Here is a 54,849-nt window from a genome sequence, read left to right as displayed (position 1 = left end):
CCGGCTGCGAAAGTGGCAAGAACGCATCCGAACGAAAGACGCCGGCGAACGAAACCTTCAGTTTGCGCTCAGTGAAATCGATCGCATGGCCTCCGCACTCGGGGTGCCACGGTCAGTGCGCGAGGTCGCGTCGGTTATCTACCGGCGCGCGCTCAAAGAAGACCTCATCCGCGGTCGATCCATCGAGGGCGTCGCGACGTCGGCACTGTACGCCGCCTGTCGCAAAGAAGGAATTCCACGAAGTCTCGAAGAAATTTCGGAAGTCTCACGCGTCGAACGAAAAGAGATCGGTCGGACGTATCGGTACATCTCGCAGGAACTCGGCCTCGAGATGCGACCCGTCGATCCGAAGAAATACGTCCCGCGCTTCTGTTCTGAACTCGAACTGTCCGAAGAGGTCCAGACGAAAGCAAACGAAATCATCGAGAAGACGGCCGAGGAAGGGCTGCTCTCGGGCAAATCACCGACCGGATACGCCGCAGCTGCGATCTACGCTGCCTCGTTGCTCTGTAACGAGAAAAAGACCCAGCGCGAGGTCGCAGACGTCGCGCAGGTCACCGAAGTAACGATCCGGAATCGGTATCAAGAACAGATCGAAGCGATGGGCATTCACGGCTAGACGCGTCTCCGTACGCACCAGTCATTTTTTGACACCGAAGACGACGCCGGCAGACGCGAGTACTCAGAACCGCCGGATCGGTGCGACAGTCGAGTCGGCGACTGAATCGATACGCAACTCGGTAGATGACCGGATCAGTACGCAACTCGAGTCGACGGCTGGATCGATGTAGTGTTCGGGAGCTACAGATCGTCACCGTTTTCGTCGGCGGCTTCGTCACCGTTTTCCGGTTCGTCGTTTAGCTCCTCTTCGTCGTCCGGATCGGCCGGTTCGTCGTTCGCCGGCGTTTCCTCCTCTTCTTCGCCCGGACCTTCCTCGCCACAACCCGCGAGTGCGGTTACGCCAACTGCTGTGCCTATCGTGATCATTCGGCGACGTGTAATCGTACGCTTCATCGTCATCGGACCCGAATCCACGGGGAGCCAAGATACCGGGGCTCCGTTTCGGCGGTCAACGCGTGTTATATTCGCAGCGAGCGTCGAAGAGACGAACACGGCGAGGAGGACGAACGACGACTGTCAGACGGGTCACACTCTCCTGGAAATACGGCGGCGGTCACGGCTATCCGGTCTCTCACACAACGGTCGCTTACGGGTACGTAACAGCGACAGTTCCCGAAAAACCTGTCCCGACAGCGAGGTGCTCGAGCGTGAACGAGACTGGACGGGGTCAAACCACCGGTCCGACGGCGCTTGCGGTGACCGTCTTTCGGTCGCGACCGGCGATCACTCGTCCTTGCCGACGCTGATGACCTGCAAAAGCGAGTAAACGGGGACGTCGTCGACCGTTTCGATGCCTTGCTTGTCCGCCAGAACGACGCAGGCGAGGGGCTCTCCACCCTCGGCGCGAATCGCCTCGATCGTTTCGCGCATCGTCGTTCCGCTCGTGATGGTGTCGTCGACGACGTAACACTCCCGGTCCCGGATGGTCGCGAAATTCCGGGAGAACGTCCCGCCGAGGTCTTCGATGTCGCCTTCCTCCCACTGGTGTTTCGCCGGCGTGTACGTCCCCAGGTCGGTCTCGAGTTCCCGCGCGACGAGCGTCGCGATCGGCCCGCCGGCTTTCTCGATGCCGATCGTCAGGTCGACGTCTTCTCCGTGTTTGGCGAGGAGATCGGCCATCGCGGCGGCGATGTGACACATCCGTCCGCTGTCGCGGCCGATCGCGGACCAGTCGACGTGGATGTCCTGTGGTTCGCCGACGGACCGATCCTGCCCGCTCGGAGCCGGTTCGTCCACCGAGGCCGCGTCGCTTCGTTCGACGAGCCAGCTCGCGGTTTCCCTCGAGACGTTCAGTTCGTCCGCGATCTCCCCCTTCGACAGCCCTCGCGTTTCGAGCTCTGCGGCACTCTCGATCAGATCGTCGACGTTCTTCATACCGGCGAGTTCGCGCGCTGATTTTATAGACGTGTCGTCGTTCGACGAGTCGAGTGTACCGATTGGACGAATCGAGCGTAGCGATCGGTCCTACTGTCGACGGCCTGACAGACGAAACCCTTCTACGGTCGCCGTTCGAGGGTAGGGATAAGATGGAGCGATACGATCTCGTCTACCGCCTCTACGACGAGTACGATACGGAGACGTTGCGGGAGTACCAGGAGTTCGTCGACGTCTTTCCGGCCGTCGACTCCCGGGTGGCACTCGAGCACTGGCAGGGTGCGACCGAAGAACTCGAGCACCGCAAAGACGAGATCCGATCGAATTTCGCGACCGGAGAGACGTTCGCGGAGGTCGCCGCCCGGGCCAACCGCGATCAGGCGTTTACGGCGCTCGACCTCGAGGCGAAGTACGGACGGGCCGTGAACGTGCTCGTCCTCGACGTCGACGAAACGCTGCGATCGGCGGGAGGGACCGACAACGAGATTCCACGAGAAACGCTGTACATGCTGACGGAGTTTCACGACGCCGGCGTCCCGATCGTCATCTGTACGGGCCAGACCTTAGAGAACGTCAAGGGATTCGCGATTCAGGGACTGGGTAGCGAGATCGTCCACTCGGGCGATCTCTCGATCGTCTACGAGGCGGGGACGGGCGTGTTCACCCCGGGCCACGGCGCGCAGACGAAACAGTTGCTCTACGAGGATTTGGACGACGGGATAAGGAGCGTCTTCGACGAAGTGCGATCGCGCGTCCTGCCCGAAGCCCCCGAGACGCTCCGGCGGGGCTGTCACCTGCAGGGTAACGAGTTCAACGTCACGATGAAACCGAACTACGAGACGGGGTCCTCGAACGCCCGCGAGGTTATCGATGAGGCGCTGGTCTACCTGATCGACCTGCTGGCCGACGCGGTCGGGACGACCCTCGAGTTCGACGCTGGCGAAGACGCCACTATCGGTGGGAACGACGAGACGGTCCGGGACTGGACCCGAGCGTTCTACGCGGCACAGGACCCCGAAATCAGGGGCGTACTCGAGGGCGAGGGAGCCTACCCGGATCTCGATACCGACGCCGTTCCCGACGCTCTCGCCGACGTTTTAGAGCGCATCGACGTCGCCTACTACGAGGCCGACGCCGCGGAAATAGGCAGCCTCGAGTTGAACAAGGTCGCCGGCGTCGAACGCGCGCTCGACGTCCTCGGCGTCGACGATCCGTTCGCGCTCGTGATGGGCGATTCGAAAAGCGACCTCCGCGTGATGAAGTGGGTCGCAGAAAACGACGCCGGGATCGCAGCAGCGCCGGAACACGCCTCCCAGGACACCCTCCAGCACACCCTCGAGACTGACGAACTCGTCTTCGATCAGGGAAAGAGCGTGGACGTGTTGCGGACGGTGTACGCGCTCAACCGACTTGCGCGACTCGGTTGACAGCCTCCCGAAACCTGGCGAGTACGCTCGCCTCCGAGATCGCCTACGGCCCCGCCGATCCGAAGCCGACAGTATATTTTTCCCGACCGCGTACCGACGTCCGTGACCGACTACGACGCCATCGTGTACGACTTAGACGGAACGCTCGTCGACCTCGACGTCGACTGGGACGCGGTCGCCGCCGACGTCCTCGGGGTGTACGACGCCGCGGACGTCGATCCACAGAGCAGGGATCTGTGGGACATGCTCGAGGACGCGAGCGAGGTCGGCCTCGCCCGCGAGGTCGAGTCGACGATCGCCGCCCACGAACGCGAGGGTGCGCCGACGTCGCCACGGCTGGCTCACGCGGAGGAGTTACTCGAGCGGACGGTTCCAGTCGGGGTCTGTTCGCTCAACTGCGAAGCGGCCTGTCGGATCGCCCTCGAGGAACACGACCTGAGAACCGCAGTCGACGTCGTCGTCGGCCGCGATACGGTCGCGACCAGAAAACCGGATCCCGAACCGTTGCTCTGGGCCGTCGAGGAACTCGACGCGTCGCCCGGGGAGACGCTGTTCGTCGGCGATTCGCCTCGAGACGAACTGACGGCCGACCGGGCGGGAACGGCCTTCGAGTACGTCGGCGACTGAGACGGTTTACTAGAAGTCATTTCCGGAGACCGGGGCCATCTCGCGGTCACGGGTGAACCGGTACAGCAATTCGGCTCAGTCGCCGTGTGTTCGTTTCGCGTAGACGAAGACGAGTATCGACGTGACGAACCAGATCGGTGCGCCTACGCGGATCGCGAACTCCGCTCGAGCGCCCCACGTCGGGAGATCGGCAGACGTCGAGAGGACGGCGACGATCGGCGCGCCGACCAGAATCGTCGTGACGAAGGTGACCTGCATCACCCAGCCGAAATCGACGCCGTCCGGAGAGGTGGTTTCGACGGGTTCTGGCACAGGTGATACTCCCGACCCGCTCCTCTTAAGCCTCGCGGGACGAGTCGCGCTCGAAGATGGGTCTCACTCGAGCGACGTCAGAAACCCCTCGACGGCGTCGTTGAACGTCTCCGGCCGCTCGAGCATCGACAGATGGCCCACATCACTGATTTCGACGGCGTCACAGTCGGGAATCTCGTCGGCGAGGTACTCGTGGTACCACGGTGGCGTCAGCCTGTCGCGCGTCCCGTAAATGACGAGAGTCGGAACGTCTATCTCCTCGAGACGGTCGCGGACGTCGAACGTGTGACAGGTCAGAAAGTCGCGGCGCGTCACTGCCTGTCCGCACTCGTACATCGTCTCGACCGACCGGTCCCGAAGCTCCGGATCCGGATCGGCGAAGAAACAACCCGGTTCGTGGAGGAACTCGACCGCGCGGTCGAAGTCGGTCTGGAGCCACGTCAACAGGTCGTCGAGCACCCCGAGTCGCGCACCCGTTCCGGTCAGGATCACGCCGTCGAGGTCGACGTCACGCTCTAAGAGGACGTGCAGAGCCACGGCACCCCCGAGCGATCCACCGAGAAGGGTTCGTGACTCGGTCGCGTCGACGACGGCGAGCACGTCGTCCGCGTAGGCCGAAAGCGTCGAGTATCCCGGTGTCGCGTCGATATCGTCGGACTCACCGTGACCGCTGAGATCGAGCGAGACGACGGGTGCGTGGTCGGCCAATCGCCGCTGGAACCGCCACCGATCGCGTGATCCGCCACTGCCGTGGATACAGCAGAGTGGGGGTCCAGCCCCGCTGCGGGACGTAACGTCGTAGGCCGTCTGCCGGCCATGGTGTGTTACCGCATCCATACGTCCACGAACGGGAGGTACCCGCATAAAGACTGGTCGCCGATTTCGACAGGTCCGGGCTGACCCTCGGTGGCGGCCCGGGCGGTGGCTAACCCACACGATCGGATCCGGTCGATCCGTGAACTGCGAACAACGGTCTTTTCCGGATCGTACCGCCCTCGACGACTCGACCAGGGAAACAATTATATACTTTGGACGCTTACTTCTGGTTAGTTATACCATGAAACTCGATCGATTTACCACCGAAACGGACGGGCCGGTCCGCCGCTACGAGTACGACGATAGCTCGATGCTGGCGGTCGACTTCGGCCCGCGACACGACGCGTCCGTCGACCTCGTCGACGGCACCGTCATCGTCGTCGACGGCGACGACCAGTACGAACTCGAGCTCCCCCAGGGTGCAGGTGACGCGCACACGTTTATCAAAAACGGCGTGCTCACTGTCGAAGTGGAGGCCGACCAATGAAACTCACCGTCAAACCCCTCAAGCAAAAGGACGCGGGTCGTGGACTCGCGGCGATCGACCGCGTGTCGATGCGCGAACTCGACCTCGAGAACGGGGACTACATCGTCATCACTGGAAACGGGGACGAACAGGCCGTCGCGCGCGTCTGGCCGGGATACCCCGAGGACGAGGGGAACGGAATCGTCCGTATCGACGGCCGCCTGCGCCAGGAGGCCGACGTCGGGATCGACGACCGCGTGACGATCGAACGCGCGGACGTCAAGCCGGCCAAGTCGGTTTCGGTCGCGCTCCCGCAGAACCTCCGGATCCGGGGCGACATCGGTCCGCTCGTTCGTGACAAACTGAGCGGTCAGGCCGTCACCGAGGGCCAGACAGTGCCGTTTTCGCTCTCGTTCGGCCCGATGGCGAGTTCGGGACAGTCCGTTCCGCTGAAGATCGCGAGTACCTCGCCGAGCGGGACGGTCGTCATCACCGACTCGACGAGTATCGACATCTCCGAGACGCCCGCCGAGCAGGTCAGTACGGCCGGCGGCCCCTCCGCCGAGGGCGTGCCGAACGTCACCTACGAGGACATCGGCGGCCTGGACGACGAACTCGATCAGGTTCGCGAGATGATCGAACTGCCGATGCGCCACCCCGAGTTGTTCCAGCAACTCGGCATCGAGCCGCCTAAAGGCGTCCTGTTGCACGGTCCGCCCGGTACCGGGAAGACCCTGATGGCGAAAGCGGTCGCCAACGAGATCGACGCCCACTTCGAGACGATCTCCGGTCCGGAGATCATGTCGAAGTACTACGGCGAGTCCGAAGAGCAACTGCGTGAGGTGTTCGAGGAAGCCGAAGAGAACGCCCCGGCGATCATCTTCATCGACGAACTCGATTCGATCGCCGCAAAACGCGAGGAAGCCGGCGGTGACGTCGAACGACGCGTCGTCGCACAGCTCCTCTCGCTGATGGACGGCCTCGAGGAACGGGGTCGCGTCACCGTCATCGCCGCGACCAACCGCGTCGACGACATCGACCCCGCGCTTCGCCGTGGCGGCCGCTTCGACCGCGAGATCGAGATCGGCGTCCCGGACAAGGACGGCCGCAAGGAGATCCTGCAGGTCCACACCCGCGGCATGCCCCTGACGGAGTCGATCGATCTCGACCGCTACGCCGAGAACACTCACGGCTTCGTCGGTGCCGACCTCGAGTCGCTGGCCCGCGAGAGCGCGATGAACGCCCTGCGGCGCATCCGTCCCGAACTCGACCTCGAGTCCGAGGAGATCGACGCCGACGTCCTCGAGTCGCTGCAGGTCACCGAACGCGACTTCAAAGACGCCATCAAGGGGATCCAGCCGTCGGCCATGCGCGAGGTCTTCGTCGAGGTGCCCGACGTTACCTGGAACGACGTCGGCGGCCTCGAAGGAACGAAAGAGCGCCTTCGCGAGACGATCCAGTGGCCGCTCGACTACCCCGAGGTGTTCGAGGCGATGGACCTCGAAGCGGCCAAGGGCGTGATGATGTACGGCCCGCCGGGGACCGGCAAGACGCTGCTGGCGAAAGCCGTCGCCAACGAGGCCGAGTCGAACTTCATCTCGATCAAAGGCCCCGAACTGCTCAACAAGTACGTCGGCGAATCCGAGAAGGGCGTCCGCGAAATCTTCGAGAAGGCCCGGTCGAACGCACCGACCGTGATCTTCTTCGACGAGATCGACTCGATCGCCGGCAAGCGCGGTCAGCGCCAGGGTGACTCCGGCGTCGGCGAACGCGTCGTCTCCCAGCTCCTGACCGAACTCGATGGCCTCGAGGAACTCGAGGACGTCGTCGTCATCGCGACGACGAACCGGCCGGACCTGATCGACTCGGCGCTGCTCCGTCCGGGACGTCTGGACCGTCACGTCCACGTTCCGGTCCCCGACGAGGGCGCTCGGGAGAAGATCTTCGAGGTCCACACCCGGAACAAGCCCCTCGCCGAATCCGTCGACCTCGCGGAACTCGCGAGCGAGACCGAGGGGTACGTCGGTGCGGACATCGAGGCGGTCTGTCGCGAAGCGTCGATGGAAGCGAGCCGCGAGTTCATCAACTCGGTCGACCCCGAGGAGATGCCGGACACCATCGAAAACGTCCGGATCGGCAGGGAACACTTCGACCACGCACTCGAGGAGGTCAACCCGAGTGTCACTCCCGAAACGCGAGAGCGCTACGAGGAGATCGAAGAGGAGTTCGATACGGCCGAACCGGGTCAGGAAGAGGATCAACTCGGCCGAACGTTCCAGTAACCCGGCCGAACGCTCCGGTACCACCGCCACCGGACCTCGCTAAGAGCGCGGCGCGGACACCGATTTTCTCGCGGACCGTTTTCGCCGGGCTCGAGGATACGATCCGTCTCATACGGTTTGCTATGACTGATTGCCGGTCGATCGCCCACATTTCTGCGCTCGATCGGTGAGGACTTACAGCAATCCGCATCAGTCGTCGTCAGTAGCAGGCTCGTCGTCGCCGACTTTCCCGGTCGACGCTCGATCCGGCGACCGCCTGGAAAGAAGCACGACGGCGATACCCGTCCCGACCAGTGCGATCGCCGACAGCGACGCGAAGAAAGCGGTAAGCGAGGCGTAATCGAGGAGGAGGCCGCCGACGGCGATGTTCAACGCGCCGAGGCCGAACATTCCCAGGTAGGTGTAGCCGTAGGAGAGCCCGCGCGTCTCGGCGGGCGTGTAGACGGCGACGGCCTCCTGATAGAACGGCTCGATGGCGAACAGGAAAAACCCGAGCGCGCCACAGTAGGCCACGATTGCGACCACGCCCATCGACGAGACCGGGATGAACGCGACCGCCAGTCCCGCGAGAACGACGAAGACGACGGCCAATCCCCGCGCGACGGCGACCCGACTCGTCAGCTTCCCGGCGACGTACTGTCCGGCCATGCCGGCGACTAGCAGTCCGACGTAGACGTAATCGCCGAGGGAGAACTCCTCGAGTCCGGCCGGCGGCTCGATCCGCGCCATCGCCGGCAGTCCGTGGAGGATCTCCGGTAGATAGGTGAGAACGCCGCGGTAGTAGAGCCCGACGGCCGTTACGACCGCGAACACGAGGAAGAACGAACTCGCGAACAGCCCACGGGAGTTGGAGACGAACTCAGCGCCGGAAAGCGATCCGGCTGCGTCGGCCGCCGAGTCGTCCTCGGTCGCGGCGGTCGGGTCGAAGTTCACGCGCAGGCCGTAGATCGTCACGAGGACTCCCGGAACCGCGAGTGCGACCGCGACGAGTCGCCACTCGAGGACGAGCAGTAGGCTGGCAGTTACGAACGGGCCGAGCGCGATGCCGAGGTTGCCCGCGATACCGTGGCGGGCGAAGACCGTCCCCCGGTTTTCGACGCCGGTGCTGATGAGCGCGAGTCCGGCAGGGTGATAGACACTCGCAACGACGCCCCAGCACAGCAGGCTCGCCGCAACGGCGTGGATCGACGGCGCGAGCGCGAGCGAGGCGAACGAGACGCTCATCCCGGCGAGACACCACAGGATGAGTCGCTTCGGTCCGTACCGATCGGTGAGCAACCCCGCCGGGAGCGATCCGAGACCGAACGGGGCGTAGCCGAGCGCGACGACGATGCCGACGACGACGACCGACACGTCGAAGACGTCGAGCCAGACGACGAGGAAAATCGGAATCGCCAGTTCGAAGGCGTGGACGACGCCGTGTGCGAGCATCGTAAACGTCGCGATCGATCGGTCGTTCTTCGGGAGCGTCATCTGTCGGGATAGGTACCGGACCGTACAGCCGATCCCGTCCCGGCACGTCCCGTCACGAGTTCGAGAGCGATCGGACGGCGTTACGAGTACGGGGGCTGGGTGGAGTTACGGCGTAACCGTCGAGGATTCGTCTTCGACAGCCTCGAGGACCTCCGCGGCGTGACCGTCGGGTGAGACGCCCTCGTAGACGGCCTCGATCCGTCCGTCGGGACCGACGACGTAGGTGTTGCGGAAGACGCCGTCGAACGTGTTTCCGAACATCTGTTTTTCCCCGTAGGAGTCGTACAACGTCGCGACTTCGCCGTTTTCGTCCGAAAGCAAGTCGAACGAGAGATCGTACTCGTCGGCGAACGACTCGAGGTCAGAGACGGGGTCGTCGCTGATACCGACGATCGATGCGTTTTCGGCGTCGAACTGCGGCTTCGCGTCGTCGAACTCGCAGGCTTCCGTCGTACAGCCTTCGGTGTTCGCGCGCGGATAAAAGTACACGACGAGTCGTCCATCGAAATCGGATCGATGGACGATCTCGCCGTCCTGATTCGGAAGGGCAAACTCGGGTGCGTGGTCACCGACGTCGAGCATATCCCCGTGTTAGAGGGGAGGATGGTATATGTTGCGATAGCAGCCCTGTGGATGGGTCAACCGGCCGACTGATGCGATCGGCAGGCGTCACTCGAGCGGTTCGGCCGCCTCCTGTTCGACGAGCGGCGTCGCGTTCCGTTCCGGAAGCGTGACGACGTCGTCGCTGGAGAGTGTGTACTCGCGGTCGTCGACGCCGAGGATCGAACCGACGTCGCGCGTGATCTTGACGGTGACGCGATCGACGTCGTCGGCCGCGTTTGCCGACGAGTCGCCGGTCGTTCGATCGTCGGAATCCGGACCCCCGGCACGACCGCTCTCCGGTTTCGAATCTCGAGACGGCGTCCCCGCCGGTTCGGTGCCGGAACTGCCGTCCGTGCTGGGATCGTTTTCGGGACGTGGATCGGCCTCGAAATCCGATTTCACGCCCGAGGGCTGATCGTCGTCCGGGCTAGCGGGTTGGCTCCCGCCCATGACGTCAGCCGGGGTGATCGAACTCGACTCCTCGCTCCCGTCCGAACTCGTCGTCTGGGGTTCGGCCTCGGGGTCCGGCGGCTCCTGTGGCGGTGGCGTCGGCGTTTCATCTGCAGATGGACGCGGCGTCTCGGACGGTGGCTGGTGGCCGGACTCGGACTCGACGCCGGTGGCGGTTTCCGTTTCGACCGCACCGGAGTCCGCCTTTGCGGGATCCGCGCCCGTCTTCGCTTCGGGGTCGGTTTCCCCCTCGCGGTCGGCCGCCCCTGCCTCGGTCGCGTTCGGTTCTGCGTCGACGGCCGCTGGATCGGCCCCCTCGAGGACGTCGAGGACGCGGGTCTTGTTCGACTCGATGCGGTCGACGAGGTCGTCGAAGAGGTCGACCTCCTCGGCCGTCAACCCCTCGTCGTCGGCCGGCATCCCGGCAGCCGCGAGACTCGCCTGTTTGACGAGTTTCCCCATCCGTCGTTCGTAAACCGCCTCGACGACGTCCTTCGCGGTCTCGATCTCGTCGGTGAGTCGTCCGACTTCGGGCGACGAGAAGGGATCGTCCGCCTGCTCCGCGACGCGATCACGCTCGTCCTCGAGGTCGGCGATGTACTCGCCGACTTCCTGGTAAAACGAGGGGCGAAGGTTCTGGAGGCTGTCTTTCTGGCGCTCCTTGCTCTGGACCGAGCGTAGTTCGTCGAGATTCATTCTTTTTCCTTCTCAGCCCTGCCGCGTGCCATCAGGAACACGCCGACGTACTCCTGAACTGACTGGTCGCCCTCCGGGACCGTAAAGATATCGCCACCGAGTTCGATCTCGCCGCCGTCGGTTACGTCGACGGCGATCTCCTGGCCCCGGAACGTCTCCGGGACTGCGTCGACCAGCGGATCGAAGTCGTCGATCTCGTCGCGTTCGAGTCGGACCGTCTCGAGCCCGCTTCCGCCGTGGAGGCTCCCCGGAAGCCGGATGAGCCGGTTCGTATCTGTCGTCACCGGTTCGTCGATCGGTGCGCCGTCCCGCTCGACCGCCTTCGTCGCGAACCGTTCGGCGAGCTGTGCGACCGCCGTGTGTACCGTCACGTTGCCCGCCTCGAGCCCGTCGCGATTGTTTCTGGCGGCGTTCAACGTCGCCTGTGCCTTCCCCTCGCCGATGCCGTCGAACTCCTGGAGTCGCTCGAGTGCGGCCGCTTCCTCGAGTTCGAGTAACTCGTCGACGAACGACATGAAGTGAGTGTGCGTTCGAGCGCCCCACCCGCCGCCGGTTCGGAGCAGTCGCCGTTCGGTCGGCGTCTTTCGGCCGAGTCCGGCGACGGTTTCGGTATCGATCAGCTCCTCGAAGTCCAGTCCGATGCCGCGGACGTAGTCGACGATTTCGCGACGGTGTTCGCGCTCGAGGTGGCGGACGTCGTCGTCGCGAACGTGGACGTGATACCCTCGTCCGCCGGAGAAGACGACTTCCAGCTCCTCGAAGGCGAAGTCGTCCTCGAGAAACTCGAGCAGCCGCAAGAGCGCGTCTTTACACTTCGCGAGCATCTCGCCGTAGGAGTCCTCGCCGAGGGTCACGCTCGGGAGGTGGTCGGCGTCGAGGTCGAAAACGAGGTCCGCGGACTGCCAGTCTTTCGCGCTCATCGAACTCGCGCCGGGGTCCCGGAACCGGCCCGCAGAGAAGTAGACGTGTCGCGGTCGCTTCCGGACGAGAAACTCCGAGAGGTCGCCCAACTCGAGCAGCGAACGGTGTCGAACCATCGTCGTTCCGGGACCGTCGGTCCAGGGAATAAAGCCCCACTCGCGTTCGTTGGCCGCCGGCGGTGGGGTGATCTCTACGCGGCGGTAATGGTCGCGAAACCGCCCACGAAGATAGGCCCTCGTTCGCTCCTCCATACGACTCGAGTAGTCGTGAGTGGGGGCGTATAATCCTGCCGAATGTTCGAGGGCGGCGCTTATCTGCGCATCAGTTCCGAGATACGCCCGGTAATTCCGACGTCGGAACCGAGTTTGAGGTAGTAGGCGTCTCCGCCGTCTTCGTAATAGTCGTCGATCCGCCGTTTGATCTCGAACCCGAGGTGTTCGTAAAACTGGAGGGCGTTGTCGTTGCTCGTGCGGGCGTGACAGGTAATCGTCTCGTGATCTTCGGCGACGCGAGCGACCAGTCGCTTTCCGATCCCCTCCCCACGACACTCCTGGCTGACGGCGAGAAAGAGGATATACCCGTCGCGGCGGACGGCGGCGAACCCGATCAGTTCCCCCTCCTGGACGTAGCAGTGGACCGTCGAGCGACGATACGCGTCGGTGAAGAAGTCGTATCGCTGTTTGAGTACGCCTTCCTGGCGGTTGATCGTTTCCTTGAGCTGCCAGGCTTCGTCGACGAAGTCGTCACTCCCCGGGGTGACGACTCGACTGTCGATGTTGACGCTCACTACCACACCCTACCATCGTCGCCAATATAATTCCACCGGCGGTCGCCGCTCCGTAACGTCAGACGCAATCGACATGTCCGAGACAGGTGTTCGCAACCGTTCGTGGGGGTTGTGGTTTGTGAGGTTCGTCCTCGCCAACGGGAAGCGACGCACATACGGCACCATCGATCGTAGTCCCACCGGATGGAGTACGAACTGTGCGATCACACGGCCGATATCGCAGTCGCGGCCACCGGAGACTCCCTCGAGTCGACGTTCGCCGCGGTCGCCAACGGACTCGCAGCCGCGTCTTGCGACGAGGACGAAATCGGCCGGGCCGGCGAACGGTTCTCGGTCTCGGTCGTCGCCGAAAACCGCGAAGCGCTGTTGTTCGACTATCTCGACGAACTGATCTACCGACGTGACGTCCGTGGGGAACTCCCCGTCGATCATCGCGTCGACGCCATCGACGAACCGGACGAGACGTCTACAGGGCGAAACGACGACTCCGGGGCAGTCTGGCAACTCGAGGCCAGCGCCCGGGGCGTTCCACTCGCCGGGATCTCCGCCCGAGAGATCAAGGCGGTGACGTACTCGGAGATGCGACTCGAGCGAACTGACGACGACTGGGAGGCGTACGTCGTCTTCGACGTGTGAATCGTTGCAGTCGGTACTATATTTCGGCCGAGAGAAGCCGACGGATCGACCTCGGGCTGTTGGACGTTTGAAACAACTGGCGACCGGGGGAGAGTAAGGTTTATTGGTAATTGGGAAATGAAGTAGATAAACATCAGATCTGACATGAGTAATTACTCGCGGTATATACGAACGGTGACAGGACGGGACAACGGACGCTACGCTACGGGTCGTAAACGATGACTGACAGGTCAAATCCGTCACAATCGGCAGAGCAATCGAGTGAATCGGCGGGAAAACGGTCGATCGGTTCGTTCCTCGTGCCGGGTGTGATCAGACGGCGACTCATCGCGAAAACGCTCGTCGTGATCGTCGCGATTCTTCTGTTGACCGCCGGTATCAGCGCGTTTTTCTTCCTCGAAATTAGCGACGAACTCGAGGGCCAGGTGGACGACCAGGTCGAGCAGACGACACAACTGCACACGAGCGTTCTCGAGCAGTGGATCGACGAGCGCAAACAGGAGCTTCGGGACATCGAGCAGGCACCGGGGTTAGATACGACTGATCCAGACAGTGCGACGATATTCCTCCAACAGCAGGTGTACGGAAGCGGCTTTTCGCAGTTACACCTCGTCGATCGACAGACCGGCGAGGTGATCGGTAGTTCGAACCAGGACGCTGTCGGCGGGAACATGTTCGACCGGATCGACGAGGAGGCGGCCGACCAGCACTCGTTCGTCACGACGGAACGCCACACCAGCTTCGAGGGTGCGGACGTGACCGCCGGCGAGGAGGCGATCGCGATCGGACAGCGACTGTCGCTGTCGCCGGATCACGTCATCGTCGGCGAGATCAACGCCGAACGCGCCGGTCCGGATCTCCCACAGGCGATCGACGGTGCCGATACCGTCGTCGTCAACGAGAACGGAGATGCCGTGTTGGGATCCACCGGCGTCGATTCGTCGGTCGTCGATCCGACCGTCGAGGGCGTCGGACAACTCGAGAGCGGCGATCAGATCTACACGTACTCGTCGCTCGGAAACGACGACCTGTACGTCGTGACGACGACGCCACAGGAGTCGGCGTTCGCCGTCAGAGACGAAGTACAGACGAGTTTCATCGTCACGATCGCCCTGACCGGACTCGTCTTCGTCGGGGCGGCACTCGTCGGCGGGCGGAGCGTCTCGAGGGACCTGAACCGGCTCCGAAACCGGGCCCAGACGATGGAAGGAGGGGACCTCTCCGTCGACCTTCAGAGCGGGCGTGCGGACGAAATTGGGTCGCTGTACCGCAGTTTCGGTGCGATGCGCGATTCGCTGCGAGAACAGATCAACGAGGCCCAGTCGGCCCGCGAGGAAGCCGAGACGGAGCGCGAACGAGTCCAGCGGCTCAACGACCAACTCGAGGACGCCGCCGATGAGTATCGGTCGGTGATGGGTGCGGCCGCCGCCGGCGATCTCTCGGTTCGTGCGGACGTCGAAACCGACAACGAGGCGATGCGGACCGTCGGCGAGGACTTCAACGAAATGCTCGAGGACATCGAGGCCACCATCGCCGACCTGCAGGAGTTTGCAACGCAGGTCGCGATCGCGAGCGAGCAGGTCACCGCCTCGAGCGAGGAAGTCCGATCCGCGAGCGAACAGATCAGCGAGTCCGTCCAGGAGATATCCAGCGGCTCGGAACGACAGAACCAGTCGCTCCAGCAGGCGACCGGCGAGATGTCGGATCTCTCGACGACGACCGAAGAGATCGCGGCGTCGTCGAACGAAGTCGCGGACCTCGCCGCTCGAACGGCGAACACGGGCCAGGCGGGCCAGGAGGCCGCGACGGACGCGATCGAGAGCATGACGGAGACGGAAACCGAAGCCCAGCGGGCCGTCGAAGAGATTCGGGAGCTCGAGTCCGAGGTGAGTCAGATCGACGAACTGATCGAGCAGATCCAGCAGATCGCAGAACAGACCAACATGCTCGCGCTCAACGCCAACATCGAAGCGTCCCGGTCTGCGAGCGGGGACGACAGCGAAGGGTTCGGGGTCGTCGCACAGGAGATCAAAGAGCTGTCGGGCGATGCGAAGACGGCGGCGGTCGAGATCGAATCGCGACTCGAGAGCATCCGCGAGCAGACGGTCGCGTCCGCGGAGGAAGTCGAGGAGACGAGCATGCGACTCGAGTCGGCGAGCGATCAGGTCGAACAGGCCGTCGAGGCCCTCGAGGAGATCGCGGAGTACGCCGCAGAGACGAACACCGGCGTTCAGGAGATCTCCGCGGCGACCGAAGAACAGGCAGCGACCACCCAGGAAGCCGTCGCGATCGTCGACGAGGCGGCGACGATCACCGAGGAGACGACGGCCGAAGCCGAAAGCGTCGCCGCCGCAGCAGAAGAGCAGACGACGGCGCTGACGGAGGTTTCGGGATCGGCCTCACAGCTCTCCCAGCAGGCGACGCAGCTCTCGGAGGCACTCGATCACTTCGACACCGAGATCGACGAGACGGGCGCAGGTATCGCCACTCTCACGATCGACGAGGACGATTCTGACGGTGACGCCGGCGGTACCGGGGAAGGCGGGGCCGACGAACGCAGTGGAGACGCCGACCCGGATCCTCTTGCGGTCGAGGGACCTCGAGCGACACCGGTTGGTGAGGACGGCTCAGCCGACGGGAGCGAGAGCGATTCGGTCGGCGACGATTCCGTGTCCGGACCGGACGAACGCGATGACGGACCCACGACCGACGACGAGGCCGTGTTCCAGTTCGAGGACGAGAACTCCGACGACAGCTGAACCGGTCGGATTTCGGTTCGGAATCCCCTGGCAGACGTAGCGCTTCTTTTCAACTCACTCGAGTGGTCCCCGACTACACTCGAGTGGTCCCCGACTACTATAGTAGCCACTGAACGTCACTGCCGACCCGATCGCGGGACGGATCGGCGATCGGTGTGTAACTCGTTTCAGTTGTCACTATAATACCCTCCCAACGCCACTTAGGGTCACACGCACGCTGGCAGTAGACTTTCGACGCCGCCGACAGCCGCTGTCAGTCTACGAATCTGACTGGAGTCCATATTAATGGCATTATACCACATAGGGAGTATCCTAGATGTTTATCGAATAATCTTATATGGGATGGTGTGGCACTCGTTGGTATGACAGCAACGACGACGATGAACTGGTCCGACCCCGTAATCTGTCCCTTCTGTGGGGACGAACTCCAGTCGCCAGGTGCCGGGTTCATCGATCACATTCGAGAGAGCGACGATTGCGAACGCGGATTCGAACACTGGCGAGAGAACGTCGCCGGAGACCTCGCGGGCGAGTGGTCTGGGTAGCGATAGTAGCCACTATGGTAGCCACTGGAAGTCAATGCACACCTGATCGCTCGATAGCCGTTCGATCAGTGCGCAAATCGTTTCAGTTGTTACGATAACCGGTTGCGTTCGGACCGGTCGATTTCTCGCCGAGATGGAACCGCGACCGCGCCGTGTATCACTCGAAATCAGGGAGGTCCTCGGGCGGTTCGTACTCCGCTTCCCAGTCGATGTACTCCTCTTTGAGGACGACCGAGACGATCTGCCCGAACTCGGTCAGTTCGGCGTTGATCGACGAGACGGTCCCCCACGTGTCGAGTTCGGGGTGATACTCCCGTGTCTGCCAGTCTTCCGGAATGCCGGGGGCGTGATAGCCGACGCGGTCGGCGAAGTCGTCCCAAAAAAAGTCGAACTCCGCGAACAGGTCGAGATCGCGGGCGATCTCGTACTCGCGCTCGTCGAGATCCGTGTCTGCGAGCCACTCCTCGAGAGCGTCGTCCCAGGCACCGTCCTCGAGAAACGCCTGGAGTTCCTCGCGTCGGTAATCGATTTCTGCGGCCCCATCGGCGCTGATAGTGGCGTCCTCGTACTCGTTCGGATCGACGAACTCCAGTTCCGGCGGGTCGGGGAGATCGGCCTCGAGTCCCATACCGGCGCTACGTCCGGTTGGCGGATAAGAATTCCCACCTCGCCGGCCGGAGTCGTCGCCGACCGATTCGACGGAGACTGACCGCCCCGGTCCCTACAGTTATTCGTCACGAGGTCGTCGATCGAGGTATGGGTAGCGAGGACGACGACGGCGGCTACAGCCTCGTCGAGCTGTTCGTCCTCAAGTTCGTGCTGGCGGACGTGGTGATCATCTTCGTGTTGTTGCTGGCCGGCCCGCTGTACGCGATCGCGATCACCGCGCTGTTCGTGGCCAGTTTCTTCCTCGTCTGGTATCTCACCCAACGGACGACTACGACTCCGGACCCGCCACCCGATGCGGTCGATACGCGAGGTCCGGTGACGAAGCTGCAGGACCGATACGCCGCCGGCGAACTCTCGGAGGCGGAATTCGAGGCGAAACTCGAGCGGCTGATCGACGCCAACGAACGGGCCGAACGCGCGGGCCTGGAGACCGAGGAGCTCGAACTCGAGCGGTCGGATTGAGTTGGTACGGCCACGGATGCGACCGCGAACCGAACACTCAATCGGCCGCCGACCCTAGAGCGATCGATGACAGAGTACGAGGCGGCGATTCTCGACGTCGACGGGACGATCGTCCGGGGCGAGACGTTGATTCCCGGTGCGACGGACGGACTGGCGGCGCTCGACGACGCGGGCTGTGCCAGACTGCTGTTTTCGAACAACCCGACGCGCGGGGCCGACCACTACGGCCGAAAACTCGAGCCACACGGTATCGAGGTCGACGCCGAGCGAGTGCTTACCTCGGCGACGGTCTCCGCGGCGTATCTCGCCGACACCCACCCGGACGACCGGGTGTTCGTCGTCGGCGGCGACCGACTGGAGTCGATCCTCGAGACTGCGGGCGTCGAGCTGACGACCGATCCGGAGCGCGCAGACGTCGTCCTCGGATCGTTCGACGACGAGTTCAGTTACGATACGCTGTCGGCGTCGCTCGATGCGCTTTCGGACGGGGTGCCCTTCTACGGCACGGATCCCGACGTGACGATCCCCGTCGACGACGGAGCGATTCCGGGCACTGGATCGATCCTCGCGGCCATGACCGCCGCCGCCGGGCGCGACCCGGACGCAATCCTCGGCAAGCCGTCGTCGATCGCCGCGACCGCCGCGATGGACCGTCTCGAGGGGAGCCCGGAGAAGACGCTGGTCGTCGGTGACCGCCTCGGAACGGACGTCGCACTCGGGGCGAACGCGGGGATGGAGACGGCGGTCGTCCTGACGGGAATCACCGCCAGAGAAGACATCGAGTCGTCCGACGTCGAACCCGATCACGTCCTCGACTCCCTCGCCGAGGTCGAGACGCTGCTCGAGTGAGTTCGATTCGATCGATCGAAATCCTGGTGTGCGGGTCGATTTGACCCATCAGCCGACGGTCGAAGCGGTGCTCACCGGTCACCGTTTTCTCCCTCGAGGGCGATGCGTCGAAGCCGTTCTTCCTCGTCGGTGTCGACGGTCAGTTCCGGTACCTGAGTCGGAGTGTTGTCCTCGTCGATCGCGACGTAGACGAAGTAGGATTCGGTGGTCTTTTCGCGCTCTCGAGTCCGGAGGTCCTCTCGTTCGGCGACGAGACGGACCTTCACGCTCGAGGTCCCTGCCTCGTAGACGTAGGCCGTGATGTAGGCGGTGTCGCCGATCGGAATCGGCCGTTCGAAGTCCATCCGGTTGACGTGGGCGGTCACGCAGGTCTCGCCCGCAAACCGCATCGCCGACATCGCCCCCACCTCGTCCATCCACTTCATCACGTGTCCGCCGTGGGCGACCTCGAGTACGTTCGCGTGGTTCGGCTGGACCATCTCCCGGTTCTCGATGAGCGTCTCCATGAGGTCCGTCATGGTTTCCGTTTCGCCACGACGACGAAGAGTCTTGTCGTCAGATCGGACAGATGCGGGGTTCCTCCGGTGCCCATCGCTCGACCGGAGAGTTCGATACTGGTAAAAGTCGTGGCCGAGTGTGTCCCCCAATGAGCGATGCAGGCGACGCCGACGTGCCGTCCCCTCCCGAACCAGCCGCGAGCGGGGAGGGGGAAGGATCGGTCGAGGTCCTCGGGACGGCACACGTCTCGCAGGCGAGCGTCGACGAAGTACACGAGGTCGTCGACCGGGAGAAACCCGACGTGGTCGCCGTCGAACTCGACGAGGGTCGGTACCGCCAGATGCAAGGCGGTGCTCCGGACGACATCGAGGCGAAAGATATTCTCTCGGGAAACACCGTCTTTCAGTTTCTGGCCTACTGGATGCTGTCGTACGTACAGTCGCGTCTCGGCGAGAAGTTCGACATCGAACCCGGTGCCGACATGCGTGCGGCGATCGAGGCAGCCGAACGAAACGGAAGCGGCGTCGCACTCGTCGACAGGGACATCCAGGTAACGATCCAGCGGTTCTGGCGACGCCTTTCGGTCACCGAGAAGCTGAAGATGGTCGGCGGACTCGCCCTCGGTATCACCGCTCCGCGGACGGTCGGACTTGCCTTCGGGGCGGTCGCCGGGGCGCTGGTCGGTATCGCGTTCGCCGTCTTCTTGGCACCTCTCCTGGGCTACGGTGATCTTCTCTTGCTCGGTATCACCGAACAGGCGACGCTCCAGTACGTCGGTGCCGGTGGCCTCGGCATCCTGCTCGGTGGCTTTCTCGGATTGCTGTTTCTTCCCTCGCTCGAGTCGGCGGAGAACTACACCGGTGGCCTGTTGAATGGCTTCTCGATGCGGATTCTCGCCGGCGTGGCCGTCGGGATTGTTGGCTGTCTCGCTCTCGTCGCGACGGAGACGTTCGTCGGTCCGCTCTCGGCGGGTCGATTCGAGAACGCCGGCATCTACTCGATTCGCGGGACGACGGGCGTGGTCGCCGGTCTGGGCGTTGGCGTCGTCGTCGGCGCGGCGCTCGGCCTCGTTCTCGACGCGTTGAGCGGCGACGTCGAGGACGTCGAGGAAATCGACATCGAAGAGATGACCGACGGCGACGTCGTCGCCGCGATGATGGAGGAGTTCCGGCAGTTCAGCCCCCGCGGTGCGAACGCCCTGATCGACGAGCGCGACGCCTACATCGCGCACAACCTCCACCAGTTACGTGTGCAGGGATACGACGTACTGGCAGTCGTCGGGGCAGGACACAAGGCCGGCATCGAACGGTATCTCCGAAACCCCGATCAGCTTCCGCCGATGGAATCGCTGACCGGGACCGCCTCGAGTCGGCGATTCTCGCCCGTGAAGATCTTCGGATACCTCGTGATGCTCGGCTTCTTCGGCTTTTTCTTCCTGTTGATCATGGCGGGCGTCCAGAACGTCCTCCTGTTGCAACTTTTCGGAGCCTGGTTCCTGTTCAACGGCGTCTTCGCGTTCACGCTCGCCCGACTGGCAGGCGCACGCTGGACCAGCGCGGGCGTCGGCGGCTCGGTCGCCTGGTTGACCAGTATCAATCCCCTGCTTGCTCCCGGCTGGTTCGTCGGCTACGTCGAACTCAAATACCGACCGGTCAACGTTCGCGACATTCAGACGCTAAACGAGATCATCAACGATACCCAGCGCCCCGTCAGCGAAGCCGTCGAGGATATGTTTAACGTGCCGCTGTTCCGGCTCATCATGATCGTCGCGTTCACCAACATCGGCAGCATAATCGCGACGTTTCTGTTCTTCATCGTCGTCGTTCCCTGGCTCGGTCAGGAGGTCGGCGGCGTCGATGCCCTCATGGGCGAGCTGTTCAGCGGCGCCGAAAACAGCCTCGAGTTGATCCGTGAGGTGATCACGTGAGCGTTCAGGTCGGCCGCCAGCCCGATCCCGAACTCAGCTTCAGCGAGAAGGAACTGTTCGACCTCGCGGTCGCCTGGGTCGTGTTGAGCGTCGCGTTCGCCCTGTTGATGGCACCGATCCACCGGTTCGACATCGGGATCGGAGCCTTCCTCACGATGGTCGGGCTGAGCTTCGTGACGGTCGGCGTCGCGTTCCTGTTACACGAGTTAGCACACAAAGTGGTCGCGATCGAGTACGGCCAGATCGCCGAGTTCCGGGCGGACTACCAGATGCTGTTTCTCGCGGTTATGAGCGCTCTCGTCGGCTTCCTCTTTGCCGCGCCGGGAGCCGTCTACCACCGGGGCCGGATCACCAAGCGCGAAAACGCCATGATCGCGCTCGCGGGCCCGGTGACGAACCACCTGCTCGCGGTGTTGTTCTTTCCGATGATGCTTTTCGGCGGCTACCTCGGTCTCATCGGCCACATGGGCGTCCTGATAAACCTGTTTCTGGCAGCCTTCAACATGATTCCGTTCGGCCCGCTCGACGGAAAGACGGTTCTCGAGTGGAACAAGGGCATCTTCGGCGTCGTATTCGGTCTGAGTATCGTGTTACTCGCCGGCTTCTTCCTCGTCTTCGGGTTCTGGTGATCGAGCCGGCGCTCGGACGGTCGATTTCGGCGAATTCGAAAGCCCCAAGCCGTCCGCCACGTAGGGCCCACCAATGGAGTCGGGGACGATCCCTGTCGGTGATCTGTCGGGCGGGTTCGACCTGTATCTAACCCTCGAGAGCGGCCAGAGCTACCTCTGGCGGCGCGAGGACGGCGAGATGTACGGCGGCGACCGAGCGCCGGCTGCGTGGTACGTCACCGTCGTCGACGGCGAAGTGATCAGGGTCCGCTCTCGGGACGGGATTCTCGAGTGGGAGTCGAGCGTCGACGCGGAGGCGACGGTTCGGCGACTCCTTCGGCTCGAGGACGACCTCGAGGCGATCGTCGCGGCCGCACCGAACGATCCGCTGCTCGGTGAGGCGTACGAGACACACCGAGGCCTGCGGCTGGTCGACGACCCGCCGTTCGGAACGCTGATCGCCTTCATCTGTTCGGCCCAGATGCGCGTCGATCGGATTCACGGGATGGTCTCGACGCTCGCCCGCGAGTACGGCGACGAGATCGCGTTCGACGGTCGAACCTACCACGCGTTTCCGACGCCGGACCAGCTCGCGACGGCGACGGAAGCCGAGTTGCGAGAACTCGGCCTCGGCTATCGCGCTCCTTACGTCGTCCGGACGGCACGGATGGTCGCCGACGGCGAGGCACACCCCGAGGCGGCCCGGGACCTCGAGTACGAGGCGGCTCGAGAGCACTTGATGCAGTTCGTCGGCGTCGGCGAGAAAGTCGCCGACTGCGTGTTGTTGTTCTCGCTGGGATTCGACGAGGCGGTTCCCCTCGATACGTGGATCAAATCCGCGATCGAGGAGTACTACCCCGATTGCGACTGCGGATCGTACGCCGCCACCTCGCGGGCGATCAGGGAGCGGCTGGGCGAGGAGCACGCGGGCTACGCCCAAACGTACATCTTTCATTTCCTTCGGACGGGCGGAAAAGGCCGATAGCAACGGACAGCGACTACTATCAGAGGTCTCCCAAGTGCCGGTTCGGTTCTTCGTACGACATCTCCCCGATTTCGAACCCGATTACATCACTCCCGTTCCGGACGTCGACTGATACGGTTTACTGTAAGTCATTTCCGGCGCAACCGCGACCCGGGCGGCGGTTGCGCCGGAAAATCGTCACAGTAATCCGCATGATGGGGCAAACCGACCCGCACACGAGGATTTAGCCATCCGTTCAGGTTTGGATCGCCACTGCGGTAGACGAACTCGATTGGTGATCTACAAAAAACACCATATGTTTACTCCCTTCTGATTAGAAAAGTGTAAGAAATGCGGCCAAAAGTGTAGAATCTTCTGACATTTATGTGAAAACGATTTATACTCGGAAAATAATGTATGGGGAAGACGACGGTAATTGCTGGTGAACATGATGGGTGAACAAAACGACAGGGGCCAGACGCAACTCGATTTCGTCCTGGGATTTTCAATTCTCATCATGGCAGTGATGTTCGTTTTCGCGATGGCACCTGGATTGATTAGTCCGTTCAGTACAGGGCAAGCGGCCAACCCGATCACCGCTGATCGAATTGCCGACGACTTATCCGGTTCGAAAGCCGTCGTCTCCCCATCGTCTGCCGAGCTCGATACCGAATTCTTCGAACAGCCTGACGACGAGATTGCTACCGCGATTGGGCAGTCCGACCTGGACAGGATCAATATCTCCGTCAAGGAGACGCAGTCGACAGACCTCGTATACTCGGCAGGAGAAGCCTACCCCGAAGAGAGGGGCCAGGTCACGGTCACTCACCGGATAGTGTCGATCGACGGTGAAACACACTGGTTGGAGGTGCGCGTATGGTAACCGGAGACCGAGGACAGATCCATACTCTGGAGGGGATTTTAGCTGCAATTTTCCTCGTGCTGAGTCTCCTCTTTGCACTCCAGGCGTCCGCTGTGACTCCGATGACCGAAAGCACCTCGAGCCAGCACATTCAGAATCAGCAACAAGCCGTTGGCGACGATCTGCTCAAAGCGACTGCCGAGAACGGATCACTGAAATCCGCAGTCTTGTATTGGGATTATACCGAGAACGCCTACCCCGGTACGAACGCGGATGGGGTGTACAACCACAATTTCCCCGAAGAATTGCAGTTGGCAACCGAATTAGAGCGGGCGCTGACCGACCGCGGGATTGCGTTTAATTTAAACGTCAACTACATCGACGACGGGGAGGTGTACAGTTTTGAACTCATCAAACAAGGGAAACCAAGCGATCACTCGGTCGTTTCGACACAGACGCTTACCCTCTATGAAAACGACGAGTTCACCGAGTACGACGGCGGAGAGATTCGAAACTCCGGGACGAAACTGGTCGAGAAAGAAGACGAGTTCGACGTACCAAACGAGAGTGATGGAAAACTGTACAACGTCGTCGAAATCGAGTTGATCATATGGCGGATGTAACGATACTCACAGAGAGCCAGCGAAAGCCAGATTCCTCCAGGCGCGGGCAGTTACTCCTCGTCGCCGGATTGTTACTCGCAGTCACGTTCGTGCTGTTAGCTGTCCTGTTGAACAGCGTCATCTACGCCGAGAACCTTGGCTCCAGAGGTGCAAGTGTCGGTGGTGGTGACGTCATCGAATTCGAAACATCGCTACACGACGCCAGCGAGGAAACGATACGTCGTCTCAATCGAGACGCCGATCCGAGTGACCCCCATAGTGACCTTACGGACGAGTTCGAGGCAGTGATCGACGAGTGGGATGGGCAGGCGAGACAACACGGGCTTCGAGATGGGGACTATAGCACAGTTTCAGTCGATACCATCGAGACGGGAACTCAGATTGAACAAAGTGGAGGCAGCTTCGAAAACGACGATGGGGATGGCGATTGGGAGCTCGCTCAGAACGACGTCCGCGTTCGGAGCTTCGAGATGGAAATCGATACTATCGCGGAAAGCGATCCAGACGACGCGTTTCGACTCGTCGTCTCGGACGGCACCGACGTGTGGGAAATGGCTGTGTACGATAGTGGCGTTCAGGCCCAACAGAACGGTGTCGAAATCGAAGACTGTGAAACGACGAACCCAGAAGCTATCGACTTCGCCACTGCAACCGTCGACGGGGAGTTCTGTGAGGCTGTGATCTTTGGTGGCGACCTGGAAGCGCCGTACGACAGTATCTCCTACGAAAACGGGAGCGAAATCGAGGGGGGATACCGCTTTATCGTCGACGATACCAGTTTAGCGGGGTCGAACGATTTCGAGACGCACCCAGGGATTTACTCATCTAACGTCACTCTCGAGTACGAAAATCACCGAATCGATTACAAATCGACGACCTGGATCGCACCTGAGGAACCCTATGACTGATCGCGCGCTGTCGTATATGGTGAATTACGTCCTCCTCCTGGGAGTCGCAGTCATACTGGTCGGTGGCCTTTCGATGGCTGGATCGGCCCTTCTGGAAGGTCAACACGAACAAACTGTCGATGCAGAACTGGACGTCATCGGGGAACGTATCGCAGCCGATATTTCGACGGCCGATCGACTCACCCAAACCGAGGGCGAAGCGGAGACGATCCGTGTGGTTTCTGACTCCCCACAGTTCGTCAGCGGTGGCCAGTATACGATCACCACTGAAACCGACGGATCGGATACGATTATCCGTCTCGAGAGCAGTGACGCAGACGTTACGAAAGAGAAAACCATCAACACGACCACACCTGTCGACGAAACTCGCCTTACCGGAGGGACACTCGAGATCAGCTACGATACAGGGGACGACCGGCTGGTGATCACACGTGAGTAATAGAGCAGTCAGCGATGTGCTGGGTTATACACTCATTCTCGGATTGATGATCGTGAGTATTAGCATGGTTACCGTCATGGGGACCGGAGCGTTGACCGATTATCAAGACGGAGAGCAGATCAACAACGCCGAAGTCGCGTTCGAAATTCTCGCGAACAATATCGACGACCACGCGTACGACCGGGTAGAGGGCCGGGCTACGGAAATCAGAGTCACAGATGCGTCCCTGTCTTTCGGTACTCGCGAGGAGTTCAACATATCCGTCCAAAGTAGTAACGACGAAATCGTGGTCGTAAACGATCCGATCATCTACGAGACGGAGCAGGGATCGCAGGTAGTTCACTCGAACGGCGCGCTGTTTCGAGAAACCGAACGCGAGAGCCGGATGATTAGAGAGCCCCATTTTCGAATCGACGAGAACCGAACGATGCTCCCACAGACCGAGATGAGGGGTTCTGATACCCGCCTCTCTATCGGCGGGTCGGAGACCGTCCATTTACGGACCGAGCAACGAACGCCGCGGTTGTACCAGCACTCGAGCGGAGATCTCGACGTCGAAATCGAGATCGTCACCAAACCCGCTCGCGCCGACGAATGGGAGCGGTATCTGGACTCGTTCGACGAGATAGACGCTGATCAGGATTGTACGTCCGAACTGAACGAGGACAGCACAACGCTCACGTGCGACCTCGAAACTGATGAGATCTACGTTCCGGTGACGAGACTCAGTGGCGAGTTCAGTTGAGCCTCACTTTCACTTCGTTCTCGGTGATCTGCAGATACGTTACGAACCCAACACCCTCGTAGTCGATGTACAGAGACGACTCGTCGTGGTTGACCCGTTGGGCCCCATCTTTATCTTCGACCGTCAAATCGACGTTCGGTCTCTGTCTTTCGATGAGTTCGTCGAACACAATGCCGAGCTCTTTTTCTTCTCCGCTCTCGACGTGCGTTGCATTTTTGTCGCCATCGAGAGTCGAAAGGTTCGCGTGCAGCGTATGACTGTCTCCGGTATCTTCGACTTCGAAAACGTCGATCGCTTCCCACTCCCAGTCCTCGTCGTCGGGATCGGTTATCGTAACATCGACATCACCACTCCCCTGTGCATGCAGATGAACGGCTTCTCTCCCGTCTATCTCGAGTGCCCAGTCGAGATTGTTGAGCCCTGATGGGTCGTCACTGTACAGCGTGAGATTGAAATCGTTCATCGGCTCTTCTTCTTCCGCCGCGCGAATTATGATCGGTTCCCCGTCCTCGATCTCGGTGTGTCCGTGATCTCCAAGCGTGAGGAGTTCGACGGTAGCAGTCCCAGCCTCGTCATCGTAGGAAACGTTCCCGCCGGTTCGTTCTTCGAAGTACGCTTTCCATCCCTGATAATATTCGCTCTCTACCGTTATTTCGACTGTTCCGTTCTCGATCGGGTTTTCGTACTTCGTATCGTCGTTTTCGTACGTTCGTGACGAGTTGGGATATATCCGGTTCGTTTCGCCGGTCTGGCGGGCAGTAATAGAACGTACTTGTCCGGAGACGTGGTTATCACGCGTTACATTCACTACCGGAAGCGTCAACGTCCCGTACCGGTAGTGGAATTCCGGTGGTGAAACCATCGTCGTGTGCCCGTCCTCGTGTCTCCAGACTCCACCGCCCTGATACGCGATTTTCGTCCCCCCGTCTTCGTAGGTGACTTCGCCCATTTCGAATTCGTGGATCGTCTCTTCGGTCCCGGCACCTGTTCTATTGATGTGTTTGATTTCCATCGTTCCCGTGGACTCCGTTACTTCGTAGCTCCCTCCCTTGCTTTCCGTGGAAACGGACTGTACCGAGGAATCACCCAGTGCTACTTCCGAAACCTTCGAGCCAAACAGTGCGAGTTCATTCTCCGCCGCGCCGATTTCGACGGTTTGTTCGTGTCCATCGACCACGTTGAGACCGACGAAAAGCATCGCAGTTGCAGCAATCATTGTAAAACCAAGGATGAGAACGAATCCGATGATTTCCGACTGTGACCGGTCGTCCGGACCGGTATAGTTTCGCTCTTCTTCGGAAATCCCGCCAGTGGCCATTACTCGAGGATCAGGTCACAAGCGTAAAATAGTATCGGTAATTGGAATGTACTGGAAGGAATATTGTCATCTTATTCGATGAATTCGCCGGAGAGTGGTCAAGTCTTTAACTGGTTGGTGGGAATTTTCGGGTTCCTACACTTTTACCACACCCGACATTTTCGGAACCGAGAGCGTTCGGTCGCCGATATCGCGGTCCTCTACCGACTCCACGACGACGACGCGTTTTTCTCGTCGTCGAGCGACCAAATGTGCAGTGACGTGCAGGGGCTACGCTATCAAAGGCACCCATCACGTTCGACGGGTTCGATGAGGCTGAGGTCCGTTATGTATCGTAGTCGTCCCGACCCGCAATCGCCCAGTACGCCTGCGAGACGATCGTGACGCCGAAAACGATTCCCAGGAGTACGGCGACTCCGATCGCGGTGGCCCGACCCAGTAGATAGTACGTGAGCCCGCTCGAGACGAGCACGAACAGGACCGAGCCGACGACGAGTTCGAGCAGTTCCCGGATCGTCCGGCGGTGACCCGAGACGGCGAGGTACTCCTCCTCGAGGCGGTCGAGCACACCCATGACGGGAGTCTACGTGCTCGAGCATCCTCGTCCTGTCGGCCTATCGTAGCCACTGAACGTCGCTGCACACCCGATCGCGGGACGGATCGGCGATCGGTGTGTAAATCGTTTCGTACGGTTTACTGTCCGTCAGTTCCGGCCCAGTCGCGACCCGGGCGACGGGTGTGGCGGTACATCGGTACAGCAATCCGTATCAGTTGTTACGAGAACTGGTTCCGGTAGGGCCCAACCCCTGGGGGGTACGTCGCGTGTGTAACTGTCGCACGCCGCTCGTCAGCCACTCGTACGCCAGACGTCAGACGCAGGCGGGTTCGGGCGTCGGATCTGGGCGGATCGCTGGTCGACCCCGGCCGAGTCGAGGCGGCCAACGCAGGGGATTTTTGACGGTCGCGGTCGATCCGCCGGATATGACGGATCGAATCCGAGCCCACGTGTTCGTTTCAGGAACCGTCCAGGGCGTGTTCTACCGCGCGACGACCCGCGATACCGCGAGAGAACGGGGCGTCGACGGCTGGGTGAAAAACCTCGAGGACGGTCGCGTCGAGGCGGTTTTCGAGGGATCGGAGGAGGCTGTCGAGTCGATGGTCGAGTGGTGTCACGAGGGCAGTCCCAACGCCGCCGTCGAGGACGTCGAGGTCGAGTACGGAGAGGTGCTGGGCGTGGACGGATTCGACGTCCGATACTGATCTCTCCCCGGTCGACCGTCGACCGCCGGTGGGACGTGCACTCTCGAGGGCCCCGGATCGAACCGATCCGGACGTCTCCTCCACCCCTTCACTTTCACTCCGGTAACGCACACCTTTTAGCCCCGCCGTTAGTATGGGGTGACAATGACGTCGTTCCAGTCGACACTCGGTGACGAGCCGGGGATCGCCGAGGAGCTGGCCGAGAACCAGCAGGCGATCTCGATCGCCGAGTTCTTCGAGAAGAACAAGCACATGCTCGGCTTCGACAGCGGCGCTCGAGGCCTCGTCACGGCCGTCAAAGAGGCCGTCGACAACGCATTAGACGCCGCGGAGGAAGCCGGAATTCTACCCGACATCTACGTCGAGATACAGGAAGACGGCGACTACTACCGGTTGATCGTCGAGGACAACGGACCGGGACTGACGAAGGAATCGCTTCCCAAGGTGTTCGGTAAACTGCTGTACGGGTCGCGGTTTCACGTGCGCGAGCAAAACCGCGGACAACAGGGGATCGGAATTTCGGCCGCCGTCCTCTACTCCCAGCTTACGAGCGGCAAACCGGCGAAGATCACCAGCCGGACCCAGGGGGAAAGCGAGGCGCAGTACTTCGAACTGATCGTCGACACCGACGACAACGAACCCGAGATCAGCGTCGAGGAGACGACCACGTGGGATCGCCCGCACGGCACCCGAATCGAACTCGAGATGGAGGCGAACATGCGGGCTCGCCAGCAACTCCACGACTACATCAAGCACACGGCAGTCGTCAACCCACACGCCCGCCTCGAGTTGCGCGAGCCGAAGGCGGCGTTCAAGTTCGAACGGGCGACGGATCAGTTGCCGGAGGAGACAGAAGAGATCCGCCCCCATCCCCACGGCGTCGAACTCGGTACCGTGATGAAGATGCTCACCGCGACGGACTCGCACTCGATCTCCGGGTTCTTACAGGAGGAGTTCACTCGAGTCGGGAAGAAGACCGCCGACTCGGTCATCGACGCCTTCCGGGACCGCCACTACGGCCGCGAGATGCGCTGGCGATCCCCGGCAACGCACGAGGGCATCGACCTCGAGTCCGTCGTCACCGAGGCCACGGCCAACAAAGGTGCCGACGCGACCGCCGCCTTCGCCGGTGCCATCGCCGAGTCGGTCGACGAACGCGATCGGATCGCCCACCACGAACTACGCGCCGACGTGGAGGCGGCCGCCGAGGCCACCGAAGCCGACCACGGAACGACGTTCGGCGAGACGGTCCGGGAGAACGCTGTCGAAGCCGTCTGGCTCGAACTGATCGGTGCGGCCGGCGAGGACGGAGAGCCAGCGGTCGGCGACGACGAAGCGAGCGGGGAGACCGACGAGTCGAGACTCGTCTCCGACCTCTACGACCTGGTCGACGAGGCGACGAGTACGCGAAAGGACGACGAGGTCGTCCACGCCTTCGCCGAACGGCTGGCCGCCAGGTTCGAAGACGAAGGAAGCGAGGACGTCCGCCACCGGCTCACCCACCGGGCGCTTTCCGATCACGTGGACCGGGCCGCCGAACTGACCGAAGAGTACGACGACGTCGCGTTCGGCGACACCGCCAGGGAGAACGTCGTCGACGCGGTCTGGGGCGTGATGGCAACCGTTCCCGACGATCCGCCGCTCGTGCGAGAACTCGAGAGCGACCGGGACGCCAGCAGCGATCTCGTCGACGGGATGCGCGAGACGGACATCATGGCACCGCCGACGCGGTGTCTCTCGCCCATCTCCGCCGATCTCATCGAGGCGGGTCTCGAGAAGGAGTTCGACGCCGACTTCTACGCGTCCTCGACGCGGGACGCGGAGGTCCACGGCGGCGATCCGTTCATCGTCGAGGCCGGCATCGCCTACGGCGGCGATCTCGAGGCGGAGGGCGGCGTCGACGTGTTGCGGTTTGCGAACCGCGTCCCGCTCGTCTACCAGCGCGGGGCGTGTGCGACGACGGACGTCGTCAGGTCGATCGGGTGGCGTAACTACGGCCTCGATCAGCCCGGCGGCTCGGGGGTGCCGAACGGACCGGCGGTGATCATGGTCCACGTCGCGTCGACGAACGTTCCCTTTACGAGCGAGTCGAAAGACGCCGTCGCGAACGTCCCCGAGATCGAAGACGAGATCGAACTGGCGATCCGCGAGGCCGCACGCGAACTCAAAAGCTACCTCAACAAGCGCCGCTCGATGCAACAGCGCCGGAAGAAACAGAACGTCCTCGGCAAGATCCTCCCCGAGATGGCCACGAAGGTCGCCGAGGTCACCGGCCGCGAGGAACCGGAGATCGACGACGCGATCGCGCGGATCATGAACAACGTCCTCGTCGAGCGCCAGATCGAGGAAAACGGCGACGGGCAGGCGGTGTCGGTCGTCGTCGAGAACAACTCGAGTACGAACGAATCGCTCGAAGTCACCGACATCGTCTCGGCCGAACCGCGAAACCTCTCCGACGGCGCGACCGTCGTCGAGATGGACGGCGAGTGGTTCGTCAAGTGGGAGACGGAGGTCCCAAGCGGTGACGAAGCCGCCCTCGAGTACGAGGTATCGGCGGAGGCGGCGTTCGACCTCGACGTCAAAGGCGTCGAATCGGAGAAACTGACCCTCACGGAGGCTACGCAATGAGCACGCAAAACGACCAGCAGGCACGAGAGCAGTTGATCGACCTCGCCGCGCAGTTTTACGACCAGTTCGAACTCGGCGAGATTCCCCACATGTCCGTGCCGACGCGGACGAAAAACAACATCGAGTACGACGAGGACAGCGACGTCTGGGTGTACGGCGACCGCGAGTCGACTCGCTCGGCGAACTCCGTCCGCGGGGCTCGAAAGCTGCTGAAGGCCGTCTACACGATCGAGTTTCTCGCCGATCAACTCGAGCAGGATCGATCGTCGACCCTGCGTGAACTGTACTACCTATCAGAAAGCTGGGACAACGAGGAGGCCCAGTTCAACGACCAGGACGAGTCGAACGGCCTGATCGAGGACCTGGAGATCGTCTCCGGCGTCACTCGAGAGGACTTTCACATGCGACCGGAGGAGTCCGGTGCGACGATCATGGGGCCGCTCCACCTTCGCGAGCAGACTCGACGCGGGGAACGTGAGATCCACTGTCAGGAAGACGTCGGCGAAGGCGGGTACCAGATCCCGAACAACCCGGACACCATCGAGTTTCTGGACACCGACGCCGACTTCATCCTCGCAGTGGAGACCGGTGGTATGCGGGATCGACTCGTCGAGAACGGCTTCGACGAGGAGTACAACGCGTTGATCGTCCACCTCAAGGGCCAGCCCGCCCGGGCGACTCGACGGATCACGAAGCGGCTCCACGACGAACTCGACCTTCCCGTGACGGTCTTCGCCGACGGTGACCCGTGGTCGTACCGAATTTACGGCTCCGTCGCCTACGGCTCGATCAAGTCCGCCCACCTCTCCGAGTACCTCGCGACGCCCGAGGCGAAGTACGTCGGTATCCAGCCGGCCGACATCGTCGAGTACGATCTTCCGACCGACCCGCTCTCGGATTCCGATATCAACGCCCTCGAGAGCGAACTCGAGGATCCGCGCTTCCAGACCGACTACTGGGAAGAACAGATCGAGTTGCAACTCGAGATCGAGAAGAAGTCCGAACAGCAGTCGCTCGCGTCTCACGGGTTGGATTTCGTGACGGATACGTATCTCCCCGAACGGCTCACCGAGATGGGCGTGATCTAGCGGCCATCGAGGCGCGGTTCGGGGAGATGGTCCGAACGGCTCACCGAGATGGGCGTGATCTAGCGGCCATCGAGGTGCGGTTCGGGGAGATGGTCCGAACGGCTCACCGAGATGGGCGTGATCTAACGATCATCGAGGTGGGGTTCGGGGAGATGGTCCGAACGGCTCACCGAGGAGGAGGTGTCGAGGGACGATCGAGGACGACCGGAACACTGCGGTTGGCGACGTCGACGACGAACGCGTCGGCGTCCGTTTCGCCCCCCTCGAGCGTATCGTAGCCGACCGGCAGGACGAGGTCGGGAGCCATCGCCGCTGCCAGTTCTGCAGCCTCGCGTCGGTCCATGGTGTCGGTCCCACCGATCGGCGGTACGAAGACGTCGACGTCGAGTTCCTCGTGAAGCGAAAGCGCGTCGGTGGCACCCGGCCAGAACGCACAGACGCCGTCGACGGTGACCCCGAACCCGCATCCCTCACCTTCCGGGTGGTGCGGTGCTCCGCGTTCGTCGGTGTGTGGACCCGCCGGATCGTTGTACGCCGGTGTTGTGAACAGATCGAGCGGGCCCAGAACGAACGACTCGTCGGCACGAACCCGTTCGACGACGAACGGAAGATCCTCCGGGCGTTCGTCGATGCGGTCGAGTTCGGTGACGTCGATCGACTCGTGGACGGCGACGATGGCGTCCTCGTGTGCAACTCGGCGGATCGAGTCGGGATCGTAGTGGTGGCCGTGCGAGACGAGGATCAGATCACCGTCTCTGGCGTCGTACCCCTCGAGAACGCCGTACTTCTCCGGACCCGGATCGACGTAGATGACCGCGCCGGTCTGCCCCTCGAGGCGAGTCGCCGCGAATCCGAGCCAGTCGAGCGTGATCGCGCCGAAGCGAACCGTCATACCCGCCGATTGGATCGAGAGCGACGAAAAGGGTTCGACTCGTCTCGCCGCTCGGATTCGGAACCCGATCGGTGGTGGTCGCCGCGTCGCGCTAACCTACACGATTATTAAGTGTGTACCGGAAGTTATATATCTGCATAGGCGAGTTGCTTATAAAGCAGGCGTAACACTTATATGGTTTACGGCCTTACTCTATGTTAGCCGAGGCGACCGGGTTTCTTCTGGTTACCCCACCCGGGAGCCCCGAGTAACTCACCCGATTCACCATGACCGATACAAGCATTCGAACGTACTCGAACGAACGAGAGGAGGAGAGCGAAGAAACCACCGAACGATCGGCGGAGCAAGAACAGTGCCCGGAGTGTGGCGGCCGACTGATCAGCGACGCCGAACACGCCGAGACCGTCTGCAGCGAGTGTGGACTCGTCGTCGAAGAGGGCGAGATCGACCGCGGTCCCGAGTGGCGCGCGTTCGACGCCGCCGAAAAGGACGAGAAGAGCCGCGTCGGTGCCCCGACGACGAACATGATGCACGACCAGGGGCTGTCGACCAACATCGGCTGGCAGGACAAAGACGCCTACGGCAAGTCCCTCTCGAGTCGCCAGCGCCAGAAGATGCAACGGCTTCGCACCTGGAACGAGCGATTCCGCACCCGCGACTCCAAAGAGCGCAACCTGAAACAGGCACTGGGCGAGATCGACCGCATGGCCAGCGCGCTCGGCCTCCCCGAGAACGTCCGCGAGACCGCCAGCGTCATCTATCGGCGCGCCCTCGAGGAGGACCTGCTGCCGGGCCGGTCGATCGAAGGCGTCGCGACGTCCTCGCTGTACGCGTCCGCTCGTCAGGCCGGCACCCCGCGCAGCCTCGACGAGATCTCGGCCGTCAGCCGCGTCGACAAGATGGAACTGACCCGAACCTACCGGTACGTCATCCGGGAACTCGGCCTCGAGGTCCAGCCGGCCGACCCCGAAAGCTACGTCCCGCGGTTCGTCAGCGACCTCGACCTTTCGGACGAGACCGAACGGATGGCCCGCGAACTGCTCGACTCGGCCCGCAAGGAGGGCGTCCACAGCGGCAAGTCGCCGGTCGGCCTCGCCGCGGCCGGCGTCTACGCTGCGGCACTGCTGACCAACGAGAAGGTCACCCAGAACGAGGTCAGCGAGGTCGCCAGCATCTCCGAGGTTACCATCCGCAACCGCTACAAGGAGCTGCTCGAGGCGTCCGAGACGGCCGCACCGGCGTGATCGACTCGTTTTTAGACTTTTAGACCGTTTTCTCGCCGGCGCGACCGTCCGACCGTAACTCGAGGTCGAGCGCCCGGTTCAACAGGCGCTCGTCGTAGTGCGCGTCGGTCTGATCGGGACGGGTTCGGTGAATCGTTCGAACCGTCCGGACTGTGTTCCGAAACCCTTTGGCCGTCGCTTCGTCGACCATCTGTCCGTCGATAGCCACCGCGCCGGTCCCCTCGCGTCTGGCCTCGGCGAACCGCTCGATCCGCTCGACGTCGCGCTCGAGTTCCGTCGGCGTCGGCATGTGGATCGTGTTGGCCTGTATCGTTTGTTTTGGGTGGAGCGACCAGGAGCCGTCGAGCCCGAGTCGTGTCTCGCGTTCGACCTGATCGGCGTACTCCGTTGCGTTGTAGGAGGTCACTCCGGCACGTTCCGTAAACAGGTCGTCGAACGGCCCGCCGATCGCGAGCAGTCCGGCGGCGCTCGCCTCGTTCGAGAGCGCCTCGAGCAGGCCGTCCCAGCGCGGTCGGCCGTCGCCCATATCGCGGCCGCCGAGTTCAGCGGTGTAGTCGACGGGGCCGAACACGAGCGCCGCGAGCCGCGAGTTCTCGCCGAATCTCGCGATCTCGCGGAGGTCCGACCGGGCGCGGGCGGACTCCACGATGACCGAGAGGCCGATCGCCCCGTCGTCGTAGCCGTGGGTCCCTTCGGCCTCCGCGACGACCGCAGCCGCCCGTTCGACGTCCTCGAGCCGGCCGACTTTGGGGACGACGACGCCGTCGATCTCGTCGCCGAGTTCCGAGACGAGTCGGTCGATCTGGTGTCGGCCTCGTTCGCGGGCGGTCTCGTCGACGTAGCTCCACTCGACGCGGGGCCAGATTTCGCCGGGGAACTCATGTTTCGGAACCCGCTCGAGGACGTTTTCGAGTCCCTCGGCTTTCATGTCAGGCGCGGTCCCGTCTTCGAGGTCCGGGACGAGCCAGTCCGGGGCTTCGAAGCCGTCGGCGTCGAGGCCGGAGACGAGGTACTTCGCCGTATTCGCGGTCGGAACGGCGGCCGGTGCGGTCTGGAACGTTCGACAGAGTCGGATGTCGGTCGTGGTGGTCATCGATTATCGTCGGTCGGCTGGCGTTTTCGTATTTCGGCGGTTCTAATACCCGAGTAGACCGGCTTCTCGCGCTGGGTGAACGCGACGTGTTCGAAGCGAACGGTTCCCGCCCGGTCGTCGGAGGCGTCGTCGTCCGCCTCGAGTACCCGCGTGAACGCGTAGACTGTGTCGCCCGGGGTGACGAAATCGTGAAACGATTCGTCGTCGAATCCGACCTCCCGCCACGTCCGCTCGTCCGAGCGAGCGTGGGCGAGAGCCGTCGAGCGAGTGACGTCCCCGTAGGCGACGACATCGCCGGAGGGGGCATCCGCCATCGCCTCGGCGTTGTGGTGTTGTTTCGCCGTGTTGAGCGTCGCGAGCGGGAGCGCGGCGACGGTGACCGAGTCCTGCGTGCGACCGCGTTCGTGGCGGTAGGCGACGGCGGCGTCGCGGTCGTCGGCCCGCTCGAGGGCGTCGACGAAGTCCTCGAAGAAGCCGCCGTCGGGGGTGAGAAACGTCGACGGGAGGTCGGGTTCGTCGGTCGCGTCGTCGTCGGCCGTGGCCCCGCCGTCGGTCGCGATCGGTTCGCGGCGGGGAATCATGTTGGTCCGTTCGTACGAACACACCACGTCGTCCGTCCGGGCGTCCCTTCCGCGGGTTCGCCAGGTGACGATGCCGTACTCCGGCCGGGAACTCGAGGCCGCCGTCGTGACGACGTCGCTCTCGACGCGGAGTTCGGTCCCCGGGGGGACGGGGCCGTCGGGAAATCGGACGTCCGTTCGTCCGAGGAAGTAGCCGCCTCTCTCGCTCAGGTCCTCGACGGTGGCTCCGAGGGTCGCGGCGAGGAGGTAGTCGGGGTGGATCGGCGGCTCGTCGAATCCCCGATCATCGGCGGCGTCCCTCCGCCAGTACGCAGGGTCGTGGTTGAGCGTCTGGCCCATCCAGGCATCGTTCGCCCAGCGGGCGAGCCTGAGACCGGGATCGTGCTCGAGGCGGTCCCCCTCCGTGAAATCCTCGAAACAGTTGCCCTTCGATTTCGTGTCGGCTCGCTCGAGCGCTCGGGCGAACGCGTCCGGGTCGGTCCACTCAGTCATCCGCAGTCATCTCCTGGGTGTCGTCAACGTCGGTCGGTCGCTGGCGACGCGCTCTCCGGGCGACCGTCCGCCGCATCTCGTTTTCGACGATCATGTAGCCCTCGTCGAAGCCCATCCCGGGTTTCGCGAGCACCTGGGCGGCGTCGGTCGCGAGCGCGAGGTGAGCGCAGGCGCGAGCGGACGTTTCGGTCTCGTTGCAGGTACCGCCGAGATACGCTTGCGTCTCGGTTCCCTTACAGTACCGGACTGCCCGTCCGCTCCGGTGGATGCCGCCGAGGTCGGGCGTCTTGACCTGCACGAGATCGGCCGCCTCCGCGTCGACGAACGCCCGGACGTCCGCCGCGGTGTTACACCACTCGTCGGCGACGATATCGACGTCGACGCCAGCATCTCGAAGCCCGTCTCGGAGTTCGCCCATCGCGTCGATCTGTTCGGCACGACCGCCGGCGTCCATCGGTCCCTCGATCTGGAGTCCGAACGGAACGGCCGCCTCCTCGAGGGCGTAGCAGTAGTCGATCACCGCCGACCGGTCGTACGGCGGGCCGAACCGGTCGCCGATGGTGCCGTAGACGTCGACGTGAAATCGTGGCTCGTAGCCACCGGGTCCGAGTTCCCTGGCGCGCCTCGCAAGCCACGCGACGTACTCGAGCAAGCCGTCGCCGTCCGGTCCGAGCTTCTCGGCGCTGTTGATCAGCCCGTGGGGAAGCACCGGGACGCCCTTGAGCATCATCTTCTCGGCGTTCGCGTAGCGGTCGTCTCCCGACTGGCCGAAGACGGGGACCGTGTCCGTCGCGGGGTCGGTTCCGAGCGCGTCGGCAAGCACGTCCGTCCGGGTCGTCCGCCGTGCTCGAGCGGCCGCGGCGAGTAGCGCCTGCGAGACGCCGTACCGGATCGCCGTGTGGAGCCGATCGCCGTCGGGTCGCAGGTCTTCGACGGCCTCGGCGTTCTCGAGGAACGCCGCCGCGTCCCGCCCGCGGAGTTCGTCGGCGACGGGGCCGGCCACGACGGGCGCGGCCTCGTTCGCCCGAAAGAGCGGATCGCGGCCGGCGGCACCCGAGTACTGGACCGCGGCGCAATCGCCTCTCACGACGGAGCCGTCCTCGAGTTCGAGGTCGACGACGAGCGCCTCGCCCGCCTGGCGAATCTCGTCGAAGCCAGCGGTGACGGGATCGCCCTCGTAGGCGAACCCATCGGACTCCGCGCCGCGTTTGATGGCCCGCTGGTCGTCGGCGAAGAAGCCGGCGTAGCCGGGCGTCGTGTGAACGTCCGTAATCTCCATCAGACGTCACCCCGCGTGTCCGGTCGGCCGATGAGTTTGCCCTCGCTGATCGCGTCCACGTCGTCGGCGACCATCCGGAACGACTGGTCGCGCCCTTCCGTGTCGGCGCGTTTTGCCAGTCGTGCCCGGTGGATCGCCCTGATCTCGTCGTCGACCGCGAGGTCGCCCCACTCGAGGATCCGGACGCGGCCGTCGTCGTCTCGAGCCGGGAGGACGGCCCCCTTCGCGCTGTCGCTCGGTGCGAACGGGACGTCGAGTGCGCCCGAGTCGAAGGCCTCGAGGGTTCCTCGGACGAGGTCGCCGTCGCCACGATCGAATACGGCCTCTATCAGGCTGTGCGTTTCGCGCTCGATCAGGTCCTGTTCCTCGTCGATTCCGTCGATGTCGATCTCCTGTTCGATTGCCATATCGATGACCTGTCTCGTCGTGCGGAGTCCGGCGGCGTTGGCTTCCGTGGTGGGCACGCCCTGGAACTCCTGTGGTGATTTGGTGATGACCTTATCCGGGCGAGCGATCGCCGCGGTCAGTCCGCCGAGGCCGATGACGCCGTTCGCACGGGCTTCGTCCGGCGGAAAGCCGCCCATCCACTCGTGAAAGACGGTCGTGACGACGACCGCGTCGGGGAGGTACTCCTCGCCGAGTTCCCGCAGCGCCCGCAGGGCGGCGACGTCCTGGACGACGTTGCCGACCTGGCCGTAGCCGAGCGTGATCGAACGCACGCCCTGGGTCGCCGCGAGCAGCCCCTCGATCAGCATGATCGTGATGGCGATCGACGGCGGGACGAGGGTGCCGGTCAGCGGACCGAACGGCTCGCGGTTGATCCGGACGCCGCGTTCGGTGTACGCGCCCGCGAGTCGGTCGACGAACTGCCAGTTCTCGATCGTCTCCGCGAGGCCGTGGCAGTTCGTGTAGGGGATGTTGTAGGATATCGGCCCGCCCTCGAAGCTCTGGAAGCCCCCCGCGAACGTGATCGCCGCGAGCAGTCGGGCGTCCGGCGTGCCGTGGCGCACTTCCACCGGGGCGTCGACCGCGTCGATCAGTTCCCGACAGCCCTCGACCCCGTGGTTGACGGCGGGAAAGCCGTTGAGCGCGTCGTCGCCGGTTTCCCGGGCCGTCTCGAGTCCCTCCTGTGCCTTCTCGTAGGCGTTATCGCGGGTGTAGGAGTCGATCGTCGTCGGCAACAGATCGGCCTCCCCGTCCTCGTGGAGGGCCGCGAGGAGTTCGATCTGGTCGTCGAGTCGGGGGACGCCCGCTCGCGGCTGCAAGAGCGGTTCGTCGGCCGACTCGAGGACGTCCGCGAAGCGCTTGTGAGCCGGGAGCGAGTCGTGGTAAGCGACGGCGTCCTCGAAGTCGACGGCCGATCCCGTCGGCCAGCTCTCCCGGATCTCCTCGTCGATACGCCGAAGCTCGTCGGACGGAATGCGTTCGTCTCGTCTCATCTACGAACTGACGGTGAGCCGATCGGCTTCCGTCGGCGTGATCTCGAGGTCCCGTCGGAGCGCGGCGATCGCCTCTTCGGGATCGGTCTCGGAGTCGAAGACGCGATCGAATCCCAGCGCCCGGAACGTCTCTCGAGTGCGCTCGAAGTCGTCCTGGCCGACGGCGAGGTTGCCGCCGATGTAGGTGACCGCGTCCACGTCGGCCTCCGCCAGCACCTCGTGAAAGCCCCGACAGTCCTGTTCGGCGTGGCCGTACAGCGACGAGACCAGTACGGCGTCGGCCTCGTGCGTGACTGCGGCCTCGGCGAACTCCTCTCTCGAGGTCTGGACGCCGAGGTTGACGACGTCGAAGCCTGCTGTGCTGAACGCCTGCTCGAGGATCGTGATTCCGACGACGTGCGCGTCGGAGCCGATCACGCCGAGAACGACCGTGTTCGACATGCATCCCGATCCATGTGGAAGCGGGGTATAAAGTTAATGATTTTCCATGATAATATTCTTTAATCGTGTTTAGGGGCACCCCCTGACATACAGCCACAAACATAATGATTATTGGTAAAGGTTTTGTAGCCGCGTCCGGTTCCTCGGGCCATGGGTGCGCTATCGAACCTGCGCGTGTTGGACCTGACTCAGGTGCTCGCCGGTCCGTACTGTACGATGTTGCTCGCGGACATGGGCGCGGACGTCGTCAAGGTCGAGCGGCCTGGGGGCGACCTCATCCGGTCGAACCCCCCGTTCGTCGCGGACGCCGACGAGGAAGCCTACGGGGGGTACTTCCAGAGCATCAACCGCGGAAAACGGAGCGTCGAACTCGACTTCGGCGAGGAGAGCGACCGCGAGGACTTCCTCTCGCTGGTCGAGGAGGCGGACGTCGTCGTCGAGAACTACCGCGCGGGGACGATGGAGAAGTACGACCTCGGGTACGAGACGCTCGCGGCGCACAATCCGTCGCTGATCTACTCCTCGATCCGCGGTTTCGGCGACCCCCGGACGGGCGAGACCGACCGGCAGGGCCAGCCGTCGTTCGACCTCGTCGCGCAGGCGCTCGGCGGCGTGATGGAGATCACCGGACCGGCCGACGGCCCGCCGACAAAAGTCGGCCCCGGCATCGGCGATCTCTTTACCGCGACGCTGAACTGCATCGGGATCCTCGCGGCGCTCAACCACCGCGAGCGGACCGGCAAGGGGAAGTACGTCGACACCGGCATGTACGACGCGATGATCAGCCTGACCGAACGCGCGATCTACCAGCACTCCTACACCGGCCAAGCCCCGACGCGCCGCGGCAACGCCCACCCGACGCTGTTTCCGTACGACGCCTTCGAGACCGCGGACGGCTACGCCGTGATCGCCGCCTTCGGGACCAACCACTGGAATGCGCTCTGTGATGCGATGGCGCGTCCGGACCTCGCCGAGGCCTACCCCACCCCCGCGGATCGACTCGAGGACCGCGAACCGCTTCTGGCCGAGATTGCGGCGTGGGCCGGCGACCGGACGACCGACGACCTCGTCGAGACCCTCGAGGGGCGAGTCCCCGCCGCGCCGGTCCAGACCACCGCGGACATCTTCGCGGACCCCCACGTCCACGCTCGAGAGATGCTCGTCTCCGTCGAACAGCCGGGAGCCGACGCGGACGTCGAGATCGCGGGCAATCCGATCAAGATGACCGAGACGCCGCCCGAGCCGACCGGTCGCGCACCCCTGCTCGACGAACACCGCGAGGAACTGCTGGGCGAGCGGGCGGAGACGGCGGCCGACGACTGAGACCGATTGCTGGCCCAGCGTGGCGGTCGGTCCGGGGACGGATCGCGGTTGCACCGCGATGACCGACGGCAGTTCGCCCGCTGGGGACCACACTCGTCCTCGAGAACGCCGTCTGCGGACCGCAATGGTCGGGAGGGGTGGCACTCATACGGTTTACTGTCAGTCATTACCGACGCACCCGCGACCCGGGCGGCGGGTGCGCCAGGACATCGGTACAGCAATCCGTATCACGCGGGTCGCGTCGATTTCGTCTTGGTGTCCCGATCATTCCCGACGACCAGAGGTTTCTTATCCTGACAATTCGAGGTGTGGTGTATCATGAGTCAGGCGACGCTGTCGGATCGTCCGTACGCGAATTCGAATCCCTTCTCCGGCTACTATCTCGAGCGGGTACAGGATCGGGGCGAGTGGAGACGCGAGCAGAGCACGCCTGAGGAGACGGCCGCCAACGTATGAGTTCCTCCCCCGCAGGACAGTTCGTCGGCGCGTTTCTGATCCTCGCAGGCTTCGCCCTGGTCGTCGTCTCGATGATCACCCCACCGGATCCGCTGACGCTCGTGGTGTGGCTCGTTCCCGCAGTCCTCGCGGCCGCAGTACTCGCGTACCTGCTCGCCTACAAAGGAGGCCTCGAGCGGCTGCAAGATCGACTCTGAGATGGTCTGAATGCGATTCAAAAACCACCGACTCGAGTCCCGTTTGCGGGCCGACGCCCCGGCCGACCTGGGTGGGTTCGATCAGTCGGTGGACGCGGCGAGTCGGTCGGGCCGCCGGCTGGCCGCCGCGACTCGAGCGCAGCGTCTCGAGGCTACGCGGCGAAACGGGAGATCGCGGTGTGTCCGATCGGACCCCGGTGGCCGATCATCGCGAGGTCACGGCGTTGCCTGCCGGAGGTGGCCGTGTTCGCGGTAGTGTCTCCGCCGGTGTTCGCGGCGCATCCGCCGTGGCGAACGCCGGGTTCGATCGCGCTGTCGTCGGTCCACAGCCGCCGCTGGCCGTGGCGAACGGTTCGTCTGCCGTGCGAGACGTTTATATCCCGCGAGTAGGTATGCAAACATGGCTCCGAGTTGCCGCTTGGAAGCCACGTCTCGGGTGTTACAGCACCCGGGGCATTTCGTGCCCCCTGGGAGCATGGCTTCCAGGTTAATTGTCGCCGTGGAGTTATTTATAACTACTGGTTACTTCCGGGAAATAGGTCGCTGACTCGAGGCCCGGAGGCGGTTTCGGATACCCTCTGGTGGGACTCGAGGTGGTGAGACTCGAGGCGGTGGGGCGGAGGAAGCGGTGGGGCGGAGAAAGTGCCGTCGCTCGTCGTGCGTCAAATATCGGGGAGGCCCCCACCCCCCATCGAAGTGATCGGATCGCCGGAAAGTTGGCGGGGAATCTGGATGTCACGTCCGGACGTATCCTGCGTTGTGGCAACGACTGTACGCCCAACCCCGCCAGTTACCCAATAGAAGTCCACCGCCATATACTTGTCGGGCATATTAAATAATAACGATTGGTTACTTTGTGGAGTTCGTTTATATCGAACGAACCGTCCCCCAGTATGGGGAATATTCTGTTTTCGATGCTGGGGGAGGCGCTCTGTAGAATATGAAAGGAATATTTTTGATTGGTATTACAAAGTTCGTATGTTGTGAAATGGGGTGGCGGGGTCTAGTAGCGGATACTCGAGTCGTGACCCGATCTCTCATACGGTTTACTGTAGTTCTTGCCGGCGCACCCGCGACCCGGGCGGCGGGTGCGTCGGTACACAGGGACAGTAATCCGTATCAGTCGTCTCCAGTGGTGAATTGTCGCCGTTCTTGTTTACTAAATCACACATTTCACGAACACCGCCAGGCCAACAGCGCGACGCGTAGGGATATCTAAGTGTAGCTTTAACAGTGAACGTCTAACGTATTTTCTCTGAGCACGTCTCTTACCGAATGGGAGCGAAGAAGTACGTTGTTGAGCTCAGCGACGAAGATCGCAAGACGCTCGAATGGTTCACGTCCACCGGTGAACGGAGGGCCCAAGACAACACACGCGCACGTATCCTTCTGAAGGCACTCCGAGGACACGAACGCGACCCGCTCCCGGCCCGACCGGGAACTGTCGCTCGTTCCGATCACCGCTATTATAGTGGCGTCCCAAGCCTGAACTGATGAGCGAAATCACGCGGTGTGATCCGATTTCGCTCAGCAGTCGACGCTTGGGAGGGTACTAGGTAATAGATCGGTACGTATCTGAACAGTTCTGGGTAATTCACAACAATATTTATAAACAATAGGGTCCAGGATGTGAGTGAATGTCAGACGAATATAGTGAACGTAGCGAAACACTCGAAATTTATGCGGAAGCGTACATAGACCAAAAATGGGACCGTTTGGATGAAGTAATACATCCTGATTTCCAAATTTATGGTCCCGAGATGTTCATGGAAGTGGAGGGCCCACTGAACCGGGAACAGTACCGGCAATTCGCGAGTGAGTTCCGTGCAGCTTTCGACGATTTCGAAGTCCCCATTGCCGACGGGGTTTCCGTTGTCCACCAGGGCGAAAAATCAGCAGTCCGTGATCGGTGTACCGCCACGCACACTGGTTCGTTCTTTGGCATCGAAGCGACCGGTAATAAAGTGGACTTCGAGTGGCCCTGGTTCATCATCTGGGAGGATGGAAAAATCATCGAAAAGTGGGACAATATCGATTTGTTCACCCTATCTCAGCAGATAGGCACAGTGCCTGACGACATATACTGAGCAGACGATGAATACTTCGGTCGCAGCACTCCTCTCTACTCGTCACTTCATGAGGCAGTACGTACGCGGTCAGTGAGCGTTGTGACCGTGACGTATCACTAAGACGCGTCCGAGATCCACGCGTCGTCCAGACGTACAACGGTCAGAACCACGTCGAACGCCGTTAGTCCACCCGGATATCGTTCGGGTCCAATCTCGAGCGGATTCACATCCCACCGGGAGACGTGCGAGCGCACGGCCGACGCGATTCTCGAGTATTCGTGTCATACAGGCCCAACAAAGCTTTTCACCCCGGGTGTGTAACGGTGTGACATGGACGAAACGACCGTCCGACTGTTGTGCCCTGAATGTACGAAAGATTGGCAGACTGCTCCGGGCGAGCTTCCGACGTCGACGGAAATGTTTCATTGTCCGAACTGCCACGCATCGCGTCGAACGTCCGAGTTCATGCGAACCGACCGGGACCTCCAGACGCTGAAGCAACTCGGATAATCGGCCCCTACCGCGAGAACAGAATCCCTTCCTCGAGAACGAAACCGCCACAGGCTGGGAGTAACAGAACCCCCACGAACACGTCACCAGAAACCACGGGTTGTGCGTTCGGACGACGAAAGAAACCACATCCTGTAGACGGATTAATTCGGATAGTCACGGGTTTCAAACAGTCCTCTATTCAGGATGGTTATACGTGACAGATACGGGTTGTGTGGTAACGAGACTCAAGATAATAATATAACCCTGCAGTGGGTAGGACTGCATGGTTATGAAGAAACAGGAGCTCATTCACCTGCACGGCCTTCTTGCGGAGGTATCGAACCAGTGTTCGGAGTGGGATAACTGCCAGATCGACCTCGAGGAGTACGAATCGCGCGGTATTCGACCGACATCGATTCACAAATCGAAAACAGACCACAAAGCTGCCGTCTTCGCGCTCGCAGGGGGAATCACCATGAATATGCGCGAAGAAGAACAGGAAGTCGTCGCCGCAACTGCTGACTGAAACCTCGCGTCGTATCCTCGAGTAGATTGACTCCCAACTGGCGAGACCGGTGAACGAGCTCCATGGAATCGGTCGAACCCGTTCGAAACGATCGCAGTTACCGACGACACTGCCACCCATTACCGGTACTTGTCTGAGACACCACGCCCCAATTACCGGTGCTTATCTGACATGACTACCACCCGCTGCCGGCGCTTGCCCGACGGACGCGCCGCGTAAGCGAAACTGAAAACGAGGTGTTACTCGACGAGGTCCTCGAATTCGGGGAGGATTTCGTCGGACGAGTCGTCCGTCTCGTCCGAGGACGAGTTTCCGGATGCGTCGCCGTCCGAGTTCGCCGACTCGTCGTCGTCGGACCCGTCCATCTCGTCGTCTTCTGACTCCGCCGTCTCGTCGTCTTCGGATTCGTCGTCGATGTCCTCCGGGTCGAGCACTTCGATCGTGTTGACCTCGAGCGGAATGTTTTCGAGGCGCTGTCCGATCTCCTTGCGCGCGATACGCGAGGCGTGTTCTTCCCGTTCGACGTTGAAGACCGTCATCTCGAGTTCGAGTGCGACCAGCGCCTCGTCGGCCGCGATGAACGCCGGCGGGAGCTCTTCGCCCGATGGAGAGGTTCGCTCTCCCATGTTGATCTCGACGTAGTTCAAATCAGGGTTCAACATCTCGCCCGTCTTCGAGATGGCGATCCGGATCGCCTCGTCTTCCGTCTCGACGTCGAACACCGGCACGGCAGCCTCGACGACAACCCTGCAGTTCATGGGTAACCAATGTGTCGCCTCCAGTATGAAGGTTCGCCTCAAGTTAGATTCGCTTTCGTCTCCGTCGGACCGGTGACCTTTTGCTCGCCCCACGCAGTCGTTCGTACATGAGCGACTCAGCGGACGACGGGACCGAAGACGAGGCCGACCGGCTCACCTACGCCGACAGCGGCGTCGACATCGAGGCCAGCGAAGACGCGACCGCCGCGCTCCTCGAGGCGTTCGGCAGCGACCTCCGAACGGAGTACGCGGGGCTGCTCGACGTCGGCGATCGGTATCTCGCGCTCGCGACCGACGGCGTCGGAACGAAACTGCTCGTCGCCGAGGCGATCGAGGACTTCTCGACGATCGGCATCGACTGCATCGCGATGAACGCGAACGACCTCGTCGCCGCGGGCGTCGAACCCGTCGGGTTCGTCGACTACCTCGCGATCGACGAACCGGACGAGGCGCTGACGAACCAGATCGGCGAAGGGCTCGCGGTGGGACTCGAGCAGGCGGATCTGACGATGCTCGGCGGCGAGACGGCCGTGATGCCCGAGGTCGTCTCCGGGTTCGATCTGGCGGGCACCTGCGTCGGACTCGCCGGGAAAGACGAGATCTTTCCGGGCGAAGCCGAGGTCGGGGACGCACTCGTCGGGTTTCCCTCGAACGGCATCCACTCGAACGGGCTCACGCTCGCTCGCGAGGCCGTCACGCGCGAGCACGAGTACGACGATCCGTTCCCGCACGACGAGGCCCGGACGATCGGCGAGGAACTCCTCCGGCCGACCCGGATCTACGCCGACCTGCTCGAGCCGATGCGCGACCACGGCGTCCGAGCGGCGGCCCACGTCACGGGCGGCGGGTGGACGAACCTGCTCCGGATGGGCGAACGCCGGTACGTCGTGGACGACCCGCTGCCGGCCCAGCCGATCTTCGCGTTCGTCCAGGCGGAGGGCAACGTCACCGACGAGGAGATGCACCGAACGTTCAACGTGGGAACCGGCTTCGTCGTCGCACTTCCCGAGGATCGGGCGGCCGACCTCGCCGCCGAGACCGACGGACAGGTCATCGGCCGCGTCGAGGACGGCAACTCCGTCGAGATCCGCGGACTCTCGCTGTCCTGATCGTTCTCGTCGTGTCGATACTCGTCGCGGAATTCGTCTAGCCCGAACCGCGGCCCACGAGCGGCCTCTCCCTCGCCGTGCTCCCTCGAGAGCAAGCCAGGTTCCGGACTGATTGGGTTCACCGATTCGATTCACTTTCCTCCGTCGTCTCGGACTCGTCCGCCTTGCCGGTCGCCGCGCGGATCACGTCGTACTCCTCGTCGCTGTAGGCGATCAGTCGAACCTCCTCGAGCGTCTCGGGTTCGTACGCCTCGATTTCCTCGCCGATGAGTTCGGCTCCCTCCGTGAGGTCGAACCCGGCGACGCCGCACCCGAGCGCCGGAAGCACGATCGAGCGACACTCGAGGTCGTCGGCCTTCTCGAGGGCGTTTCGGGTCGCGTCTCGGATGCTCTCGGCCGTGGCGTTTTCGTCGCCGTAGTGGGCCATTGCGGCGGCGTGGATTACGTATTCGGCGCCCAGATCGTAGGCGTCCGTCACCGCAACCGTCCCCAGTTCGACCGGCCCCCGTTCCATCGCGTCCTCGTTGATCTCATCGCCGGCGGTTCGTCGGAGCGCGCCGGCGACGCCCGACCCCATCCGCAGGCTCGTTCCGGCGGCGTTGACGAGCGCGTCGGCTGACTGTGCGGCGATGTCGCCCTGGACGACGTCGAACTCCATAGGCTCCGCTAAGAGACCCAGCGGTTTGTAACTGGACCCCGCCGTCTCGCGGCGTTGATCTCACCGCGGACCTTCCGGTTCGTAGAAACTTAGGCTCACCAAAACCTTTTTAGATTTAGGGTCGCCTAACACCTGGTAATGGACGCACCCGTTCGCAGGCAGGAATCGGACACCGACGAGGAGCCCGCGGAGCCGGCAGCGATCGTGACCAGCCACGAGACGAGCCCCGGAAAGCTCGTGTTCACCGAACGCGACAACACCGACGGCTGGATCGCGACCGACGTCGCAGTCGACCTCGAGCCCTGATACGGCAGGGTCGTCGGGTCTCGTGGGACCGCCGGCCGGTCGCGGTCGCACCAGTTCGTCGTTCTACCGGACCGGACGAGTCCGCTGATCGCAACGCTCTCGCTGATCGATCTCTCGACTGCGATTCCGAACCGTTTTCGACGCTCGAGTAGACGGTTCGAGCGTGAACCGAACGCGACTCGCGCTGGCGAACGGCAGTCTCGTGGCGGCGGGGTTCTTTCTCGCCACCGGCGTCGTGACCGGCCTGCTCCCGACGCCGTTGTTCGAACGGATGGTGTCGCGGTCTCCCCTCGACTACGCCGTTCTCTCGCTTACGTCGGTGCTCGCGGGCGTCTACGTCGTCCAGCGTGCGTCGCTTTCGGAGTGTTCGGGGGATCGCTGTGCGTACGGCGGCGGCGTCGCCGGATTTTTCGCCGTCGCCTGCCCACACTGCAACGCAATACTGGTCTCGCTGTTCGGCGCGACGTGGCTCGCGACGTACGTCGATCCGCTTCGACCACTGCTGGGTCTCGTCGCCGTTTCCCTGTTCGCCGGCGTGATCTACGATCGCCACTCCTCGTAGCCGTCTCCAACCGAGTCTCTGGACTCTCGACGTTCTTTCTATACTCGAGAATCGAACGGCAGGCGCGTCAAAAGTCGGTGTCAGACGGATTACTGCCCCTGTGTACCGGCGCACTCGCGACCCGGGCGACGGGTTCGCCGGCAGTGACGGACAGGAAACCGTATCAATCGGGCCGTCCCAGCCGCGTTACTTCGTCGCTTCCTCGAGCACGAGCGTGTCGTCCTCGAGGTAGTGTTCGAAGTGGTGGCCGTCTTCTTCGAGCGTGACGAGGATTTCCCGCAGGATTTCGGCGGTGGCGTAATCGCCGAGGTTGTCCGCGAGTTCGATGCTGTCGCGCATCGACTCGATGATGTCGCCGTACATCTCGAGATCGTTCTGGAACATCGTTCGGACGTCGTAGACGTCCTCGCCCTCGAACTCGACGGTCGCGCGTCGTTCCTGGTTCGTCGGCCCCGACACCGGGACGCCGCCGAGGGCCTGGGCACGCTCGGCGATAACGTCCGCTCCCTCTTCGACGTGTTCGTACGCCTCCTCTAAGAACTCGTGAAGCGGGAGGAACTCGGCACCCTCGACGACCCAGTGGTGCTTTTTGAGCTGGTGATACAGCACGTACGAGTTCGCCAGCTCCGTGTTCAACGCGTCGACGATCTGTTCGGCCTTCTCCTGGTCGAGTCTGAGTTCGTTCTCCTCGACGGCGTCGGCCGACTGTCGGACGGTCTTTTGGGTGCTCATCGTATCAGAAGGTACGCCCGCGAACCACTTAAATCTTCCCCCATGACAAAACAATATTTCCCATTCAAAAAGAGTTTTTGCCTCTTCCGGACCTCCTGTCAGGTTCGACGACAGTCGTCGAACCGTCCGGACGGTTGATCGTTCCGAATACGAACCCGTCGGCGCAAGCGGTTAAGTATCCTCGCTCGAGAAGTGTCTCGTATGGTTACCTTCCTCTCCGGGGGCACCGGAACGCCGAAACTTCTGGACGGTGCTGGTGCCGTGTTTTCGCCGGAGGAGACCACCATCGTTGCAAACACGGGTGATGACATCGAACTCGGTGGGCTGTTCGTCTCGCCGGACGTCGACACGCTGTTGTTTCAGGGCGGTGGTGTCCTCGACCGAGAAACGTGGTGGGGTATCGACGGAGACACCCACCGGACGAACGCGGCGCTTTCGGACCTCGCGTCGGCCGCCGACCTTCCGTCCGGTCCGCAGTATCTCTCGGAGGAGAAACAGACCGACGGCCGAGAGCTCGCGAACTGGCGGCGCTTTTCGGGCATCGACGAGTTCATGACGATCGGCGACCGGGACCGCGCGATACACATCACGCGGACGAGTCTGCTCGACCAGGGCAAAACGCTCAGCGAGGCGACCCAGCGACTCGCCGGCGCGTTCGGCCTCGGGGTCGATCTCCTCCCGATGAGCGACGACCCAGTGGCGAGTCTCATCCACACCGACGAGGGGATGATGCACTTCCAGGAGTACTGGGTCGCCCGCCGTGGCGAACCCGACGTCGAAACCGTCGAGTTCCGGGGCTCGTCGACCGCAGAGCCCGCACCGGGCGTCCTCGAGGCGCTCGAAGAGCCCGTAGTCATCGGCCCGTCGAATCCGGTGACGAGCATCGGGCCGATGCTCTCGTTACCCGGCTTCGCCGACGCGCTCGCACAGACGACCGTCGTCGCCGTCTCGCCGTTTCTCGGCGACGACGCATTCTCCGGCCCCGCAGGGCCGTTGATGGAAGCGGTCAACGCCGAGCCGAGCACGCGGGGACTGGCCGACGCCTACCCGTTCGCCGACGCCTTCGTCATCGACGAAACCGACGGAACCGAGTTCGACAGGCCGACGTTCAGAACGGACATCACCATCGACTCGAGCGAGGACGCCAGACGCGTCGTCGACGCAATCGACGAGGCGATCGAACGCGTCGGCGAATGACCGTGATCACACCGCCGCTCGCGCTCGCGAGTCTGAGCGGCGAGTCCGACGCCGACTGGGCACGAGCAGGTGCCGAATACGCCGGCGCGGCCTTCCTCGGGGGTATCGCCATCGACGAGGACTCGAGGGCCGCGGCTCGAGCGCTCGTCGAACGCGACCGAACGGAGTTCCTGCCGACCGACCCGCTGGCGTTCGTCGACCGGCAACTCGCCGCGCTCGCGGACGTTCCGATCCAGCCGGCGTGTAACGTCCGCAGTGCAACGGCGGAGCCGATCGCCGACGCCGCTCGAGTCTGTCGCGATCGGGACGCGTTTCTCGAAATCAATGCCCACTGCCGCCAGGAGGAACTCTGTGCCGTCGGTTGCGGCGAAACGCTCCTTCAGGATGCGGACCGACTGGCACGCTACGTCGAGACCGCCGCCGGAACCGGCGTCACGGTCGGCGTCAAAGTTCGCGCGGAAGTCCCGGGCGTCGACCTCCCCTCGCTCGCGACGGCGCTCGAGGACGCCGGTGCGGCCTTCGTCCACGTCGACGCGATGGACTCCGAGTCCGTGATCGAGGACGTCTCGGAGGCGACCGACCTGTTCGTCGTCGCGAACAACGGCGTCCGCGACGACGAGACCGTCCGCGAGTACGTCGAGTACGGCGCAGACGCCGTCAGCGTCGGCCGGCCGAGCACCGATCCCGTCGTCCTCGAGCGCGTCAGGACGGCGGTCGATCGACAGTTCGGCGTCGTGACCGAGTCCTGACGACGTGGCGAGCGGGAGGCGATTCGAACCCGTCGATCACTCGCTCGCGGACGGTTCCTCGAACAGCCCGTACTTCGCCCGGTAACAGACCGCACCGATCGAGGAGCCGAGTCCGACGTTGTGGGAGATGTCGCGGTCGTCTATTCCGAGCCGAATCCAGACCGTCCAGATGGTGCCGAGCACGAGCAGACGGCGTGCCAGCGATCTCCGGATGCTTCCCACGTCGCGGTCGTACAACGCCCGGTAGGCGACCCCGCTGGTGACGCCGACGAGAAGCCACCGAAAGCGGATCTGCACGTCTTCCATTCCGTCGACCACGCCGAGTGCGAACGCCGTTCTGGCGTCGTCTGCCTCCTCGAGACTGGTCTCGCCTGCCGGTTCACCCTCCTCGTCGCTCTCGAGATCTCCCTCTCGCCGGAGCCGTTCGAGCCTCGCGGACTCGAGGCGAAAGAACAGTTGCAAGCCGACGACGAGCACGTTCGCGACCAGGTCGAGCAGGGCACGCGTTCGACGCGAGAACATACCCGTCCGTACGAGGGGCCGATCCGTAACGGTTTCTCCGCTTCGCACGACGCGAGTGTTCGGGATACGCGCCGACTGCGAGCGTGAAGTGTCGACTGGGAGACTGGGGCGTCGGGGGCGAGCCGAAGCGTCGGGGATGAGAACGGAACGTCGACTGGGAGACCGAAGCGTCGGGGCGGCTGACAGCGGCGGTCGGAGTCGGTCTCGACGCTCGAGCGAGCACGAAAGGATTTTCCACCGAGGCCGTCTCCACTCCGGCATGAGCCTCGAGGATCTGACCGAGGAGATAGAAGAATCGTACACCGACTTCGACGACGACCTGGCGGTCTCGCTCGACCGCGAGACGCGAAACGAACTCGCCGTCCTCGAGACGGCCCTCGAGCCCGCGGAGACGGACGAACTGGTGCGGCGGGCGATCCACATGCTGTTCCAGACGACCGTCGAAACCGGCAAACTCGACTTTCACCTGCGCTCTGGGTTCGACGTCACCTACGACGAGTACCTCTCCGGGATGACGTTCGACGAGATGACCGGTGCCGATCAGTACCCCTCGATGGACGACGAGCGTCGGTATCAGTTCTAGTGGCGAAGCCTGAACGAACGGCTGACAGCGACGGCAGTCGTTCGGTTTCACCGTCAGCCGACGGTTGGGAGGGTGCGACCGGTCTCGAGGGAGGAACGCTTCCGTCCGTTCCCCCTCGGGCTCCCCGTTCCGGAATCGGTCGATGACTCACCGGTTCGCGATCGTTTTGCACCTGATCGGTATCGGTCGTCTCGGCGAGGATCGGTGTTTCCTCTCCGGTTCGCGACTGGTTCTCGACTGGGTAGTATCGGTCGCTTCACTGACTGGGTAGTATCGGTCGCTTCACTGACTGGGTAGTATCGATCGTTTCACCGACTGAGTGGAATCGATCGCTTCACAGACTGAGTGATCTCGGTCGCCTGAACGACTGTCCTGCGCTGCTGGCGGCACGGATTTCCACGTCCTCCCCAGCCGATTCGCGCGCTCGAGGCGCTCGCTTACTCATCCCTCGCGCTCGTCGAATCGCGGTTCGTCGTCGACTCACCGCGATTCAGCGCGCCAGACTCGGTGGGTCGATGCGGCGATATCGGTCGAGACGGTGATATCAGCCGAGACGAGGATATCGATCGTTACCCCGACCTCGATAACCGGTAAAACGATAAACAGTCCGTCTCAGTTGAACAATTCGTCTCAGTTGAACAATTCGTCTCAGGTAAACGATCCGTCTCAGTCGTCGATCGGCGCGGCGCTCGAGAGCGCCTCGTCGATCTCGGCGTCTTCCATCTTCTCGACGAGTGCGTCGATGACTTCCTCGCGTTTGCCCTTGACGAACTTGATCGAGCCGACGACGAGGTGGCCGCCGCCGGAGACGCCGCCGCCCGGCACCTCGGCCTCGAGTTCAGAGACCATCTGCGGGATGTCCAGCCGGACGCCGTCGCTTCGGAGCACGGCGAAGTCCGGACCGTAGCCGACCGTGATCACCGGGTCGCCGGTTTCTTCGATCTTCCGGTCGTGGATTTCGCCGGTGGTCTTTCCGGGTGCGGGATAGGTAAAGCGGTGTGCGTAGTTCTCCACGTCGATACGGTAGAGGTGGGCACCGTTGTCGAGGTCTTCGTGTTCGACGTGGCTCATCGCGGCGTCGAGCTGGTCGTCGACTTCCGCCCGCCCCCTGTCGGCGAAAAAGGAGACGAGTTCACGGTGGTGTTGTTCGTCGCTGCCGTCGATCTGTAGGAGATCCTGAATGAGCTTGTCGCCGGAGTTATAGCGGAGCCAGAAGGCGGCGTAGTCGAGCGCCTCGCTCAAATCCTGCAGGCGTTGCTCGTCGTAGCCCTCCTCGGCGGCGAGCTCGAGGTAGTCGTCCATCGCGTTGGCCTTCGATCGATCCGAGAGGCCGGCGACGGCCGGGATGTGACGGAGTTCGTCGGTGAGATCGGGGTAGATCATCCGTGCGAGTTCGACACAGCACATCCCCGTCGTGATCCGGTAGTCCTCGTCGTGGAGGTACGGGTTGACGTGTGCGTCGAGCAGGTGTTCGACCGCGTCCGGGTCGGGATGGTGGTGATCGACGACCGCGATCGGGATGTCGTAGTGGGCGAGCGTCTCGTAGGCCGGAACGTCCTCGGCCGTCGAACCGTTGTCGAGCATCAGGAGAAGCGGCAGTTGCTGGCCGTGTTTCTCGCGATCCTCGAGGGCGAAGTTCAGATCGCGCGTCGCGTCTTCCATCTCGTAAAACGGGGCTTTGGCCGGCAGCCGTTTGATGAGGTGACGCGGCGCGTTCTCGTCCTCGTGGACGTCGGCGATGAAGCGCTCGAGAGCGATCTGGACCGGGACGGCGGCGCACATGCCGTCGCCGTCGGCGTGGTGGCGAACCCGGATCGGGCGGCCTTCGAGGACGGTCCGACGGAGCAACGTCGCGACCTCGCGGAGGTCGGGTCGAAGTTTCTCGAAGGCGGGCCAGTCGATCAGCGGCTCGACGTCGTGCGGTTGGGCGCGCGAATCGAGTGCCTCCTCGATCCGTTTGCGGGCGTCGTCGGCCTCTTCGTCCTCGAGTTTCGAGAGGCCGTCGACTTCGACCTGTACCGAATCTTCGCGGTACTCGGGCGTTCCGGTGACGCGGACGACGTCGTCGATTTCGATCGTCGGGTACGCGCGAACGCCGGCCTCCTCGAACGCGGCACAGGGAACGACGCCGTGCTCGTCGGTGACGTGAAAGATCGTCGGACCGCCGGTCTGTTTCACCTGGACGACCTTGCCCTCGAGGTGGATCTGGTCGCCGACGTTGGCTTCGAGGCGGTTCGTTCCGGTGAGGCTGTAGTCGTGAGAGACGGACTCGAGGGTGTAGTCGTCGACGTCGGCGGGTTCGAACGCCATATCGCCGTTGTCCCGTACGCTCTCGAGTTCGACGACGAGTTCGTCGCCGACGCGGTAGGTGCCCTCGAGGACGGATTCGTGGACGAGTCCGGAGACGGATTCGGAGAGATCGACGAAGACGCCGTAGTCGACGATGCCGTTGATTGCTGCCAGATACGGAGTGTTTCGTTCGATATCCTCGGCGGTGCAATCGGGG

Annotated in this window: 58 protein-coding genes (2 of these 58 running past the window's edge); 34 read left to right on the top strand and 24 right to left on the bottom strand. The window is 62.8% G+C overall.

The window, feature by feature from the left end; translation table 11 throughout:
• On the top strand, window positions 1–619 hold the 3' portion of the coding sequence (locus EA473_RS06515) for a transcription initiation factor IIB (protein WP_006108914.1). 344 nt of this gene lie to the left of the window's left edge; only the last 619 of its 963 coding nucleotides appear in the window; its start codon lies off the left edge, out of view; it ends in the stop codon at window positions 617–619.
• 182 nt (window positions 620–801) lie between these two features.
• Here the strand turns inward: EA473_RS06515 and EA473_RS06510 are convergent, their stop codons facing one another.
• Both EA473_RS06510 and gfcR read right to left on the bottom strand, forming a co-directional pair.
• A complete protein-coding gene (locus tag EA473_RS06510) occupies window positions 802–987 on the bottom strand; it encodes a hypothetical protein (protein WP_124194860.1) in 186 nt (61 codons plus the stop codon).
• Window positions 988–1,344: 357 nt separating this feature from the next.
• The gene (gene gfcR / locus EA473_RS06505) at window positions 1,345–1,995 is read right to left on the bottom strand and encodes a transcriptional regulator GfcR (RefSeq protein WP_124194859.1); all 651 of its coding nucleotides are present in this window, start codon (window positions 1,993–1,995) and stop codon (window positions 1,345–1,347) included.
• 152 nt (window positions 1,996–2,147) lie between these two features.
• On the opposite strand from gfcR, the gene EA473_RS06500 reads away from it, so the two are divergent.
• Window positions 2,148–3,422 carry an HAD family hydrolase gene (locus EA473_RS06500; RefSeq protein WP_124194858.1) on the top strand — a complete coding sequence of 425 codons (1,275 nt, stop codon included), beginning with the start codon at window positions 2,148–2,150 and terminating at the stop codon, window positions 3,420–3,422.
• Between the two features lie 102 nt (window positions 3,423–3,524).
• The gene (locus EA473_RS06495) at window positions 3,525–4,049 is read left to right on the top strand and encodes an HAD family hydrolase (RefSeq protein WP_124194857.1); all 525 of its coding nucleotides are present in this window, start codon (window positions 3,525–3,527) and stop codon (window positions 4,047–4,049) included.
• Window positions 4,050–4,124: 75 nt separating this feature from the next.
• Here the strand turns inward: EA473_RS06495 and EA473_RS06490 are convergent, their stop codons facing one another.
• A complete protein-coding gene (locus EA473_RS06490; protein ID WP_124194856.1) occupies window positions 4,125–4,361 on the bottom strand; it encodes a DUF5822 domain-containing protein in 237 nt (78 codons plus the stop codon).
• A 63-nt stretch (window positions 4,362–4,424) separates the two neighbouring features.
• A complete protein-coding gene (locus EA473_RS06485) occupies window positions 4,425–5,198 on the bottom strand; it encodes an alpha/beta fold hydrolase (RefSeq protein ID WP_124194855.1) in 774 nt (257 codons plus the stop codon).
• 220 nt (window positions 5,199–5,418) lie between these two features.
• Between EA473_RS06485 and EA473_RS06480 the strand changes: the two genes are divergently transcribed.
• On the top strand, window positions 5,419–5,664 hold the full coding sequence (locus tag EA473_RS06480; protein ID WP_124194854.1) for a DUF7127 family protein: 246 nt from the start codon (window positions 5,419–5,421) through the stop codon (window positions 5,662–5,664).
• Window positions 5,661–7,925, top strand: coding sequence for a CDC48 family AAA ATPase (locus tag EA473_RS06475; protein ID WP_124194853.1), 2,265 nt, complete (start codon window positions 5,661–5,663; stop codon window positions 7,923–7,925). Before EA473_RS06480 ends, EA473_RS06475 begins: the two co-directional genes overlap by 4 nt.
• A gap of 189 nt (window positions 7,926–8,114) precedes the next feature.
• Here EA473_RS06475 and EA473_RS06470 read toward each other — a convergent pair whose 3' ends face one another.
• The 5 genes from EA473_RS06470 to EA473_RS06450 all read right to left on the bottom strand — a co-directional run bounded on the left by EA473_RS06470 (window position 8,115) and on the right by EA473_RS06450 (window position 12,855).
• Entirely contained in the window at window positions 8,115–9,398 is a 1,284-nt protein-coding gene (locus tag EA473_RS06470; protein ID WP_124194852.1) for an MFS transporter, read from the bottom strand.
• A gap of 105 nt (window positions 9,399–9,503) precedes the next feature.
• Window positions 9,504–9,980, bottom strand: coding sequence for a peroxiredoxin (locus tag EA473_RS06465; RefSeq protein WP_124194851.1), 477 nt, complete (start codon window positions 9,978–9,980; stop codon window positions 9,504–9,506).
• 87 nt (window positions 9,981–10,067) lie between these two features.
• Window positions 10,068–11,147, bottom strand: coding sequence for a hypothetical protein (locus EA473_RS06460; RefSeq protein WP_124194850.1), 1,080 nt, complete (start codon window positions 11,145–11,147; stop codon window positions 10,068–10,070).
• Window positions 11,144–12,319: a DNA primase small subunit PriS gene (priS, locus tag EA473_RS06455; RefSeq protein ID WP_124194849.1), complete on the bottom strand. Its 1,176-nt coding sequence runs from the start codon at window positions 12,317–12,319 to the stop codon at window positions 11,144–11,146. The genes EA473_RS06460 and priS overlap by 4 nt, the downstream gene beginning before the upstream one ends.
• Before the next feature lie 59 nt (window positions 12,320–12,378).
• Window positions 12,379–12,855 carry a GNAT family N-acetyltransferase gene (locus EA473_RS06450; protein ID WP_124194848.1) on the bottom strand — a complete coding sequence of 159 codons (477 nt, stop codon included), beginning with the start codon at window positions 12,853–12,855 and terminating at the stop codon, window positions 12,379–12,381.
• 183 nt (window positions 12,856–13,038) lie between these two features.
• On the opposite strand from EA473_RS06450, the gene EA473_RS06445 reads away from it, so the two are divergent.
• From EA473_RS06445 to EA473_RS06435, 3 genes are all read left to right on the top strand, one after another.
• Complete coding sequence (locus EA473_RS06445; RefSeq protein ID WP_124194847.1) at window positions 13,039–13,491, top strand: archease; 453 nt, start codon at window positions 13,039–13,041, stop codon at window positions 13,489–13,491.
• A gap of 218 nt (window positions 13,492–13,709) precedes the next feature.
• Window positions 13,710–16,250: a methyl-accepting chemotaxis protein gene (locus EA473_RS06440; protein ID WP_124194846.1), complete on the top strand. Its 2,541-nt coding sequence runs from the start codon at window positions 13,710–13,712 to the stop codon at window positions 16,248–16,250.
• A gap of 362 nt (window positions 16,251–16,612) precedes the next feature.
• Window positions 16,613–16,795 (top strand): DUF7501 family protein, encoded by a 183-nt coding sequence (locus tag EA473_RS06435; protein ID WP_124194845.1) that lies wholly within the window; start codon window positions 16,613–16,615, stop codon window positions 16,793–16,795.
• A 157-nt stretch (window positions 16,796–16,952) separates the two neighbouring features.
• On the opposite strand, the gene EA473_RS06430 is transcribed toward EA473_RS06435, so the two are convergent.
• Window positions 16,953–17,423: a hypothetical protein gene (locus EA473_RS06430; RefSeq protein WP_124194844.1), complete on the bottom strand. Its 471-nt coding sequence runs from the start codon at window positions 17,421–17,423 to the stop codon at window positions 16,953–16,955.
• A 128-nt stretch (window positions 17,424–17,551) separates the two neighbouring features.
• On the opposite strand from EA473_RS06430, the gene EA473_RS06425 reads away from it, so the two are divergent.
• Together EA473_RS06425 and EA473_RS06420 are read left to right on the top strand one after the other, a co-directional pair.
• Window positions 17,552–17,926 (top strand): SHOCT domain-containing protein, encoded by a 375-nt coding sequence (locus EA473_RS06425; RefSeq protein WP_124194843.1) that lies wholly within the window; start codon window positions 17,552–17,554, stop codon window positions 17,924–17,926.
• 66 nt (window positions 17,927–17,992) lie between these two features.
• Window positions 17,993–18,775, top strand: coding sequence for an HAD-IIA family hydrolase (locus tag EA473_RS06420; RefSeq protein WP_124194842.1), 783 nt, complete (start codon window positions 17,993–17,995; stop codon window positions 18,773–18,775).
• 71 nt (window positions 18,776–18,846) lie between these two features.
• On the opposite strand, the gene EA473_RS06415 is transcribed toward EA473_RS06420, so the two are convergent.
• Window positions 18,847–19,293, bottom strand: a complete 447-nt coding sequence (locus EA473_RS06415) for an acyl-CoA thioesterase (protein WP_124194841.1) — start codon at window positions 19,291–19,293, stop codon at window positions 18,847–18,849.
• A gap of 128 nt (window positions 19,294–19,421) precedes the next feature.
• On the opposite strand from EA473_RS06415, the gene EA473_RS06410 reads away from it, so the two are divergent.
• From EA473_RS06410 to EA473_RS06375, 8 genes are all read left to right on the top strand, one after another.
• Window positions 19,422–21,200 carry a TraB/GumN family protein gene (locus tag EA473_RS06410; protein WP_124194840.1) on the top strand — a complete coding sequence of 593 codons (1,779 nt, stop codon included), beginning with the start codon at window positions 19,422–19,424 and terminating at the stop codon, window positions 21,198–21,200.
• Complete coding sequence (locus EA473_RS06405; protein ID WP_124194839.1) at window positions 21,197–21,829, top strand: metalloprotease; 633 nt, start codon at window positions 21,197–21,199, stop codon at window positions 21,827–21,829. The genes EA473_RS06410 and EA473_RS06405 overlap by 4 nt, the downstream gene beginning before the upstream one ends.
• Window positions 21,830–21,902: 73 nt before the next feature.
• Window positions 21,903–22,793, top strand: a complete 891-nt coding sequence (locus EA473_RS06400; protein WP_124194838.1) for a DNA-3-methyladenine glycosylase family protein — start codon at window positions 21,903–21,905, stop codon at window positions 22,791–22,793.
• 430 nt (window positions 22,794–23,223) lie between these two features.
• Complete coding sequence (locus EA473_RS06395; RefSeq protein ID WP_124194837.1) at window positions 23,224–23,655, top strand: DUF7287 family protein; 432 nt, start codon at window positions 23,224–23,226, stop codon at window positions 23,653–23,655.
• Complete coding sequence (locus tag EA473_RS06390; RefSeq protein WP_124194836.1) at window positions 23,649–24,257, top strand: DUF7288 family protein; 609 nt, start codon at window positions 23,649–23,651, stop codon at window positions 24,255–24,257. Before EA473_RS06395 ends, EA473_RS06390 begins: the two co-directional genes overlap by 7 nt.
• Window positions 24,245–25,165, top strand: a complete 921-nt coding sequence (locus EA473_RS06385; RefSeq protein WP_124194835.1) for a DUF7261 family protein — start codon at window positions 24,245–24,247, stop codon at window positions 25,163–25,165. Before EA473_RS06390 ends, EA473_RS06385 begins: the two co-directional genes overlap by 13 nt.
• Window positions 25,158–25,604 (top strand): DUF7266 family protein, encoded by a 447-nt coding sequence (locus tag EA473_RS06380; protein ID WP_124194834.1) that lies wholly within the window; start codon window positions 25,158–25,160, stop codon window positions 25,602–25,604. Before EA473_RS06385 ends, EA473_RS06380 begins: the two co-directional genes overlap by 8 nt.
• Window positions 25,597–26,349, top strand: coding sequence for a DUF7289 family protein (locus EA473_RS06375; RefSeq protein WP_449289213.1), 753 nt, complete (start codon window positions 25,597–25,599; stop codon window positions 26,347–26,349). The genes EA473_RS06380 and EA473_RS06375 overlap by 8 nt, the downstream gene beginning before the upstream one ends.
• Here the strand turns inward: EA473_RS06375 and EA473_RS06370 are convergent.
• Entirely contained in the window at window positions 26,342–27,667 is a 1,326-nt protein-coding gene (locus EA473_RS06370; RefSeq protein WP_124194832.1) for a DUF7289 family protein, read from the bottom strand. The genes EA473_RS06375 and EA473_RS06370 overlap by 8 nt on opposite strands.
• A gap of 325 nt (window positions 27,668–27,992) precedes the next feature.
• Complete coding sequence (locus EA473_RS06365; RefSeq protein WP_124194831.1) at window positions 27,993–28,241, bottom strand: hypothetical protein; 249 nt, start codon at window positions 28,239–28,241, stop codon at window positions 27,993–27,995.
• Between the two features lie 407 nt (window positions 28,242–28,648).
• Here EA473_RS06365 and EA473_RS06360 point away from each other — a divergent pair, with 407 nt between their 5' ends.
• The 3 genes from EA473_RS06360 (at window position 28,649) to EA473_RS06350 (ending at window position 32,643) form a co-directional block, all read left to right on the top strand.
• Complete coding sequence (locus EA473_RS06360; RefSeq protein ID WP_124194830.1) at window positions 28,649–28,927, top strand: acylphosphatase; 279 nt, start codon at window positions 28,649–28,651, stop codon at window positions 28,925–28,927.
• A gap of 144 nt (window positions 28,928–29,071) precedes the next feature.
• The gene (locus tag EA473_RS06355) at window positions 29,072–31,555 is read left to right on the top strand and encodes a DNA topoisomerase VI subunit B (RefSeq protein WP_124194829.1); all 2,484 of its coding nucleotides are present in this window, start codon (window positions 29,072–29,074) and stop codon (window positions 31,553–31,555) included.
• Window positions 31,552–32,643: a DNA topoisomerase IV subunit A gene (locus tag EA473_RS06350; protein ID WP_124194828.1), complete on the top strand. Its 1,092-nt coding sequence runs from the start codon at window positions 31,552–31,554 to the stop codon at window positions 32,641–32,643. Before EA473_RS06355 ends, EA473_RS06350 begins: the two co-directional genes overlap by 4 nt.
• Window positions 32,644–32,809: 166 nt before the next feature.
• Here the strand turns inward: EA473_RS06350 and EA473_RS06345 are convergent, their stop codons facing one another.
• On the bottom strand, window positions 32,810–33,535 hold the full coding sequence (locus tag EA473_RS06345; protein WP_124194827.1) for an MBL fold metallo-hydrolase: 726 nt from the start codon (window positions 33,533–33,535) through the stop codon (window positions 32,810–32,812).
• Between the two features lie 266 nt (window positions 33,536–33,801).
• Here EA473_RS06345 and EA473_RS06340 point away from each other — a divergent pair, with 266 nt between their 5' ends.
• Complete coding sequence (locus EA473_RS06340) at window positions 33,802–34,779, top strand: transcription initiation factor IIB (protein WP_124194826.1); 978 nt, start codon at window positions 33,802–33,804, stop codon at window positions 34,777–34,779.
• A 19-nt stretch (window positions 34,780–34,798) separates the two neighbouring features.
• On the opposite strand, the gene citE is transcribed toward EA473_RS06340, so the two are convergent.
• Genes citE through glmS form a run of 5 tightly spaced genes read right to left on the bottom strand, consistent with a single transcriptional unit; the run spans window position 34,799 to window position 40,104 of the window.
• Window positions 34,799–35,872 carry an L-malyl-CoA/beta-methylmalyl-CoA lyase gene (gene citE / locus EA473_RS06335; protein WP_124194825.1) on the bottom strand — a complete coding sequence of 358 codons (1,074 nt, stop codon included), beginning with the start codon at window positions 35,870–35,872 and terminating at the stop codon, window positions 34,799–34,801.
• Window positions 35,869–36,945, bottom strand: coding sequence for a 2-methylfumaryl-CoA hydratase (mch, locus tag EA473_RS06330; protein ID WP_124194824.1), 1,077 nt, complete (start codon window positions 36,943–36,945; stop codon window positions 35,869–35,871). The genes citE and mch overlap by 4 nt, the downstream gene beginning before the upstream one ends.
• The gene (locus tag EA473_RS06325) at window positions 36,938–38,224 is read right to left on the bottom strand and encodes a methylaspartate ammonia-lyase (protein ID WP_124194823.1); all 1,287 of its coding nucleotides are present in this window, start codon (window positions 38,222–38,224) and stop codon (window positions 36,938–36,940) included. The genes mch and EA473_RS06325 overlap by 8 nt, the downstream gene beginning before the upstream one ends.
• On the bottom strand, window positions 38,224–39,663 hold the full coding sequence (locus EA473_RS06320; protein ID WP_124194822.1) for a methylaspartate mutase subunit E: 1,440 nt from the start codon (window positions 39,661–39,663) through the stop codon (window positions 38,224–38,226). The genes EA473_RS06325 and EA473_RS06320 overlap by 1 nt, the downstream gene beginning before the upstream one ends.
• On the bottom strand, window positions 39,664–40,104 hold the full coding sequence (gene glmS / locus EA473_RS06315) for a methylaspartate mutase subunit S (protein WP_124194821.1): 441 nt from the start codon (window positions 40,102–40,104) through the stop codon (window positions 39,664–39,666). It lies immediately after the preceding gene.
• Between the two features lie 150 nt (window positions 40,105–40,254).
• Here glmS and mct point away from each other — a divergent pair, with 150 nt between their 5' ends.
• From mct to EA473_RS06285, 6 genes are all read left to right on the top strand, one after another.
• Entirely contained in the window at window positions 40,255–41,427 is a 1,173-nt protein-coding gene (gene mct, locus EA473_RS06310; protein WP_124194820.1) for a succinyl-CoA:mesaconate CoA-transferase, read from the top strand.
• A 318-nt stretch (window positions 41,428–41,745) separates the two neighbouring features.
• A complete protein-coding gene (locus tag EA473_RS22215) occupies window positions 41,746–41,883 on the top strand; it encodes a hypothetical protein (RefSeq protein ID WP_165875218.1) in 138 nt (45 codons plus the stop codon).
• Complete coding sequence (locus tag EA473_RS06305; RefSeq protein ID WP_124194819.1) at window positions 41,880–42,080, top strand: DUF7534 family protein; 201 nt, start codon at window positions 41,880–41,882, stop codon at window positions 42,078–42,080. Before EA473_RS22215 ends, EA473_RS06305 begins: the two co-directional genes overlap by 4 nt.
• 1,637 nt (window positions 42,081–43,717) lie before the next feature.
• The gene (locus tag EA473_RS06295) at window positions 43,718–44,167 is read left to right on the top strand and encodes an ester cyclase (protein WP_124194818.1); all 450 of its coding nucleotides are present in this window, start codon (window positions 43,718–43,720) and stop codon (window positions 44,165–44,167) included.
• Between the two features lie 312 nt (window positions 44,168–44,479).
• Complete coding sequence (locus tag EA473_RS06290) at window positions 44,480–44,659, top strand: DUF7836 family putative zinc-binding protein (protein WP_124194817.1); 180 nt, start codon at window positions 44,480–44,482, stop codon at window positions 44,657–44,659.
• A gap of 271 nt (window positions 44,660–44,930) precedes the next feature.
• The gene (locus EA473_RS06285) at window positions 44,931–45,167 is read left to right on the top strand and encodes a UPF0058 family protein (RefSeq protein WP_124194816.1); all 237 of its coding nucleotides are present in this window, start codon (window positions 44,931–44,933) and stop codon (window positions 45,165–45,167) included.
• Between the two features lie 239 nt (window positions 45,168–45,406).
• Here EA473_RS06285 and EA473_RS06280 read toward each other — a convergent pair whose 3' ends face one another.
• Window positions 45,407–45,925, bottom strand: coding sequence for a DUF555 domain-containing protein (locus EA473_RS06280; protein WP_124194815.1), 519 nt, complete (start codon window positions 45,923–45,925; stop codon window positions 45,407–45,409).
• Between the two features lie 107 nt (window positions 45,926–46,032).
• On the opposite strand from EA473_RS06280, the gene purM reads away from it, so the two are divergent.
• Window positions 46,033–47,034, top strand: coding sequence for a phosphoribosylformylglycinamidine cyclo-ligase (gene purM, locus EA473_RS06275; protein WP_124194814.1), 1,002 nt, complete (start codon window positions 46,033–46,035; stop codon window positions 47,032–47,034).
• 118 nt (window positions 47,035–47,152) lie between these two features.
• Here the strand turns inward: purM and EA473_RS06270 are convergent, their stop codons facing one another.
• A complete protein-coding gene (locus tag EA473_RS06270) occupies window positions 47,153–47,692 on the bottom strand; it encodes a macro domain-containing protein (protein ID WP_124194813.1) in 540 nt (179 codons plus the stop codon).
• A 138-nt stretch (window positions 47,693–47,830) separates the two neighbouring features.
• On the opposite strand from EA473_RS06270, the gene EA473_RS22210 reads away from it, so the two are divergent.
• Window positions 47,831–47,998 (top strand): DUF7331 family protein, encoded by a 168-nt coding sequence (locus EA473_RS22210; protein ID WP_165875217.1) that lies wholly within the window; start codon window positions 47,831–47,833, stop codon window positions 47,996–47,998.
• Window positions 47,999–48,161: 163 nt separating this feature from the next.
• Complete coding sequence (locus EA473_RS06265; protein ID WP_124194812.1) at window positions 48,162–48,560, top strand: hypothetical protein; 399 nt, start codon at window positions 48,162–48,164, stop codon at window positions 48,558–48,560.
• 186 nt (window positions 48,561–48,746) lie between these two features.
• Here EA473_RS06265 and dpsA read toward each other — a convergent pair whose 3' ends face one another.
• Window positions 48,747–49,292, bottom strand: a complete 546-nt coding sequence (gene dpsA, locus EA473_RS06260; RefSeq protein ID WP_124194811.1) for a DNA starvation/stationary phase protection protein DpsA — start codon at window positions 49,290–49,292, stop codon at window positions 48,747–48,749.
• 201 nt (window positions 49,293–49,493) lie between these two features.
• On the opposite strand from dpsA, the gene cofD reads away from it, so the two are divergent.
• A complete protein-coding gene (gene cofD / locus EA473_RS06255; RefSeq protein WP_124194810.1) occupies window positions 49,494–50,489 on the top strand; it encodes a 2-phospho-L-lactate transferase in 996 nt (331 codons plus the stop codon).
• Window positions 50,486–51,238, top strand: coding sequence for a tRNA-dihydrouridine synthase (locus tag EA473_RS06250; RefSeq protein WP_207890149.1), 753 nt, complete (start codon window positions 50,486–50,488; stop codon window positions 51,236–51,238). The genes cofD and EA473_RS06250 overlap by 4 nt, the downstream gene beginning before the upstream one ends.
• 36 nt (window positions 51,239–51,274) lie before the next feature.
• On the opposite strand, the gene EA473_RS06245 is transcribed toward EA473_RS06250, so the two are convergent.
• Window positions 51,275–51,760 carry a hypothetical protein gene (locus EA473_RS06245; RefSeq protein ID WP_124194809.1) on the bottom strand — a complete coding sequence of 162 codons (486 nt, stop codon included), beginning with the start codon at window positions 51,758–51,760 and terminating at the stop codon, window positions 51,275–51,277.
• A gap of 259 nt (window positions 51,761–52,019) precedes the next feature.
• On the opposite strand from EA473_RS06245, the gene EA473_RS06240 reads away from it, so the two are divergent.
• Window positions 52,020–52,343 carry a hypothetical protein gene (locus EA473_RS06240; RefSeq protein ID WP_124194808.1) on the top strand — a complete coding sequence of 108 codons (324 nt, stop codon included), beginning with the start codon at window positions 52,020–52,022 and terminating at the stop codon, window positions 52,341–52,343.
• A gap of 666 nt (window positions 52,344–53,009) precedes the next feature.
• On the opposite strand, the gene EA473_RS06235 is transcribed toward EA473_RS06240, so the two are convergent.
• Window positions 53,010–54,849: the 3' portion of a DHH family phosphoesterase gene (locus EA473_RS06235; protein ID WP_124194807.1), read on the bottom strand. Its footprint extends 65 nt past the window's final position; only the last 1,840 of its 1,905 coding nucleotides appear in the window; its start codon lies beyond the right edge, outside the window; the stop codon is at window positions 53,010–53,012.

Source organism: Natrarchaeobius chitinivorans (assembly GCF_003841505.1).
Classification (GTDB): Archaea; Halobacteriota; Halobacteria; order Halobacteriales; family Natrialbaceae; genus Natrarchaeobius; species Natrarchaeobius chitinivorans.
This window is presented reverse-complemented; position numbering and strand designations above follow the sequence as displayed.

What these genes read in the sequence shown, in the direction of transcription:
- EA473_RS06440 (WP_124194846.1), top strand. Translation starts at nt 13,710, where the DNA reads ATGACTGACAGGTCAAATCCGTCACAATCGGCAGAGCAATCGAGTGAA.
- EA473_RS06345 (WP_124194827.1), bottom strand. Translation starts at nt 33,535, where the DNA reads ATGACGGTTCGCTTCGGCGCGATCACGCTCGACTGGCTCGGATTCGCG.
- EA473_RS06360 (WP_124194830.1), top strand. Translation starts at nt 28,649, where the DNA reads ATGACGGATCGAATCCGAGCCCACGTGTTCGTTTCAGGAACCGTCCAG.
- EA473_RS06480 (WP_124194854.1), top strand. Translation starts at nt 5,419, where the DNA reads ATGAAACTCGATCGATTTACCACCGAAACGGACGGGCCGGTCCGCCGC.
- EA473_RS06250 (WP_207890149.1), top strand. Translation starts at nt 50,486, where the DNA reads ATGACCGTGATCACACCGCCGCTCGCGCTCGCGAGTCTGAGCGGCGAG.
- purM (WP_124194814.1), top strand. Translation starts at nt 46,033, where the DNA reads ATGAGCGACTCAGCGGACGACGGGACCGAAGACGAGGCCGACCGGCTC.
- EA473_RS06290 (WP_124194817.1), top strand. Translation starts at nt 44,480, where the DNA reads ATGGACGAAACGACCGTCCGACTGTTGTGCCCTGAATGTACGAAAGAT.
- citE (WP_124194825.1), bottom strand. Translation starts at nt 35,872, where the DNA reads ATGACCACCACGACCGACATCCGACTCTGTCGAACGTTCCAGACCGCA.
- EA473_RS06365 (WP_124194831.1), bottom strand. Translation starts at nt 28,241, where the DNA reads ATGGGTGTGCTCGACCGCCTCGAGGAGGAGTACCTCGCCGTCTCGGGT.
- EA473_RS06470 (WP_124194852.1), bottom strand. Translation starts at nt 9,398, where the DNA reads ATGACGCTCCCGAAGAACGACCGATCGATCGCGACGTTTACGATGCTC.
- EA473_RS06270 (WP_124194813.1), bottom strand. Translation starts at nt 47,692, where the DNA reads ATGGAGTTCGACGTCGTCCAGGGCGACATCGCCGCACAGTCAGCCGAC.
- EA473_RS22210 (WP_165875217.1), top strand. Translation starts at nt 47,831, where the DNA reads ATGGACGCACCCGTTCGCAGGCAGGAATCGGACACCGACGAGGAGCCC.
- EA473_RS06355 (WP_124194829.1), top strand. Translation starts at nt 29,072, where the DNA reads ATGACGTCGTTCCAGTCGACACTCGGTGACGAGCCGGGGATCGCCGAG.
- EA473_RS06425 (WP_124194843.1), top strand. Translation starts at nt 17,552, where the DNA reads ATGGGTAGCGAGGACGACGACGGCGGCTACAGCCTCGTCGAGCTGTTC.
- EA473_RS06350 (WP_124194828.1), top strand. Translation starts at nt 31,552, where the DNA reads ATGAGCACGCAAAACGACCAGCAGGCACGAGAGCAGTTGATCGACCTC.
- EA473_RS06380 (WP_124194834.1), top strand. Translation starts at nt 25,158, where the DNA reads ATGACTGATCGCGCGCTGTCGTATATGGTGAATTACGTCCTCCTCCTG.
- glmS (WP_124194821.1), bottom strand. Translation starts at nt 40,104, where the DNA reads ATGTCGAACACGGTCGTTCTCGGCGTGATCGGCTCCGACGCGCACGTC.
- EA473_RS06240 (WP_124194808.1), top strand. Translation starts at nt 52,020, where the DNA reads ATGAGCCTCGAGGATCTGACCGAGGAGATAGAAGAATCGTACACCGAC.
- EA473_RS06510 (WP_124194860.1), bottom strand. Translation starts at nt 987, where the DNA reads ATGATCACGATAGGCACAGCAGTTGGCGTAACCGCACTCGCGGGTTGT.
- EA473_RS06245 (WP_124194809.1), bottom strand. Translation starts at nt 51,760, where the DNA reads ATGTTCTCGCGTCGAACGCGTGCCCTGCTCGACCTGGTCGCGAACGTG.
- priS (WP_124194849.1), bottom strand. Translation starts at nt 12,319, where the DNA reads ATGGAGGAGCGAACGAGGGCCTATCTTCGTGGGCGGTTTCGCGACCAT.
- EA473_RS22215 (WP_165875218.1), top strand. Translation starts at nt 41,746, where the DNA reads ATGAGTCAGGCGACGCTGTCGGATCGTCCGTACGCGAATTCGAATCCC.
- cofD (WP_124194810.1), top strand. Translation starts at nt 49,494, where the DNA reads ATGGTTACCTTCCTCTCCGGGGGCACCGGAACGCCGAAACTTCTGGAC.
- EA473_RS06420 (WP_124194842.1), top strand. Translation starts at nt 17,993, where the DNA reads ATGACAGAGTACGAGGCGGCGATTCTCGACGTCGACGGGACGATCGTC.
- EA473_RS06320 (WP_124194822.1), bottom strand. Translation starts at nt 39,663, where the DNA reads ATGAGACGAGACGAACGCATTCCGTCCGACGAGCTTCGGCGTATCGAC.
- EA473_RS06415 (WP_124194841.1), bottom strand. Translation starts at nt 19,293, where the DNA reads ATGACGGACCTCATGGAGACGCTCATCGAGAACCGGGAGATGGTCCAG.
- EA473_RS06395 (WP_124194837.1), top strand. Translation starts at nt 23,224, where the DNA reads ATGGGTGAACAAAACGACAGGGGCCAGACGCAACTCGATTTCGTCCTG.
- EA473_RS06465 (WP_124194851.1), bottom strand. Translation starts at nt 9,980, where the DNA reads ATGCTCGACGTCGGTGACCACGCACCCGAGTTTGCCCTTCCGAATCAG.
- EA473_RS06370 (WP_124194832.1), bottom strand. Translation starts at nt 27,667, where the DNA reads ATGGCCACTGGCGGGATTTCCGAAGAAGAGCGAAACTATACCGGTCCG.
- EA473_RS06445 (WP_124194847.1), top strand. Translation starts at nt 13,039, where the DNA reads ATGGAGTACGAACTGTGCGATCACACGGCCGATATCGCAGTCGCGGCC.
- EA473_RS06410 (WP_124194840.1), top strand. Translation starts at nt 19,422, where the DNA reads ATGAGCGATGCAGGCGACGCCGACGTGCCGTCCCCTCCCGAACCAGCC.
- EA473_RS06485 (WP_124194855.1), bottom strand. Translation starts at nt 5,198, where the DNA reads ATGGATGCGGTAACACACCATGGCCGGCAGACGGCCTACGACGTTACG.
- EA473_RS06340 (WP_124194826.1), top strand. Translation starts at nt 33,802, where the DNA reads ATGACCGATACAAGCATTCGAACGTACTCGAACGAACGAGAGGAGGAG.
- EA473_RS06400 (WP_124194838.1), top strand. Translation starts at nt 21,903, where the DNA reads ATGGAGTCGGGGACGATCCCTGTCGGTGATCTGTCGGGCGGGTTCGAC.
- EA473_RS06460 (WP_124194850.1), bottom strand. Translation starts at nt 11,147, where the DNA reads ATGAATCTCGACGAACTACGCTCGGTCCAGAGCAAGGAGCGCCAGAAA.
- mch (WP_124194824.1), bottom strand. Translation starts at nt 36,945, where the DNA reads ATGACTGAGTGGACCGACCCGGACGCGTTCGCCCGAGCGCTCGAGCGA.
- EA473_RS06475 (WP_124194853.1), top strand. Translation starts at nt 5,661, where the DNA reads ATGAAACTCACCGTCAAACCCCTCAAGCAAAAGGACGCGGGTCGTGGA.
- EA473_RS06385 (WP_124194835.1), top strand. Translation starts at nt 24,245, where the DNA reads ATGGCGGATGTAACGATACTCACAGAGAGCCAGCGAAAGCCAGATTCC.
- EA473_RS06280 (WP_124194815.1), bottom strand. Translation starts at nt 45,925, where the DNA reads ATGAACTGCAGGGTTGTCGTCGAGGCTGCCGTGCCGGTGTTCGACGTC.
- EA473_RS06390 (WP_124194836.1), top strand. Translation starts at nt 23,649, where the DNA reads ATGGTAACCGGAGACCGAGGACAGATCCATACTCTGGAGGGGATTTTA.
- mct (WP_124194820.1), top strand. Translation starts at nt 40,255, where the DNA reads ATGGGTGCGCTATCGAACCTGCGCGTGTTGGACCTGACTCAGGTGCTC.
- gfcR (WP_124194859.1), bottom strand. Translation starts at nt 1,995, where the DNA reads ATGAAGAACGTCGACGATCTGATCGAGAGTGCCGCAGAGCTCGAAACG.
- EA473_RS06435 (WP_124194845.1), top strand. Translation starts at nt 16,613, where the DNA reads ATGACAGCAACGACGACGATGAACTGGTCCGACCCCGTAATCTGTCCC.
- EA473_RS06295 (WP_124194818.1), top strand. Translation starts at nt 43,718, where the DNA reads ATGTCAGACGAATATAGTGAACGTAGCGAAACACTCGAAATTTATGCG.
- dpsA (WP_124194811.1), bottom strand. Translation starts at nt 49,292, where the DNA reads ATGAGCACCCAAAAGACCGTCCGACAGTCGGCCGACGCCGTCGAGGAG.
- EA473_RS06325 (WP_124194823.1), bottom strand. Translation starts at nt 38,224, where the DNA reads ATGGAGATTACGGACGTTCACACGACGCCCGGCTACGCCGGCTTCTTC.
- EA473_RS06430 (WP_124194844.1), bottom strand. Translation starts at nt 17,423, where the DNA reads ATGGGACTCGAGGCCGATCTCCCCGACCCGCCGGAACTGGAGTTCGTC.
- EA473_RS06500 (WP_124194858.1), top strand. Translation starts at nt 2,148, where the DNA reads ATGGAGCGATACGATCTCGTCTACCGCCTCTACGACGAGTACGATACG.
- EA473_RS06285 (WP_124194816.1), top strand. Translation starts at nt 44,931, where the DNA reads ATGAAGAAACAGGAGCTCATTCACCTGCACGGCCTTCTTGCGGAGGTA.
- EA473_RS06305 (WP_124194819.1), top strand. Translation starts at nt 41,880, where the DNA reads ATGAGTTCCTCCCCCGCAGGACAGTTCGTCGGCGCGTTTCTGATCCTC.